General features: G+C 64.7%; 52 protein-coding genes and 1 tRNA gene (2 of these 53 running past the window's edge). 16 read left to right on the top strand and 37 right to left on the bottom strand.

The features are described 5' to 3' along the window. The 9 genes from AAF184_01800 to gyrA all read right to left on the bottom strand — a co-directional run. A protein-coding gene (locus AAF184_01800) for a LysR substrate-binding domain-containing protein (protein MEO0421038.1) crosses the window boundary here: on the bottom strand, window positions 1-36 show its 5' portion. It extends 921 nt beyond the left edge of the window; the window shows 36 of its 957 coding nt (coding positions 1-36); it begins with the start codon at window positions 34-36; its stop codon lies beyond the left edge, outside the window. A 33-nt stretch (window positions 37-69) separates the two neighbouring features. Then, window positions 70-948, bottom strand: a complete 879-nt coding sequence (galU, locus tag AAF184_01795) for a UTP--glucose-1-phosphate uridylyltransferase GalU (GenBank protein MEO0421037.1) — start codon at window positions 946-948, stop codon at window positions 70-72. Window positions 949-1,103: 155 nt separating this feature from the next. Next, entirely contained in the window at window positions 1,104-1,448 is a 345-nt protein-coding gene (locus tag AAF184_01790; protein ID MEO0421036.1) for a helix-hairpin-helix domain-containing protein, read from the bottom strand. A 119-nt stretch (window positions 1,449-1,567) separates the two neighbouring features. After that, on the bottom strand, window positions 1,568-1,858 hold the full coding sequence (locus AAF184_01785; protein MEO0421035.1) for a LapA family protein: 291 nt from the start codon (window positions 1,856-1,858) through the stop codon (window positions 1,568-1,570). A 48-nt stretch (window positions 1,859-1,906) separates the two neighbouring features. After that, window positions 1,907-2,209: an integration host factor subunit beta gene (ihfB, locus tag AAF184_01780; protein MEO0421034.1), complete on the bottom strand. Its 303-nt coding sequence runs from the start codon at window positions 2,207-2,209 to the stop codon at window positions 1,907-1,909. A 99-nt stretch (window positions 2,210-2,308) separates the two neighbouring features. Beyond that, window positions 2,309-3,991, bottom strand: coding sequence for a 30S ribosomal protein S1 (gene rpsA, locus AAF184_01775; protein MEO0421033.1), 1,683 nt, complete (start codon window positions 3,989-3,991; stop codon window positions 2,309-2,311). Between the two features lie 158 nt (window positions 3,992-4,149). Further along, the gene (gene cmk, locus AAF184_01770) at window positions 4,150-4,860 is read right to left on the bottom strand and encodes a (d)CMP kinase (protein MEO0421032.1); all 711 of its coding nucleotides are present in this window, start codon (window positions 4,858-4,860) and stop codon (window positions 4,150-4,152) included. A 13-nt stretch (window positions 4,861-4,873) separates the two neighbouring features. Continuing rightward, window positions 4,874-6,223: a 3-phosphoshikimate 1-carboxyvinyltransferase gene (gene aroA, locus AAF184_01765; protein MEO0421031.1), complete on the bottom strand. Its 1,350-nt coding sequence runs from the start codon at window positions 6,221-6,223 to the stop codon at window positions 4,874-4,876. A 6-nt stretch (window positions 6,224-6,229) separates the two neighbouring features. Next, on the bottom strand, window positions 6,230-8,884 hold the full coding sequence (gyrA, locus tag AAF184_01760) for a DNA gyrase subunit A (protein ID MEO0421030.1): 2,655 nt from the start codon (window positions 8,882-8,884) through the stop codon (window positions 6,230-6,232). A gap of 255 nt (window positions 8,885-9,139) precedes the next feature. On the opposite strand from gyrA, the gene AAF184_01755 reads away from it, so the two are divergent. The 6 genes from AAF184_01755 to AAF184_01730 are packed head-to-tail and all read left to right on the top strand — an operon-like array spanning window position 9,140 to window position 14,899. After that, window positions 9,140-10,486: a TRZ/ATZ family hydrolase gene (locus AAF184_01755; GenBank protein MEO0421029.1), complete on the top strand. Its 1,347-nt coding sequence runs from the start codon at window positions 9,140-9,142 to the stop codon at window positions 10,484-10,486. Continuing rightward, window positions 10,483-11,214, top strand: coding sequence for a bifunctional 2-polyprenyl-6-hydroxyphenol methylase/3-demethylubiquinol 3-O-methyltransferase UbiG (ubiG, locus tag AAF184_01750; protein ID MEO0421028.1), 732 nt, complete (start codon window positions 10,483-10,485; stop codon window positions 11,212-11,214). The genes AAF184_01755 and ubiG overlap by 4 nt, the downstream gene beginning before the upstream one ends. Beyond that, the gene (gph, locus tag AAF184_01745; protein MEO0421027.1) at window positions 11,211-11,891 is read left to right on the top strand and encodes a phosphoglycolate phosphatase; all 681 of its coding nucleotides are present in this window, start codon (window positions 11,211-11,213) and stop codon (window positions 11,889-11,891) included. Before ubiG ends, gph begins: the two co-directional genes overlap by 4 nt. Next, window positions 11,881-13,251: a DNA recombination protein RmuC gene (gene rmuC / locus AAF184_01740; GenBank protein ID MEO0421026.1), complete on the top strand. Its 1,371-nt coding sequence runs from the start codon at window positions 11,881-11,883 to the stop codon at window positions 13,249-13,251. The genes gph and rmuC overlap by 11 nt, the downstream gene beginning before the upstream one ends. Then, window positions 13,248-14,123 (top strand): squalene/phytoene synthase family protein, encoded by an 876-nt coding sequence (locus AAF184_01735; GenBank protein MEO0421025.1) that lies wholly within the window; start codon window positions 13,248-13,250, stop codon window positions 14,121-14,123. The genes rmuC and AAF184_01735 overlap by 4 nt, the downstream gene beginning before the upstream one ends. Beyond that, complete coding sequence (locus AAF184_01730; GenBank protein MEO0421024.1) at window positions 14,120-14,899, top strand: YciK family oxidoreductase; 780 nt, start codon at window positions 14,120-14,122, stop codon at window positions 14,897-14,899. The genes AAF184_01735 and AAF184_01730 overlap by 4 nt, the downstream gene beginning before the upstream one ends. Here the strand turns inward: AAF184_01730 and rluB are convergent. The 5 genes from rluB to AAF184_01705 are packed head-to-tail and all read right to left on the bottom strand — an operon-like array spanning window position 14,841 to window position 19,634. Then, window positions 14,841-15,710 carry a 23S rRNA pseudouridine(2605) synthase RluB gene (rluB, locus tag AAF184_01725; protein ID MEO0421023.1) on the bottom strand — a complete coding sequence of 290 codons (870 nt, stop codon included), beginning with the start codon at window positions 15,708-15,710 and terminating at the stop codon, window positions 14,841-14,843. The two genes, AAF184_01730 and rluB, sit on opposite strands and share 59 nt — an antisense overlap. Continuing rightward, window positions 15,707-16,708, bottom strand: a complete 1,002-nt coding sequence (scpB, locus tag AAF184_01720; GenBank protein MEO0421022.1) for an SMC-Scp complex subunit ScpB — start codon at window positions 16,706-16,708, stop codon at window positions 15,707-15,709. The genes rluB and scpB overlap by 4 nt, the downstream gene beginning before the upstream one ends. Window positions 16,709-16,734: 26 nt before the next feature. Next, the gene (locus AAF184_01715) at window positions 16,735-17,700 is read right to left on the bottom strand and encodes a ScpA family protein (protein MEO0421021.1); all 966 of its coding nucleotides are present in this window, start codon (window positions 17,698-17,700) and stop codon (window positions 16,735-16,737) included. A gap of 37 nt (window positions 17,701-17,737) precedes the next feature. Beyond that, window positions 17,738-18,979, bottom strand: a complete 1,242-nt coding sequence (locus tag AAF184_01710) for a tryptophan--tRNA ligase (GenBank protein MEO0421020.1) — start codon at window positions 18,977-18,979, stop codon at window positions 17,738-17,740. A gap of 34 nt (window positions 18,980-19,013) precedes the next feature. Further along, window positions 19,014-19,634, bottom strand: a complete 621-nt coding sequence (locus AAF184_01705) for an L-threonylcarbamoyladenylate synthase (GenBank protein ID MEO0421019.1) — start codon at window positions 19,632-19,634, stop codon at window positions 19,014-19,016. Between the two features lie 158 nt (window positions 19,635-19,792). Here AAF184_01705 and AAF184_01700 point away from each other — a divergent pair, with 158 nt between their 5' ends. The 5 genes from AAF184_01700 to AAF184_01680 all read left to right on the top strand — a co-directional run bounded on the left by AAF184_01700 (window position 19,793) and on the right by AAF184_01680 (window position 23,413). Continuing rightward, on the top strand, window positions 19,793-20,347 hold the full coding sequence (locus tag AAF184_01700; protein MEO0421018.1) for a septation protein A: 555 nt from the start codon (window positions 19,793-19,795) through the stop codon (window positions 20,345-20,347). Continuing rightward, window positions 20,347-20,646, top strand: coding sequence for a YciI family protein (locus tag AAF184_01695; GenBank protein ID MEO0421017.1), 300 nt, complete (start codon window positions 20,347-20,349; stop codon window positions 20,644-20,646). The genes AAF184_01700 and AAF184_01695 overlap by 1 nt, the downstream gene beginning before the upstream one ends. Then, window positions 20,643-20,930, top strand: a complete 288-nt coding sequence (locus tag AAF184_01690; GenBank protein MEO0421016.1) for a BolA family protein — start codon at window positions 20,643-20,645, stop codon at window positions 20,928-20,930. Before AAF184_01695 ends, AAF184_01690 begins: the two co-directional genes overlap by 4 nt. Before the next feature lie 445 nt (window positions 20,931-21,375). Continuing rightward, window positions 21,376-22,251 carry a DUF6502 family protein gene (locus AAF184_01685; protein ID MEO0421015.1) on the top strand — a complete coding sequence of 292 codons (876 nt, stop codon included), beginning with the start codon at window positions 21,376-21,378 and terminating at the stop codon, window positions 22,249-22,251. A gap of 721 nt (window positions 22,252-22,972) precedes the next feature. Continuing rightward, window positions 22,973-23,413, top strand: a complete 441-nt coding sequence (locus AAF184_01680; protein ID MEO0421014.1) for a hypothetical protein — start codon at window positions 22,973-22,975, stop codon at window positions 23,411-23,413. An 819-nt stretch (window positions 23,414-24,232) separates the two neighbouring features. Here AAF184_01680 and ligA read toward each other — a convergent pair. From ligA to smc, 3 genes are read right to left on the bottom strand one after another with little or no spacing between them, the layout of a single operon-like run. After that, the gene (gene ligA / locus AAF184_01675) at window positions 24,233-26,338 is read right to left on the bottom strand and encodes an NAD-dependent DNA ligase LigA (protein ID MEO0421013.1); all 2,106 of its coding nucleotides are present in this window, start codon (window positions 26,336-26,338) and stop codon (window positions 24,233-24,235) included. 4 nt (window positions 26,339-26,342) lie between these two features. Continuing rightward, a complete protein-coding gene (locus AAF184_01670) occupies window positions 26,343-27,236 on the bottom strand; it encodes a cell division protein ZipA C-terminal FtsZ-binding domain-containing protein (GenBank protein MEO0421012.1) in 894 nt (297 codons plus the stop codon). Between the two features lie 2 nt (window positions 27,237-27,238). Further along, window positions 27,239-30,757 (bottom strand): chromosome segregation protein SMC, encoded by a 3,519-nt coding sequence (gene smc / locus AAF184_01665; protein ID MEO0421011.1) that lies wholly within the window; start codon window positions 30,755-30,757, stop codon window positions 27,239-27,241. Between the two features lie 248 nt (window positions 30,758-31,005). Here smc and queF point away from each other — a divergent pair, with 248 nt between their 5' ends. From queF to AAF184_01640, 5 genes are all read left to right on the top strand, one after another. Beyond that, window positions 31,006-31,419, top strand: a complete 414-nt coding sequence (gene queF / locus AAF184_01660; GenBank protein ID MEO0421010.1) for a preQ(1) synthase — start codon at window positions 31,006-31,008, stop codon at window positions 31,417-31,419. Between the two features lie 588 nt (window positions 31,420-32,007). Next, on the top strand, window positions 32,008-32,415 hold the full coding sequence (gene dksA, locus AAF184_01655) for an RNA polymerase-binding protein DksA (GenBank protein MEO0421009.1): 408 nt from the start codon (window positions 32,008-32,010) through the stop codon (window positions 32,413-32,415). Further along, on the top strand, window positions 32,416-33,348 hold the full coding sequence (gene gluQRS, locus AAF184_01650; GenBank protein ID MEO0421008.1) for a tRNA glutamyl-Q(34) synthetase GluQRS: 933 nt from the start codon (window positions 32,416-32,418) through the stop codon (window positions 33,346-33,348). It begins immediately after the preceding gene. 168 nt (window positions 33,349-33,516) lie between these two features. Beyond that, complete coding sequence (phaR, locus tag AAF184_01645; GenBank protein MEO0421007.1) at window positions 33,517-34,104, top strand: polyhydroxyalkanoate synthesis repressor PhaR; 588 nt, start codon at window positions 33,517-33,519, stop codon at window positions 34,102-34,104. 182 nt (window positions 34,105-34,286) lie between these two features. Beyond that, the gene (locus AAF184_01640) at window positions 34,287-35,324 is read left to right on the top strand and encodes a hydrolase (protein MEO0421006.1); all 1,038 of its coding nucleotides are present in this window, start codon (window positions 34,287-34,289) and stop codon (window positions 35,322-35,324) included. Window positions 35,325-35,420: 96 nt separating this feature from the next. On the opposite strand, the gene pnp is transcribed toward AAF184_01640, so the two are convergent. The 20 genes from pnp to nuoE form a co-directional block, all read right to left on the bottom strand. Continuing rightward, window positions 35,421-37,508 (bottom strand): polyribonucleotide nucleotidyltransferase, encoded by a 2,088-nt coding sequence (pnp, locus tag AAF184_01635; protein ID MEO0421005.1) that lies wholly within the window; start codon window positions 37,506-37,508, stop codon window positions 35,421-35,423. A gap of 108 nt (window positions 37,509-37,616) precedes the next feature. Next, a complete protein-coding gene (rpsO, locus tag AAF184_01630) occupies window positions 37,617-37,886 on the bottom strand; it encodes a 30S ribosomal protein S15 (GenBank protein ID MEO0421004.1) in 270 nt (89 codons plus the stop codon). A 157-nt stretch (window positions 37,887-38,043) separates the two neighbouring features. Beyond that, window positions 38,044-38,961: a tRNA pseudouridine(55) synthase TruB gene (truB, locus tag AAF184_01625; protein MEO0421003.1), complete on the bottom strand. Its 918-nt coding sequence runs from the start codon at window positions 38,959-38,961 to the stop codon at window positions 38,044-38,046. 2 nt (window positions 38,962-38,963) lie between these two features. Then, the gene (gene rbfA, locus AAF184_01620; GenBank protein MEO0421002.1) at window positions 38,964-39,341 is read right to left on the bottom strand and encodes a 30S ribosome-binding factor RbfA; all 378 of its coding nucleotides are present in this window, start codon (window positions 39,339-39,341) and stop codon (window positions 38,964-38,966) included. Between the two features lie 89 nt (window positions 39,342-39,430). Next, window positions 39,431-42,085 carry a translation initiation factor IF-2 gene (gene infB / locus AAF184_01615; protein MEO0421001.1) on the bottom strand — a complete coding sequence of 885 codons (2,655 nt, stop codon included), beginning with the start codon at window positions 42,083-42,085 and terminating at the stop codon, window positions 39,431-39,433. A gap of 21 nt (window positions 42,086-42,106) precedes the next feature. After that, on the bottom strand, window positions 42,107-43,615 hold the full coding sequence (gene nusA / locus AAF184_01610) for a transcription termination factor NusA (protein MEO0421000.1): 1,509 nt from the start codon (window positions 43,613-43,615) through the stop codon (window positions 42,107-42,109). A 13-nt stretch (window positions 43,616-43,628) separates the two neighbouring features. Beyond that, window positions 43,629-44,066, bottom strand: coding sequence for a ribosome maturation factor RimP (gene rimP / locus AAF184_01605; protein MEO0420999.1), 438 nt, complete (start codon window positions 44,064-44,066; stop codon window positions 43,629-43,631). A 294-nt stretch (window positions 44,067-44,360) separates the two neighbouring features. Beyond that, window positions 44,361-45,224 (bottom strand): 4'-phosphopantetheinyl transferase superfamily protein, encoded by an 864-nt coding sequence (locus tag AAF184_01600; GenBank protein ID MEO0420998.1) that lies wholly within the window; start codon window positions 45,222-45,224, stop codon window positions 44,361-44,363. Beyond that, entirely contained in the window at window positions 45,221-45,994 is a 774-nt protein-coding gene (locus AAF184_01595; protein ID MEO0420997.1) for a metallophosphoesterase, read from the bottom strand. The genes AAF184_01600 and AAF184_01595 overlap by 4 nt, the downstream gene beginning before the upstream one ends. Before the next feature lie 116 nt (window positions 45,995-46,110). Next, window positions 46,111-46,187: transfer RNA gene (locus AAF184_01590), tRNA-Met, on the bottom strand. Between the two features lie 37 nt (window positions 46,188-46,224). After that, on the bottom strand, window positions 46,225-47,673 hold the full coding sequence (nuoN, locus tag AAF184_01585) for an NADH-quinone oxidoreductase subunit NuoN (protein ID MEO0420996.1): 1,449 nt from the start codon (window positions 47,671-47,673) through the stop codon (window positions 46,225-46,227). After that, window positions 47,670-49,205 (bottom strand): NADH-quinone oxidoreductase subunit M, encoded by a 1,536-nt coding sequence (locus AAF184_01580; protein MEO0420995.1) that lies wholly within the window; start codon window positions 49,203-49,205, stop codon window positions 47,670-47,672. Before AAF184_01580 ends, nuoN begins: the two co-directional genes overlap by 4 nt. Window positions 49,206-49,211: 6 nt before the next feature. Then, window positions 49,212-51,158, bottom strand: a complete 1,947-nt coding sequence (gene nuoL / locus AAF184_01575; GenBank protein MEO0420994.1) for an NADH-quinone oxidoreductase subunit L — start codon at window positions 51,156-51,158, stop codon at window positions 49,212-49,214. A gap of 6 nt (window positions 51,159-51,164) precedes the next feature. After that, on the bottom strand, window positions 51,165-51,470 hold the full coding sequence (gene nuoK, locus AAF184_01570; protein ID MEO0420993.1) for an NADH-quinone oxidoreductase subunit NuoK: 306 nt from the start codon (window positions 51,468-51,470) through the stop codon (window positions 51,165-51,167). Then, on the bottom strand, window positions 51,467-52,069 hold the full coding sequence (locus tag AAF184_01565) for an NADH-quinone oxidoreductase subunit J (protein ID MEO0420992.1): 603 nt from the start codon (window positions 52,067-52,069) through the stop codon (window positions 51,467-51,469). Before AAF184_01565 ends, nuoK begins: the two co-directional genes overlap by 4 nt. Window positions 52,070-52,086: 17 nt before the next feature. Further along, on the bottom strand, window positions 52,087-52,572 hold the full coding sequence (gene nuoI / locus AAF184_01560) for an NADH-quinone oxidoreductase subunit NuoI (protein MEO0420991.1): 486 nt from the start codon (window positions 52,570-52,572) through the stop codon (window positions 52,087-52,089). 37 nt (window positions 52,573-52,609) lie between these two features. Next, on the bottom strand, window positions 52,610-53,641 hold the full coding sequence (gene nuoH, locus AAF184_01555; protein MEO0420990.1) for an NADH-quinone oxidoreductase subunit NuoH: 1,032 nt from the start codon (window positions 53,639-53,641) through the stop codon (window positions 52,610-52,612). Window positions 53,642-53,731: 90 nt separating this feature from the next. Continuing rightward, window positions 53,732-55,921 (bottom strand): NADH-quinone oxidoreductase subunit NuoG, encoded by a 2,190-nt coding sequence (gene nuoG / locus AAF184_01550; GenBank protein ID MEO0420989.1) that lies wholly within the window; start codon window positions 55,919-55,921, stop codon window positions 53,732-53,734. Between the two features lie 8 nt (window positions 55,922-55,929). Further along, complete coding sequence (nuoF, locus tag AAF184_01545; protein ID MEO0420988.1) at window positions 55,930-57,231, bottom strand: NADH-quinone oxidoreductase subunit NuoF; 1,302 nt, start codon at window positions 57,229-57,231, stop codon at window positions 55,930-55,932. After that, on the bottom strand, window positions 57,228-57,671 hold the 3' portion of the coding sequence (gene nuoE, locus AAF184_01540) for an NADH-quinone oxidoreductase subunit NuoE (GenBank protein ID MEO0420987.1). It continues 63 nt past the right edge of the window; only the last 444 of its 507 coding nucleotides appear in the window; its start codon lies beyond the right edge, outside the window; the stop codon is at window positions 57,228-57,230. The genes nuoF and nuoE overlap by 4 nt, the downstream gene beginning before the upstream one ends.

Genomic DNA, 57,671 nt, shown 5'->3' with positions numbered 1-57,671 from the left:
CTGGCGCAGACTGAGGGCGTGGGGCGACAGCTTCACGAAGAGACTCGTGCTGACCTGACCAACAGGGCCTCAGTCCTCGTGGGACAGGGTGCTGATGTACTGGCGGAAGTCTGCGCCTAAGGTCGGGTGATTGAGGCCGTATTCCACCGAGGCCTTCAGGTACCCGAGCTTGCTGCCGCAATCGTACCGTGTGCCCTCGAACTCGTAGGCGAACACGTGCTGCTCTTCCAGCAGCGCACCGATCGCATCCGTCAGCTGGATCTCGCCACCGGTGCCCTGATTGGTGCGGCCGATGAGTTCGAAGATACGCGGCGTCAGAATATAGCGGCCGACCACCGCCAGATTCGACGGCGCATCCTCGGGTTTCGGCTTCTCCACGATCGCCTGGACCTTACCGACCCGCTCACCCGCCGGTTCCACGGCAACCACGCCGTACTTCTCCGTCTGGTCGCGAGGCACCGTTTGCACGCCGAGGACACTCCCACCGCGCTGGCCGAAGACTTCCCCCATCTGACTCAGGCAGGGCACCTGACTGTTGATGAGATCGTCGGCCAGGTGCACGGCGAACGGCTCGTCGCCGACCACCGGTCGCGCGCACAGCACCGCGTGGCCGAGGCCCAAGGGCTCGCTTTGACGGATGTAGATGCACGTAACGTGTTTGGGCACGATCGCGCGCACCGACTCGAGCATCGCGAGCTTACCGGACGCCTCCAGAGAGCGCTCCAGTTCCGCGTTCGAGTCGAAGTGATCCTCGATCGCGCGCTTCGATGCGCCGGTCACGAAGACGAGCTTTTCGACCCCCGCGGCCAACGCCTCTTCCACCGCATACTGGATCAGCGGCTTGTCGACGATGGGCAACATCTCTTTGGGGCTCGCCTTGGTCGCAGGCAGAAACCGAGTTCCGCGGCCCGCTACCGGGAAAACCGCCGTTTTGACTTGCTTCAGCACAGGAATTCCGTCGCTTTGATAGCCTGTGCAAATGGTAGCACATCGCCACGGCGCCGGAGACCGGCTCGCCCCCTGCGACGCCCGCCGAGCGCCCTCGTACGACGTCGCCCTCCGGCCGGTGACGCCGCGCCACCGGCCGGTCCAACCTAACGATGCTAATTGCTGATGAATCCGCGAGGCGCAGGTTCCGCAACACTCGCCTCGGACAGCACCAGGCGCGGACGATTCCGTTGCAGCAGGCGTTCGCCGATGCCCTGCACAAGCACCAGATCCTCGATGCGTTGGAACGGTCCGTTCGCTTCCCGGTAGGCGACGATACGGGCGGCGGTAGCCTCACCGACACCAGACAGATGCTCAGCGAGCATCTGCGCCGACGCTTCGTTGATGTTGACGACCGCGTCCTCTGCGGCCAGGGCGCTTGCGGCCAGGCCGATGCCAGCACACCCCGTGAGCAGCGCGGCGCGTACCCAGGCCCAATGGCGATTCACTTGGTTTCGCATGATCAGATCACTCCAGTTACCTAACGAGCGAGATCATGCTATCGACCCACCGGGGGCGGGCGGCGTGAAGTATCTAGCCGATCATGCCAGTAAGGCGCACCGACGTGGTTCGGTCGCGTTCAGTCGAGGCCGGGCAGGCGCTTCGCCTCCTGAAGCTCCGTGCGCGCGTGGCGCAGGCGACGTTTGAGCAGGAACTGATCGGCCTTCGCCCGTGCCAGGACCACCGCCGCACTGAGCCAGCCCAAGGCCCACCCGAGGGCGACGGCCACGGCGAAGGCCAGGGAGATGGACACGGTGACCTTGGCGAACGCGATATCGAGTTCGATGGTGCCCTGATTGAGGTAGGAGAACACCGCCGACGCGGCAGCGGCAGCAATCAGCACCAGGGTCAGATAGATGGTGCGAATCATCGGTGGGTGCAGCCCAGGGCAGCGCTATGAACGATCGGGGCAGGCGCGCTAGGAGTGAATCTCGTTGTGGCGCCCGTCGTTGACCCGCTCCCGCAGGTCTTTACCTGGCTTGAAGTGTGGCACGTGCTTGCCGGCCAGGGCCACGGCCTCGCCAGTCTTCGGGTTGCGACCGGTGCGTGCCGGGCGGTAGTGCAGCGAGAAGCTGCCGAACCCGCGGATTTCGATACGCTCGCCATTCGCCAGCGCGTCGCTCATCAACTCGAGCAGGTGCTTTACCGCCAGCTCGACGTCTCGCGCTGGCAGGTGCTTCTGCTTGCGGGCGATCACTTCGATGAGTTCGGACTTCGTCATTCCTTCTACTCGCTGCGCACTGCGGGGCACAGATCCGCCGATCCGTGGGATCCGTGCGAACGGCGGCGCGCATCCCTAATGCGCGCCGCCCCGCACTACCTAGTTGTCGTCTTCGTCCTGCATCTGATCGCGCAGCAGGTCGCCAAGGCTGGTGCCCGTGGTGGAGGACGTCTCAGCGGCGTAGCTCTGTACCGCTTCGGTCTCCTCGTGCATTTCCTTAGCCTTGATCGACAGCGTGACCATGCGGCTGCGACGCTCGACACCGGTGAACTTCGCTTCCACTTCCTCGCCAACCTTCAGCACCGTGCGTGCGTCTTCGACGCGGTCACGGGAGAGCTCGGAAGCTCGAAGCTGGCCTTTGATGCCGTTCGTGAGGTCGATGACCGCGCCCTTGGCGTCCACTTCCTCAACGATTCCCTTAACGATGCTACCCCGAGGGAACTCGGCGATGTAAGAGGCAAACGGATCCCGGTCCAGCTGCTTCACACCGAGGGAGATACGCTCGCGCTCCGAATCGATGGCGAGCACAACGGCCTCCACTTCCTCGGCCTTCTTGTAGTTGCGAACGGCTTCCTCGCCACCGACGTCCCAGGACAAGTCGGACAGGTGGACCAGGCCGTCGATACCGCCGGGCAGGCCGACGAAGATACCGAAGTCCGTGATCGACTTGATCTGACCGATGACCTTGTCACCCTTCTGGTAGTTATCAGCGAACTCAGCCCAGGGGTTCTGCTTGCACTGCTTGATGCCAAGGGAGATGCGGCGACGCTCCTCGTCGATGTCGAGGACCATCACTTCCACATCGTCGCCCACATTGACGACCTTGGCGGGATTGACGTTCTTGTTGGTCCAGTCCATCTCGGAAACGTGGACCAGACCCTCGACGCCCTCTTCGATCTCCACGAAGCAGCCGTAATCGGCGATGTTCGTGACCTTGCCGAAGAGGCGAGTGTTGGGCGGGTAGCGACGCTCGATGGACTCCCAGGGGTCCGCACCGAGCTGCTTGATGCCGAGGGAGACGCGCTGACGCTCGCGATCGAACTTGAGCACCTTGACGGTGATCTCGTCACCGACCTGAACCACATCCGAGGGCTGCTTGACGCGCTTCCACGCCATGTCCGTGATGTGCAGCAGACCGTCGATGCCGCCGAGGTCGACGAAGGCGCCGTAGTCGGTGAGGTTCTTGACGATGCCCTTGAGCGTGAGGCCTTCCTGCAGGCTCTCGAGCAGCTGCTCGCGCTCAGCGCTGTACTCTTCTTCCACCACGGCACGACGGGAGACCACCACGTTGTTGCGGCGCGCGTCGAGCTTGATCACCTTGAACTCGAGGACCTTACCTTCGAGGTAGCTGGGATCGCGCACCGGGCGCACATCGACCAGCGAGCCGGGCAAGAACGCACGCACGTTCTCGATCTCGACCGTGAAGCCACCCTTCACGCGGCCGTTGATGATGCCCTGCACGATCTCGTTCTTCTCGAAGGATTCTTCGAGCTGACGCCAGGTGCGGGCACGCTTGGCCTTCTCGCGCGACAGGCGCGTTTCGCCGAAGCCGTCCTCAACGGTGTCCAGCGCCACTTCGACGATATCGCCGATGGCAACTTCCAGCTCACCGCGTTCGTTGTGGAACTGACTGGCGGGAATGACCGCCTCAGATTTCAGTCCCGCGTTGACAACAACCATGTCCGGGCTGATGTCCACGACGGTGGCTTCCAGGATGGTGCCAGGCTTGATCCGTTGGCTGGCCAGGCTTTCTTCAAAGAGTTCCGCGAAACTTTCAGTCATCATCTAGTGTTAAGCCAAACGGGAACTTGTGCCCCCGCGTCCTCGGGTTGTGGGCAGACGCTGGCAGAAAGTGCGCAGTCGCAGGCCCGTTGCTGAAATACGTGCGCCGCTGCACCCATCGGGGCAACGGCGTACGCGATGAAGTCGTACTGGATCGCTCAGTTCGAGGGGAGCGCTGACGGCAGCAGCATGAGCACCTGACGCCAGACGGTCTCGGCGCTCATCAACGTCGTGTCGATCTCGACCGCGTCTTCAGCGGGGATCAGAGGCGCTACTGAGCGCTCCCGATCGCGCTTATCCCGCGCGCTGATCTCCTCGAAAAGGGCGTGGATAGTAGCACTCACCCCTTTTTCTATCAACTGCTTATGCCGCCTTTCGGCGCGCACGCGGGCCGACGCAGTCAGGAATAACTTTAGCGTTGAATCGGGGAAGACGACCGTACCCATGTCTCGCCCGTCCGCCACCAGGCCGGGCGCACGGCGAAAACGCTGCTGCAGCGCAAACAAGGCGTCACGTACTTTCGGATGGGCGGCCACTTGCGAGGCCGCCGTGCCAGCCGCCTCGGTGCGAATTCGGTCGCCAATGGCCTCGCCGGCGAGGTGAGCTATCGCGGTGCCGTCGGTCCCAAGCTCGAAGCTGAGCGGCAAACCGCGCGCCAACGCTGCCAGGGCCACCGGATCATCCAGCGCAACCCCCCGCTGCACCGCAGCGTAACCGAGGGCACGGTAGATCGCCCCACTGTCCAGCAGATGCCACCCGAGATGCGACGACAGTCGGCACGCGAGGGTGCCTTTGCCCACCCCGCTGGGCCCATCGATCGTGATGACGGGTGCCACAGCAGGGCTGCTCTTGCGCTCTTGCGTGGACACGTCGGTTACGGCCTCAGGCACCCCGGTTGGCGACGCGCCAACCGCAGTGTTGGGCCAGGGTCAGGAAGTCCGGGAACGAGGTCGCCACGTTGGCCGTATCCCGAATGCGCACGACATCGGCTGCACGTTGACCTGCGACAGCGAACGCCATCGCAATACGATGATCGCCGAAACTGTCGACTTCTCCCCCATTCAGCGTCGATCGCCCTCGGATCCGCATACCGTCCGAAAGGAGTTCCAACTCCACACCGAGGCGCTGAAGGCCGTCCGCCATCGCCGCCAGGCGGTCGCTTTCCTTGACCCGCAGCTCCGCCGCTCCGGTGATCAGCGTCTCGCCCTCGGCCAGGGCGGCCGCGACGAACAACACTGGCAACTCGTCGATCGCCAACGGCACAAGGTGTTCTGGGATGCGCGCACCTCGAAGGCTGGCGCTGCGCACACGCAGGTCTGCGACCGGTTCACCGCCGACCAAGCGCTCATTCTCACGTGTGATATTCGCCCCGAGCAACGCCAACGCATCCAGGATCCCCGTGCGCGTTGGGTTCGTACCAACCCCTTCGAGCAGCAGGTCGCTCCGCGGGCACACGCTGGCGGCCACCAGAAAGAAGGCGGCCGAGGAGATGTCGGAAGGCACGGTAATCGACTGACCCTGCAGGGACTTCCCATCGAGCCCTTGCACCGAAGCCACCCCGTCCTTGCTGCGCACAACAGCACCGAAGGCGTGCAGCATGCGTTCCGTATGATCGCGGGTGATGGCGGGTTCGACGACGCTGGTCTCGCCGCTCGCGCGTAGGCCGGCGATCAGCACCGCCGATTTCACCTGGGCGCTGGCCATCGGCATTTCGTAGCGCAGCGCGCGGAGTGCGCCGGGCGCGTTGGCGCGAATGGTGACGGGCGGGCACCCGTCCTGGGTGTCGATATCGGCGCCCATTTGGCGCAAAGGACCGGCGACCCGCTCCATCGGCCGTTTCGATAGGGAGCTGTCGCCAACGAGGACGGACTCGAAGGGTCGCCCGACCAGCAGGCCGGCCATCAGACGCATGCCCGTCCCGGAGTTGCCGAGGTCCAAGGGCTCGGTCGTGCCACGCAAGGCGTCATCCCCCTGCCCCTGCACGATCAGGAGTTGGCCGTCATCGTGGACGCTGATGTCGGCGCCGAGCTGGCGCAGGGCCGCTTCGGTGGCGAGGCAGTCCTCACCGCGGAGCGCTCGGTGGATGCGGGTCTCACCTTCGGCGATCGCGCCGAACATCAGCGCGCGGTGGGTGATCGACTTGTCGCCCGGCACTCTCACCGCGCCCTGGAGGCAACCGCCGGGTTCGCTGACGAAGGTCGGGGCCGCAGTGCTACCAGCCGAGGCGCTCACGAATGGCTACTCCTGCGGCGTGTCGTCGTCGTCCGCCGAGGCGTCGTTGCCCTCGCCCTCAGCGGCAGGCTCCGCCGTGCCCTCACCTTCCTCGTCTTCGTCTTCTTCACCTTCCAGCGATGCCACCCGCTCGATGCCGGTAAGGGAGTCGCCGTCGTCGAGGCGAATCAGGCGCACACCCTGGGTGTTGCGACCGGTGATGGAGACTTCGCCGACGGGCGTACGCACGAGCGTGCCCGCCTGGCTGATCAGCATCATCTCATCGTCATCGAGTACGGGCACGGCGCCGACGAGCTTGCCGTTGCGTTCGCTCGAGGCGATGGCGATCACGCCCTGGCCGCCGCGACCCTGCACGCTGTATTCACTGGCCGGCGTGCGCTTGCCGTAGCCGTTTTCCGTCGCCGTCAACAACATCGTGGTGTCGCTCGCCTCCGGCTCGAGGCTGATGAGGGCGATCACCTGATGACCGTCGTCGCCTTCACCCTCAGGCAAGCGAATACCGCGCACGCCCGTGGCGGTGCGCCCCATGGGACGCACGTCGTCCTCATCGAAGCGAATCGCCTTGCCATGGCTGCCAAAGAGCATGATGTGGGCGCCACCGTCGGTGAGCGTGACGTCCACCAGGCGGTCGTCGTCGCGCAGGTCGACGGCGATGATGCCGCTGGTACGCGGCCGTGAGAACGCGGTCAGCGGCGTCTTCTTCACGGTGCCGGCGCTGGTGGCCATGAAGACGTAATAGCCGTCCTCGAAGTTGCGGATCGGCAGCACTGCGTTGATGCGCTCGTCCCGCGCCAGCGGCAACAGGTTGACCATGGGCCGGCCGCGCGCTCCGCGCGAGGCCACAGGAATCTGGTAGACCTTCAGCCAATACACTTTGCCGGTGCTTGAGAAGCAAAGCAGCGTGTCGTGCGTGTTGGCCACGAACAGCTTGTCGATGAAGTCCTCATCCCGCACCGATGTCGCCGACTTGCCGCGTCCACCGCGGCGCTGAGCACGATAGTCCGTGACCGGCTGTGACTTGGCGTAGCCGCCGTGGGAAAGGGTCACGACCATGTCCTCTTCCTGGATCAGGTCCTCATCGGTGAGGTCCAGGTGGTCGTGGCTGATCTCGGTGCGGCGTTCGTCGGCATATTTCTCGCGAGTCTCCAGCAGTTCATCGCGAATCACCTGCTCGAGGCGTTCAGGGCGTGCCAGGATGTCGAGGAGGTCGCGGATCTTGTCGATGATCTCACTGAATTCCTCGATGATCTTGTCCTGCTCGAGGGCCGTCAGGCGCTGTAGCTGCAGGTCGAGGATGGCTTTGGCCTGAACCGGTGTGAGGCGGTAACCGTCGTCGATAAGACCGAAGCCTTCCTCAACGTCGTCCGGCCGGGTGGCCTGATCGCCCGCGCGTTCGAGCATGGCCACCACGCTGCCGGGCGCCCACACCTGGCTGAGCAGTCCCTCGCGCGCCGCCGCCGGCGAGGCGGATTGCTTGATCAACTCGATCATCGCGTCGATGTTGGCGAGCGCAACGGCCAACCCCTCCAACACGTGGGCGCGAGCGCGGGCCTTGCCGAGCTCGTAGATCACCCGACGGGTCACGACCTCACGGCGGTGACGCAGAAAGGCCTCCAGCAGCTGTTTCAGATCGAGCAGGCGCGGCTGGCCGTCGATCAGCACCACCGTGTTGATACCGAAGACGCTCTGCATGGGCGTCTGCTTGAACAGGTTGTTCAGCACCACGTCCGCCACTTCGCCGCGGCGAAGCTCGATCACCATGCGCATGCCGTCCTTGTCGGACTCATCGCGCAGGCCGCTGATGCCCTCGAGCTTCTTCTCACGCACCAGCTCGGCGATGCGTTCGAGCAGCCGCGCCTTGTTGACCTGATAGGGAAGCTCGGTGACGACGATCGCCTCGCGACCGCCATTCTCCTCCACCTGGGAGCGCGCGCGAACGTAAATCCGACCGCGACCGGTGTGGTAGGCCTCGCGAATGCCCCGGGCGCCGTTGATAATGCCGGCGGTCGGCAGGTCGGGGCCGGGGATGAACTTCATCAGCTCATCGATGGTGATGTCCGCGTTGTCGAGCAGGGCGATACAGCCGTCGATTACCTCGCCGAGGTTGTGCGGCGGGATGTTCGTGGCCATGCCGACGGCGATGCCGGCCGACCCGTTGACCAGCAGGTTCGGGAACCGCGCCGGCAGCACGGAGGGCTCCGACTCCGACTCGTCGTAGTTCGGGATGAAATCGACCGTGTCCTTGTCGAGATCCGACAGCAGCTCGTGGGCGAGGCGCGCCATGCGTACCTCGGTGTAACGCATGGCCGCGGGCGGATCACCGTCGACGGAGCCGAAGTTGCCCTGTCCATCCACCAGCACGTAGCGCATGGAGAAGGGCTGGGCGAGGCGCACGATGGTGTCGTACACCGCCGAGTCGCCGTGGGGGTGGTACTTACCGACGACGTCGCCCACCACGCGGGCCGATTTCTTGTACGCCTTGTTCCAGTCGTTATTCAGTTCGTGCATCGCGTAGAGCACCCGACGGTGCACGGGTTTGAGCCCGTCACGGACATCGGGAAGCGCTCGTCCGACGATCACGCTCATGGCGTAATCGAGGTAGGACTGACGCATCTCGTCTTCGAGATTGACGGGGACGATTTCTCGGGCGGGATCAGACATCAAGCAGCTCGCTGGCAGTCCTTGCCGGGCGTGGCGATCATTGCCGCATCCGGGAGCGGAAAGCGTTGTTGGAACAAGGAGTAAGCAAACCGCTAGGATAGCACAGATGAGCCCCTCAACGGTGCCTGGCGGGGCGTCTAAAACGCTTCTCGTCGGCGATCCGAGGGGGCTATCGCCGGTGGGTCCGCCGCCCGGCGCTTGCCGTGCCCCAACGGGTCCGGCATCGTTGCCCGCTCGCCCGCTGCCGGAGCCCCGATGGAACCCGTAGACACGCTGCTTTTTGCCGACTGGGTGGTGCCCGTCGACGACACCGTGCACCCCGGCGCCCTGGCCGACGGGGCCGTGGCCGTGCGCGGTGGGCGCATCGCGGCGGTCTGTCCGGCGGAGCACGCTCGCCAGCACTTTCAAGCAAAGGAAGAGTTCACGCTGGAGGGGCAGGTGCTAATGCCGGGCCTGGTGAACGCCCACACGCACGCGGCGATGGCCCTGTTGCGGGGAATGGCTGACGATCTGCCGCTCATGCGCTGGCTTGAGGACCACATCTGGCCCACCGAGCAACGCTGGGTTGGCCCTGGGTACATCCGCGCCGGCTCGCAGTTGGCCGTGGCCGAGATGCTCCGTTCGGGCACCACCTGCTTTGCCGACATGTACTTCTTCCCGGATGCCACGGCGCAAGTCGCGGCGGAGACCGGCATCCGAGCTTGCATCGGCATGGTGGCCCTGGACTTTCCCACCCCCTGGGCCAACGACCTCGACGAGTACCTCGCGAAGGGCTTGGCCATGCGCGATGAGTACAAGGGAGATGCGCTGGTCAGCACCATGTTCGCCCCCCACGCGCCCTACACGGTGTGCCCAGACTCGATGGCCCGAATCCGCCGCCTCTCCGATCAACTGGATGTACCGATCCAAACTCACCTGCACGAGACGGCCGACGAGATCGACCAGTTCAGCGCACGCTACGGCTGTCGCCCCATCGAGAAGCTAGCGGAACTCGACATGATCTCGCCCCTGCTCATGGGCGTGCACATGACCCAGCTGCTCCCGAGCGAGATCGACGCCCTCGCCGAACGCGGCTGCCACGTGGTCCATTGCCCCGAGTCCAATATGAAGCTCGCGAGCGGTGCCTGCCCCGTCGCGACACTGGTGGAGAACGGCATCAACGTGGCCATCGGTACCGACGGCGCCGCCAGCAACAACGACCTCGATATGTTCGCCGAACTGCGCACGGCCGCCCTCTTCGCCAAGCACGTCGCGGGGGACCCGTCGGTGATCCCGGCGCAGAAGGTCCTCGAGATGGCCACCATCAACGGTGCCCGTGCACTCGGCCTCGGCGACCAAACCGGCAGCCTGACACCCGGCAAGTGGGCCGACATCATCAGCATCGACTGGCGCCACGCGTGCACCCAGCCGGTGTATAACCCGCTCTCCCAGTTGGCGTACGCCACCGCGGCCGCCCAAGTGGACCACGTGTGGGTCGCCGGGCGTCGATTGCTGGAAGGAGGCAAGCTCACGCGCCTCGACCTCGACACGGTGCTCGCGAGTGCCGAGGACTGGGCCCAGCGCCTGCGACAGGACGAGCAGGCCTCGGACGCGCCCCGATGACCCAAGCACGCGCGAACGTGGACACGGCCGAGATCGGCCACTTCGATGCCTTTGGTGAGGACTGGTGGCGCGCTGACGGCGGCTTCCGCACCCTTCACGACATCAATCCCACGCGCATCGACTTCATCCGCTCCCACATCCCCATCACGGGGATGCGCGGCGTGGACATCGGCTGCGGCGGCGGTATCCTGACGGAAGCGTTGGCCCGCGCGGGCGCCGACATGCTCGGCATCGACATGAGCGAAGCGGCGATTCGCGCAGCGCAGACGCACGGCGAACTCACCCCGAACCTCACGCTGCGCTACGCCCTCACCACCGCTGAAGCCCTAGCCGAGCAGCATGCCCACGCTTACGACTTCGTCACATGCCTGGAGATGCTCGAGCATGTGCCAGAGCCCGCCGCGGTGATCGCCGCCTGCGCCCGCCTTGTGCGCCCGGGGGGCTACGTGTTCCTCTCCACCATCAACCGCACCCCGAAGGCGTACGCCCTCGCGGTGCTGGGGGCGGAGTACGTGCTCGGTCTACTCCCTCGGGGCACGCACGACTACGCCCGCTTCCTGCGACCATCCGAACTCGACGCCGCCGCCCGCGACGGAGGCCTCTCGCTGGAGGAACTGCGAGGCATGCACTACGACCCGCTGAGTCGCCGCGCCAGCCTGGGCAACGATGTCAGCGTCAACTACCTCGCCGCCTACCTGGCTCCCGAGAGCTCAGAGCCCCCCGCGTGATCTCCAGGGCCATCCTCTTCGACCTCGACGGCACGCTGTTGGACAGCGCGCCGGACATGGTCAATGCCCTGCAACGTCTCCTCGCTGAGCAAGGTCGAACCCGCTGCGACTACGATTTCGCTCGCGCGCACGTCTCCCGTGGCGCCGGCGGCCTGATCACAGCAGGCTTTCCCGACTTGGATGGGGATGAGGCGCGCGGCGAGCTGCGCCAACGCTTCTTGGACCTCTACGCGCAGCGCATCTGCGAAGGGTCCGCCCTCTTCCCGGGTTGCGAGGCGCTGCTCGAACGCATCGAAGCTCACCCCACCCTCACCTGGGGCATCGTGACCAACAAACCCACTTGGCTAACGACTCCCTTGCTAGAGCAGCTGAATCTGCTCGAGCGGGCGCCCTGTGTGGTCTGTGGCGACACACTCGCCCAACGCAAGCCCGATCCCGCGCCCCTACGCCACGCGGCCGAGTTACTGGGTGTTGCCGCCCGCGAGTGCATCTACTCGGGCGACGACCAGCGCGATATTCAAGCCGCCAAGGGGGCCGAGATGCCCGTCGTGGCCGCCGCCTGGGGATACATCGCCCCGGGAGAGATCATCGAGCAGTGGGGCGCCGACGCCATCTGCGCCACGCCCGCGCACTTCACCACCTGGCTCGATGAGCACGGCTGGTTCGATGCAGGTTAGCGCGGAGCAACTCTACTTCGCCCTCGCCGGCGCCGGCATCGGGCTCCTGATCGGCGCCGCCCTCGTCGCCTGGCTTCGAGGTAGGCGCATCGCCGAGCTGCAGCGCGAGCTCGCGGTGCTGGAGGAGCGCCTGCGCAGCGAAGAGTCGTTGATCGCCGAGCGCGACACGCTGATCGCCCAGGCCGACGAACGCCTCGCCCACCTGCTGGGGGAACTTGCGGACAAGTCCCTGCAATCGCGCAGCGATACCTTCCTGAAGCTGGCCCAGGAGAGCGTGGGACAGCAGCAGACCCGGGCCGGCGCGGAGCTGCGGGTGACCCTGCACAAGTTGGTCGGCCCCATCGCCCAAGCCCTGACCCGGACCGAAGAGCAAGTCGCCAAGATCGAGACGGAGCGCCAGCAAGCTTACGGAAGTATTCGCCAGGAACTGAAGGCCATGGCCGAGGCGCATGCCGCCTTGCGCGCAGAGACTCGGCAGCTCGTCACAGCCCTACGCCGTCCCGAGGTGCGGGGCCAGTGGGGCGAGCTGACCTTGCGCCGACTGGTGGAGCTCGCCGGCATGCAGGAACACACCGACTTCGTCGAACAACCCCACGTGGTGAGCGAGGACGGCGCCTTGCGACCGGACATGATCGTACATCTGCCAGAGGCGCGCGACCTGGTGGTGGACGCGAAGACGCCCCTGGATGCCTACCTCGAGGCGACGGAGGCGACCGACGATGAGTCGCGTGCACAGGCCCTGGCGCGCCATGCCCGCAACCTGCGCACCCACGTGCGCACCTTGGCAGACCGTAAGTACTGGAGCGCCCTCGACTCGACGCCCGAGTTCGTCATCCTGTTCGTCCCTGGCGATCAGTTCTTGAGCGCGGCCCTGGCAGAAGACCCGGACCTGCTCGACGATGCGATTCGCCGCAAGGTGATCCTGGCCACACCGAGCAGCCTGATCGCCCTGCTCAAGTCGGTCGCCTACGGGTGGCGCCAACTGTCCCTCGCGCGTAACGCAAACCGCATTCGGGAACTCGCCGAGACTTTGTACAAGCGTCTAGGCACCTTCACCAGCCATATGTCGACCCTCGGGCGGCAGCTGGAGAGCAGTGTTAAGGGTTTCAACAAGGCCGTTGGGTCTCTCGAGCGCTCCGTACTGCCGAGCGCTCGCCGCTTCGCCGAGCTCGGCGTAGAGGGTGAAGCCCTCGAGTCCCTGGAGCCCATCGAGCAGCTTCCGCGCGCGGTGGACGCGACGCCACCCGAGGCCGAAGCGCCGCCACCGCCGGCGCCGACTCCCCAAGCGGATTGGCTGAAGCATGACGCGAACACGAAACCGCCCGCGAGCCGCGCCACCGACGACGATGACAACGGGTGAGTGAGACGATCAACGCCCCTACGGAGGTGGCGGACTTCGTGGACCGCGCCACGGCCCCGGGGTCGCCGGCATACCTGCCCACCTTGTTCGCGCCTGATGAGCATCGTGTGCGCCTCGGTGTAGCGTTCGCCCTGCGCGGCGAAATCGGTCGATCGCTGGTGCCGGACCTGGCCCCAGAAGTGGCCTCGACCCGCCTCTCCTGGTGGGGCGAGGAAGCGGGGCGCGTGGTCGCGGGGGCACCTCGCCATCCCCTCACCTCCTACCTGGCCGGCGCCATCGACACCTCCGCCCTGTCGGATCCTCGCGGTCTCGGCGTGCTGATCGCCGAGATGGTGGGCGCCGCCCAGGCGACGCTGTCTGAACCCGTGCCCGCCAATTGGTCCGCCCTGCTCCACCGCATGACCCACGATTGGGGTGCGATATGCCGCCTGATGTCGCGCTTGTTCGCCTCGCCGAGCGAGCGGGAGGCGACGTGGATCGAGCCGTGGGCGAACGCCCTCGGGGTGGCCTGCGCGATCGACGAGGCCATCGCGGCCACCGCCGACGAGGGGCTACCGCCCCTGTCGCCCGACGATACCGTGCCCTCCGACTCACAGGCCCGCGTAGCGACCTGGCGCGGCCATGCCGTGGCGTCGCTACACACGGCAGCTACCGCGATTCCCGCCGACGCACGTCCCAGCCAACGTCCACTGCTTGTGCTGGCGAGCCTCGTCCACCGACGCTCGAGCAGCGGGAAGGACGGCGCATCGTCACCACACCTCGCTCGTTCGCTAGGTGAGCTGTGGTGTGCCTGGCGAAGCGCACAACGGGCGGCACGAGGACAGCTGCCGACGGGCTTGCACGGCGCCCCTACGGTAGACTCCCGCCCATGAACGACTCAGACCACACACTCGCCATACCATCGCCCCTGCGCGACTTCTCCATCCCTGCCGGCTATCTCCGTGACCGACGGATTCTCATCAGTGGAGCCGGTGACGGCATCGGGCGCGCCGTCGCACTCGCCGCAGCCCGTGCGGGCGCTGCGGTCATCCTGCTAGGACGCACACAGAAGAAGCTCGAAGACACGGCCAACGCCATCCTCGAGAACGCCGACGCGGCCACCCCCACGGTCTGTCATTTCGACTTGCTGAAGGCAGGCTTGGACGACTACCTGAACCTCGGCCAGCAGCTGGCGAGCGCGGGTGCTCGCCTGGACGGACTCGTGAACAACGCCTCGATCCTCGGCGCGAAGACCCCCATCGAGCAGTACAGCCCGGCGAAATGGATGGAGGTCATGCACGTGAACGTGAACGGTCAGTTCATGCTCACCCAGACCTGCCTGCCCCTACTTCGGCAGTCGAAGGATGCCAGCGTCATCTTCGTCAGCAGCAGCGTGGGGCGACAGGGACGGGCCTACTGGGGCGCCTACGCCGCGTCCAAGTTTGCCGTCGAGGGATTGATGCAAACGCTCGCCGATGAAATGGCGGAGAACTCTCCCGTGCGGGTCTGCAGCTTGAACCCGGGGCGCACGCGCACCGCCATGCGACGCGCCGCCTATCCCGCGGAAGACCCCACCACACTGCCGACGACGCAGGACGTGGCGCCCGCGTTCATCTACCTCCTCGGGGGCGCTGACCGCTCCTTGCACGGGGCGGCCCTCGACGCTTGAAGCGGCCCTGGGCACCCTCGCCGGCATGCCCGCCGCCCGGCTTCGCCAGCCCGGCACTCTCGTAGAGCGCCGCCAGCGCCTCACCCTGCACTTCCTCCCAACGGCCCCGCGGCAGTCGACGATTGAGCAAGACGGGGCCGTAGCGAACCCGCGTCAAGCGGCTGACGACGCAACCGATCGACTCGAACATTCGCCTGACTTCGCGGTTGCGCCCCTCGCGCAGTACCACGTGGTACCAGTGGTTCGCCCCGCTCGCGCCCGCCGGCACCACTTTATCGAAGCGCGCCGGCCCGTCTTCGAGCTCCACGCCCTGGGTCAGCAAACGCAGCTGCTCATCGCTCGTCTCGCCGAGCACGCGCACGGCGTACTCGCGCTCCACCTCTTGCGCGGGATGCATCAACTTGGAAGCCAAGGCACCGTCGGTGGTGAACAGGAGCAGGCCACTCGTATTGGCGTCCAGGCGACCCACGCTCACCCAACGACCTCGTTCGGCGCGGGGCAGGCGTTGGTACACGGTCGGGCGTCCCTCGGGATCGCTTCGCGTACTCACCTCACCAGCGGGCTTGTGGTAGGCGATCACGCGGCGCTGCGGCGCTCGGCGAGCCAGGCGCAGGGGCTTGCCGTCGAGGGAGAGACGGTCCTGACGGGTCGCCTTCTGGCCGAGCTCCGCCTGGCGCCCATTGACCTTCAGACGGCCCTCAGTGATCCAGCGCTCCACCTCTCGCCGCGAGGCGATCCCCGCATCGGCAAGCAGCTTTTGCAGGCGCTCAGGCGTCTCTTCCTGGGTGGGCGGTCGGGGCGGTCGCCTCATTGCGCAGAGTTGCGCTCTTCATCGTCGTCGTCGGCGTCGTCAGCAGCAGCAGACGGCTGATCCTCGGTGAGCTCCTCACGTGGCTCGTCGTCACCACCCGCCAACACTTCCGCCTCGGGTTCGGCTTCGTATGCATCGGCCTCCGGGGCATCGGCCTCGGGGGCGTCGTCACCTTCAGCGCTGTCAGTCGCATCCGCGTGGCGCTCGGCGGCCGGCTCCGGCGTGGGATCCTCGTCGCTCTCCGGATCGTCGCTCTGGCCATCGGAGATCTCATCGCCTTCGAGCTCAGCGGCCTCGTGGAGCGCACCGGGCCGAATAGGCGTCACCGTGGCGAGCGCTGGAGCGTCCTCGGCACTCGCCTCACCTGACTCGGCGGTCTCCGTGGCTTCGGCTTCGGCTTCGCCGTCGGCAGCCATCGGTTCCGCGTTCGCGGCACCGTCGCCGAAGTCGAGTTCGACGTTGATCTGATCGAGGTCACGCAGCTCTTCCAGCTCGGGCAGTTCGCTCAGCGACGACAAGCCGAAGTAGTCCAGGAACTCGCGCGTGGTGCCGTACAACGCGGGACGACCGGGCACGTCGCGATGACCGACCGCGCGCACCCACCGGCGATCCAACAGGGTACGCATGATCGTGCTGCTGACGCCGACGCCACGGATGTCCTCGATGTCACCACGGGTGACGGGCTGACGATAGGCGATGATCGAGAGCGTCTCCATGAAGGCGCGCGAGTAGCGCGGCGTGCGTTCCTCCCACAGCCGGCTCACCCAAGGACTGTACTCGGCGCGCACCTGCAGCCGATGTCCACTCGAGACCTTGACGAGTTCAAGCGGCGAGTCCTCGCCATGGCGCTCCTCGAGACGCTTCAGCGCATCATCTAGATCCTGCGCTTGCGGCTGCTCCGCCTCACCGAAGAGCCCAACGAAATCCTTCGTCGACAGGGGGCGACCCGCCGCCATCAGGGCGGCCTCGATGATCTGACTCAGCTTAGCTGTATCCAACCGTCTGCGTTCCTTCGAAGTTGGGGTTATTCGGTGCTGGCATCGCCGGCGGCCGGCTGCGGATCATCCGATCCCGCGGCCCGCACGTGAATGGGGGCGAACTCACCGGACTGCACGATCTCGATCAGCGACTCCTTGGCCAGCTCGAGCACCGCGAGAAAGCTCGCCACGACCCCCTGCTTGCCCTGATCCGCACGCAGCAGGTGACGAAACTCGGTGAACTCAGCGGCCCGCAGGGTATCCAGAATCTCCGTCATGCGCTCACGCACGGACAGGGCTTCGCGGCGAATGTGGTAATGCTGGTTCAGTTCGGCCCGCGTCATGACCTGGTTGAACGCCGCCACCATCTCCTTGAGCGTGACTTCGGGCAGCTTGCGCACCACCGTACGCTCCACCATCGGCGCCGACACAGGCCAGTTCTCACGTTCCATCCGCGGCAGTTCGTCCACCCGCTCCGCCGCATTCTTGTAGCGCTCGTACTCCTGCAGGCGACGCACCAGTTCGGCGCGAGGGTCTTCGCCCTCCTCTTCCTCCTCGCTGACCGGCCGGGGCAGCAGCATGCGCGACTTGATCTCGGCCAGCGTGGCAGCCATCACCAGGTACTCACCGGCGAGCTCCAGCTGCATGTCCTGCATGAGGTCGATGTAGCCGGTGTACTGGCGAGAGATATCGGCGATGGGGATATTCAGGACGTCGAGGTTCTGCCGCTTGATCAGGTAAAGCAGGAAATCCAGTGGTCCTTCGAAAGCCTCGAGGAAGACCGACAGGGCCTGAGGCGGGATGAACAGGTCCTTCGGCAGCTCGGTGATCGGCTCACCGTCTACGAACGCGAAGGGCAACTCAGCTTGAGACGCGCTCGTCCCCGCGGCGGCCTCACCCCCCGCTTCGCCCCCCTCCGGCGACGACTGCTCCCCCGCAGCCTCATCGGCCGGGGTCGCGTTTTCGGCGGTGGCGGGCGCCTCTTCCTGATCTGTATTCGACTGCTCGCTCATACTCGGCTCCGGCAGGGCGATGCGGAGCCCAAGACCCTCAAGTCAGGCTCATCGCATGTCGCACGCTGCGCATGGTGTCCTTGGCGATCTCGCGGGCGCGCTCGCTGCCTTCCACGATGATGCTGCTGACCACTTCGGGCCGGCGCGCCAGCTCGGCGGCACGGGACGCGATGGGGCTGATCTGCGCCACCACGGCCTCGGCAGCTCGCGCCTTGCAGTCGGTGCAGCCGATGGCCGCGCTGCGACAGCCCTCGGAGACCCACTGCTGGCTGGCGTGGTCGCCAAACTGCAAATGATACCGCCAGACCGGGCAGTTTTCAGGGTTTCCAGGGTCTTTGCGCCGAGCACGGGCGGGATCGGTGGGCATTTTTCGCAGCTTCTTCTGGATCACCTCTGGCTCATCCCGCAGTTCGATCGTGTTGTCGTACTCACGCGCCATCGGCCGGCCATCGGTCCCGGGTAGGCGCAGATTGGCCACCACCACCGCCTCCGGCTCGCTGAGGAGGGAGCGGCCTCCGCCCTCCAGGTAGGCCAGAAGGCGGTCGCGATCGCCCAGGGTGAGGCGCTGACTCTCGTTCACGAGCGCGAGCCCAGCCCGCAGAGCGGCCTCGTCCCCTCGTTCCTGGAAGTCGCGCCGATGCTGTTCGAGTTCCTGGGACGCGCGCTTCCCGAGGGTGCGAAGGGCTCGCTGATTCCGCTTCTCCGCGTCCTCCTCGCGGCCGAACAGGTGGTTGAAGCGACCGGCCACGTCCCGACAGAACTCCACGTGCGGCGTCTGCTCCTCCATCACGCACACGTGGGTCGGTTGGTAGAGCAGGATGTCGGCACACTGCAGCAGCGGGTAGGCGAGCTGTCCGACAGTGCCCGCGTCCGCGCCGGCGGCGTCCAGGGACGACGCTTGCGCTGGCAGACCGGGCGCCGCCGGCGCCCCGCCTCGCGCCACCACCAGGCGGTCCAGCCATGCGGTCGGCGTACACATGCCGAGCAGCACGTTGAGTTCTGCACACTCAGGCACCCGTGATTGGAGAAACACGGTGGCGAGTCGCGGGTCTATGCCAACCGCTAGCCAGTCGATGAGCGTGTCCGTGATGCGCTGTCGGAACTCGCGCGTATGTGCGTAGCTGGCGGCGAGGGCGTGCCAGTCCGCCACGAAGAGCAGGCATTCCTGCTCTTGTTGTAGCTGCACCCAAGTGTTCAGGATGCCGATGTAGTCTGCTAGGTTCAATCGACCAGCAGGCCGCATCCCTGAGACGAGTCGTCTACTGTCCTCCGTGGCCACTCAGGCCACGCTCCGCAGGCGTATCACTGCAATCTCACATCGTGCCGGCGACCGGCGCCTTGCCCGAACGCAGGATGGTGGGAGGCTCCTCGGACAGATCGACCACCGTACTCGGTGCGAAGCCGCAGGCACCCCCATCGACGACCACGTCGATACGCTTGGCCAGGCGGTCCGCGATGTCCTCCGGGTCACTCATCGGGGTGTCGTCTCCCGGTAGCTGCAGCGTGGTGCTCATCAGCGGCTCACCTAGCAGACGCAAGAGCTCTAGCGCTACCGTGTGCTCGGGCACGCGCAGGCCTATCGTGCGTCGCTTGCCCTCCGCCAGGCGCTTCGGCACCTCGCGGCTGGCAGGTAGTACGAACGTGTACGCGCCCGGGGTGTGCGCCTTGATAAAGCGATAGGCGGAGTTATCCACGCGAGCGTACGTGGCGATCTCAGAAAGGTCCCGACACACGAGCGTGAAGAAATGCTCGTCCGGATTGCCACGCAGCTGGCGGATGCGATCCATCGCGTCGCGACTGCCCATCAAACATGCGAGGGCATAGCAGGAGTCAGTCGGATACGCGATGACGCCGCCGCCACGAAGCGCCTCCACCGCGTGGCGCAGCAGGCGCTCCTGGGGGTTCTCAGGATGAACCTTCAAGTGCTGTGTCATGAGTGCGCTCCTTCAAGTGACCCGCGGCTCTCGGGCGGCCGCCAAGCTCTTTGATACCATCCAGGGCCGGAAACGCAACCCGGCGCTCCCAAGCCACGCCGAAGCGCCCCCAGGGCCACATCGTAACTCTCTGACTTAGAACGGTTATTGCAAACAGAATGCTGAAGACGCTAATCGATTTCCTGCCCATCGTGGTGTTCTTCCTGGGCTATGTCCTCCCGGGAGGCGATATCTACCGAGCAACGACGGCGCTGATGATCGCCATGCCGGTGCAACTGCTCGTGGGCTACGCGATGACCCGCTCCATAAGTCGTATGCACCTTATTAGCACGGCGCTGGTGCTCGTCCTTGGCACCGCCACGCTGGTGCTCAAGAACGACCTGTTCATCAAGTGGAAGCCGACCGTCATCGATTGGCTGTTTGCCGCCGTCTTCCTGGGTAGCCAGCTCTTCACCGGCAAGTCCCTGATCGAGCGCGCGGCCGGCGATGCCATCGAGCTTCCGGATGCGATCTGGCGCCAGCTCAACACGGCGTGGGTGGTGTTCTTCGTGGTGCTCGGCGGGTTGAACCTCCTGGTGGTTTACAACTTCTCCGAAGCCACGTGGGTCAACTTCAAACTGTTCGGCACCCTTGGGCTCACACTCGTGTTTATGGTGCTGCAGGGCCTTTGGCTGCAGCGACACCTGCCACAGGAAGCCGAGGAGGAGAGCTGATGTACTACGCCATCATGGGGTCTGACCGCGAGGGAAGCCTCGAAGCCCGCAAGGCCAGCCGCCCGGAGCACTTGGCGCGCCTGCAAGCGCTGCTGGACGAGGGCCGCTTGCTCGTCGCCGGTCCGCACCCCGCAATCGACGCCGAGGACCCTGGGGAGTCGGGCTTCACCGGCAGCTTGATCATCGCGTCCTTCGACTCCTTGGAAGATGCCCGTGCCTGGGCGAGTAGCGATCCCTACGTAGCGGCCGGCGTCTACCGAGACGTGGTGGTCAAGCCTTTCCGCAAGGTCCTGCCGTGAGCGACGACAGCGCTCGGGACAGCCGACCAACCCGCCTGCGCGAGGCGCTCGAACCCCTCGCGGCGGTCACGCTGGAGATCGTCGACGACTCCCACCGCCACCGAAACCACCCCGGCGCCGCTGACGGCCGCGGCCACTTTCGCGTCCGTGTCGTGTCCGAGCGATTCGAGGGACTCACCCGGATCAAGCGTCACCAGCTGGTCTACTCGTTGGTCGATGAGCTCATGAAGACCGACATTCACGCCCTCCAGGTCGACGCCAAGACCCCTCAAGAAGTCGCCTAAGGCCCCTACCTGGGCTGCATTTCTTGTCGAAATAACGTGAAACGGGTCACAGACTTCCGGGGGCTGAGGAGTAACCTCGATAGTGAGCTGCCGATGTCTACCCCCTAAGGCAGTTCTTTTTACCTCAGAATCCCCCAAACGATGAGGCATTACGGTCGGCACGGAAGCCGGCCTCTTTTTTACACCAAATAAGCATTATGTAAAGCACGCAACGCATTTGCTGCGGGCTTTTGCATCCTTTTGTCTAGACAAATCACACCAACCGGCGCGTATCGAGTGCCCGCTGCCGACTCCGTTTGACTAAAAAAAAGCTGCAGCGCAACGTACTTAGCAACAACGAAAAGAAAAACAACGTTCTCCTCAGCCTCACGGCAAAAGCTTGATTCGGCATTTGTGGGATATATTTCCCAATACAGCCCAAGTTTTTGACCCGAGGAGAAATCCCTTGAACCCGCCGTCAATTCCCGACCAGCAGCTACCAGGCGATAAGTCCTCAGTACTTGCCGCGTTCCGGCGGCTCATGCGCCCGCTCGTGAAGATGCTCATCCGCCAGGGCGTCGCGTTTGGCGAGTTTGCCGAAGTTCTAAAGCAGGTGTACGTGGAGGTCGCGAGCGACCACTACGCGCTTCCAAACAAGAAGATCTCTGGATCGAGGATCGCCATCCTCACCGGTCTGACGCGTAAGGATGTGAAGCGCATCGTCGACTTTCTGAACGACTCAGAAGGAGACACAACAGTAGCGCCAGCTCCGAATTTGAACCGCGCCACCAGAGTGCTCTCGGGATGGCACCAAGACCCTGACTTCACTGGTCCATACGGCTTCCCCGTCGATCTGCCGTTCGAGGGCTCACCTAGCTTCTCCGAACTCGTGAAGCGGTACAGCGGGGACATGCCAGCTCGCGCCATGCTCGAAGAACTTCAGCGAGTCGGAGCAGTAGCGCGACAGGATGACGGGTGTTTCCGAGTACTCACACGTTACTACATCGCCACTCGAAGCCCGATGGAAGCCCAGTACCTGGGTGATGTGCTGCACGACTTAGCGTCGACAATCGAGTTCAACTTCGACCCTGAGCGCAACGAACTCTCACCTAAGCGATTCGAACGTTGGGTAGCTACCGACAAGGTAGACCCCGCGGCCATGGAGGACTTTCGAGACATCGTTAAGGAGGGCGGCTCTCGCTTCCTTGAAAGGCTTGACACCTGGTTATCACTTCACGAGATCACCAGCTCGGACGATACCGACGCATCGCCCACTCGCACTCGAGTGGGCGTCTACTTCTACGAAGACTCGAATCCGAAGACGTCGGGTAAGGAGGACTAATATGTTTGCTTCTGTGCCCAACAATCGGATTACCCGAGTTGTCGCCGCGGGTATCGCTTCGGCGTCCTGCCTTACTGTGTCGGCTAACGCAGCCGAGCTCCCAGGCCTCGATACGCCGTACGGCCTCGGCGGCTCCGGTATTAGCCCACCGTCCGCATCCCCGGAACTGCTCGGACTTGGCGGCTCCGGGGCAATCCCATCCCCCACTCCAGGACAGTTTGGGCTGGGCGGGTCTGGGATCGGCTCACCTGGATCATCACCGGAACAATTCGGTCTTGGTGGATCAGGCGTAGCTCCTCCCTCTCCACCTCCTGGTTTGTTCGGACTTGGCGGCTCCAGGATCGCTCCCCCGTCACCCGAGCTTCTTGGACTTGGTGGTTCCGGAGCCATCCCGACACCCACTCCGGAACTACTCGGACTCGGAGGTTCAGGAGCCATTCCCTCGCCTGCCCCCGAACTCCTGGGACTCGGTGGCTCAGGAGCCATACCATCACCTTCGCCGGGCCAGTTTGGGCTAGGTGGATCTGGGATCGGTGATCGGTCCCCTTCCCCGGAACTCCTTGGGCTTGGCGGATCCGGGGTAGCTCCCCCCTCCCCCGAACTCCTTGGGCTCGGCGGGTCTGGAGTTAGTCCTCCCTCCCCGTCCCCGGAGCTGCTGGGACTCGGCGGCTCAGGCCAACCGGTCTTCGAGACACCAAGCTCAGCGGAGAGAGTCGCATTAGTGGCGGTCTCCGGCTCATGCGACACGACGACAGCAGATGCAGAAGCAACGCTCGCAATCGGGCGCGTAGATGCTCTCTCGGGTGAGGGCAATGTCGTTTGGGTCCTCGGTCAGAAGATCCGATTCGGAACCAATGCGCTGGCAACGCTTTCGATTGGTGACCTCGTGCGAGTTGAGGGTTTCCCGATCGGTGAAGGCGTCGCGTACGCGACATCGGTCACGCGCTGCGCCTCCCAATATGTCGCGGGTGCAACAAAAGTGTTTCTTCGTAGCGTGGTATCTGCCATTGACCACTCAGTTGGTTCAGCAACTGCCGGTCGCATTCAGTTGAGCATTGCAGCGGCTGATAGCGATACGGACATCACGCCCTTCGCTGTGGTGTCGATTACGGGCACGCAACCGGCTATCGGGGGGATTGTTCTAGCCGAGACTGCATTCTGACTGCAAGCGAGCCATCGGCCTCACAGAGGGGCCGGTGGCTCATGCGGCTGAGAGAAAAAGTAGATACCGACACCGGTAATACCGGAACCAGGAGTAGGCTCGTCTTCGAAAGCCCCAAGCCAGTCATCAGCCGACTTGAGCAGTTCGTTCGCGGAACCGGAGAATTTCCGCATAAACTGCTCAACAAGCACGTTGGGTAAGGACCGAGAGAAACTTGAGCGCTCAAAGAATCGAGCCTTCTCTTCGGACCCGGGGAGCGCGTTCCTATTGAGGGTCGACGCCAGATTGTGCAGCGCCAGACCGACATACTCTATCGTCCTTAGGTCCCGCGGATCTGGAACGAAGAAGCGACTCGTAGGCAAAAGGCTACCATCCTCGCCCACCACGGCATTCCCACTCCGAACTAGCTCATCCCGAACGGCTACTGCTGAGCTCTGAGGGGTTGCAGTTAGCACCAGACTTCGAAACTCAGACTCGGCGAGAGGCCTCGCCATGCGCTCAGAATCCAGATATGCACCACGCGTGTGCCACGCTTGAAGAACTCGTGCAGCCGCCGACCAGTCAAGTTGATCCAAGAGTTGATTGCAAGTCGACCCTAGGCAGCGTGTAGCCTCCTTCCTACTAAGGCCAGTAGCCACCGAAATCCGAGACACACTAGCTTTCCGCTCACCTGCCCCATAGTCCTCCGCCGCCACCTGCACGAAGGCCCACTTCGACACCTCCGCGAACTCCTTGAACGTCACTCCGTTGCGTAGCAGGAACCTTGCGATAGGGATCATGAAGTTTCGGCACGCCTGGAGCACTGCCTCGTGAATCGCACTACCCATCGTCGCCATCCCCCTGCTGCTGTTCTCCTGCCTTGAGCAGTTTCTCAAGGCCGTCCTCATCGAGGACAGGTATGTCTAGCTTCTCGGCCTTCTTGAGCTTGGAGCCTGCCTTCTCGCCGGCGACCAGGTAATCCGTCTTGGACGATACGGTCCCAGTGACCTTTCCGCCAATAGCGGTGATCTCAGCGGCTGCTTCTTCGCGCGTACGACCGCCAAGCGTGCCGGTCAGCACAAACGTCTTGCCAGTGAGTGGCCCCGAATCGAGCGATTCCCCTTCCTCGCCGCGAACCACGGGTACGGGTGGCGGGGCCACGCCAACCTCGAGCAGGCGGGCGACCTCCTGACGATTGTCGTCGTTGGCAAAGTACTCGGCGACACGTTGAGCCACGATGGGGCCCACGTCTGGCGTTTCCTGCAGCGCGTCGAGGTCGGCATCCATGATGGCCTCGAGCGTACCGAACTGCCTGGATAGCGCGACGGCCGTGCTCTCACCGACCTCTCGGATCCCGAGGGCATTGAGTAAGCGTGGTAATGGCCGGGTCTTGCTCGCATCGATGGCCGCGAGGACGGCGGTCGCAGACTTCTCTCCCATCCGCTCCAGAGCAGTGAGTTGATCCGCCGATAGCGTATAGAGGTCGGACACACGGGTGAGCAATCCCGCTTCGATGAGCTGCTCCACGAGCTTATCGCCAAGCCCTGCGATATCCATCGCACCTCGGGAGGCGTAGTGCTGCACGGCGCGCACCCATTGCGCCGGGCAGTAGCGTCCCCCTGTACATCGATACACGGCCTCGCCCTCGACGCGCTCCACCTCGGAGTCGCACACGGGGCATCGCGTGGGCATCTGCACCTCGGCGGCATCCGGTGGTCGTAGGGCGGCAACGACGCTCACCACTTCCGGGATCACATCCCCCGCCCGGCGCACCAGGACCGTGTCGCCGACGCGCACATCCTTGCGCTGGAGCTCATCCATGTTGTGCAGGGTAGCGTTGCTGACGGTCACACCGCCGACGAACACTGGCGTTAGGCGCGCGACTGGCGTCAGGGCGCCGGTACGACCCACCTGGAACTCCACGTTCTCCACCACCGTGGCGCGTTCTTGCGCGGGGAACTTGTGGGCGATCGCCCAGCGCGGCGCTCTCGACACCTGGCCCAGGGCGCGCTGCTGCGCGAGCGAATCAACCTTGTACACGACGCCGTCGATGTCGTACGGCAGCGACTCGCGTTGCTCCGCCATAGCCTCGTGGAAGGCCACGCATCCGGCCACGCCCTGCACCTGGCGAGCCTCTGGAGCGATGCGAAGCCCCCAGGACTTCAAGGCCTGCAACAACTCGAACTGGCTCTCGGGCACCTCGCCTTCGACAGCGCCCAAGGCGAAGCAGAACATCAGCAGCGGCCGAGTTGCGGTGACGCTGGCGTCGAGCTGGCGCAGGCTGCCGGCCGCGGCGTTGCGAGGATTGACGTACTGCTTCGCGTCCTCGGCTTCGAGCCTCTCGTTGAGCGCACTGAATCCCTCACGGGACATGTAGACCTCACCGCGCACCTCCATCCGCATCGGCGGTGCGCCGCGAAGCGTGAGCGGTACGCTGCGCAACGTGCGAATGTTGTGGGTGACATCCTCCCCGACGGTGCCATCGCCGCGCGTAGCGGCCCGCACGAGCCGGCCACGCTCGTAGAGCAAGCTGATGGCGAGTCCATCGAGCTTCGGCTCAGCCGTATAGACGATTGGCGCTACAGGCTCGGCGGAATCGCCCTCCCCTTCTTCCTGAGTTGGCACAGGGAGACCGAGGCGCTGGCGAATGCGCCGGTCGAAGTCGTACACCTCTTGCGGATCGAAGGCGTTACCCAGGGACAGCATGGGCACCTCATGCTCCACTTCGGCGAAGGCGGAGTCGGGCTTCGCGCCGACGCGTTGGGTGGGCGATTCGTCAACGACTAGCTGCGGGTGCTCGGCCTCCAGCGCCTGCAGCTCACGCATAAGACCGTCGTACACCGCGTCGTCGACGGCGGGATCGTCGAGCACGTAGTAGCGGTAGTTGTGCTCATCAAGCTCGCGCCGCAGCGCTTGCGCGCGCTCGCGCGCGACCTCGCAGACCACTGGGTCAACGCTCCCCGTGGGTTCGTCGATGCTCGAAGTCCACCACGCGTTCCTTCAGATGCTCTTCCGTCTGCCGGGTCAGCGAGCCGCCCGTGTCGTCCTGCACGGTTGCGTCCAGGTAGTTGGCGAGCAACCGGCTGCAGGTGATCATCTCCTCCAGAGCACGCAGCCCTGGCAAGGGTCCAGGCAGCAGCATGAACATGGTAAGCCCCGGCAAGCTCTGACCGGCGAGATCCTCCTCGCGCAAGGTACCGGGCTCGACCAGGTTCGCCACGCTGAACACCGACTGGGCCGCACCCGGTGGCTGGTAGTGGAAGATATCGAAGCGACCGCGGGCGAGTCCTGCCGTCAGCAGGCCTTGGCCGACCGCATCGCCCGCGAAGGCGCCCGCGCTACGCGGCACCAAACGAAGCGTGAAGACCTCCTCGATGTCCGCTTCAGGCGGTTCGTCTTCACCCTCAACAGGGTCCGACGGCTCCGGGTCAGGTACGCCCAGTTCGAGCTGTTCCGCCGGGCGTCGTGCCGGGCGAACGGCTGCTTCAGACACCTGAGAAACCCGCTCTCCCACCGTGACGACCGGGAGTTCGCCGGTGCTCGCACCTGCATTCTCGGCCTCCTCTCGCTTGCGCAGGTAGGCGGGCGTCGTTCGGTCCGGATCGGCGGGGCCGGGGGCGGTGAAGTCGTCCGTCACGTCATGCCCATCGGTGAGTTCTGGCTCTCGGCGCAGCTCCTCCCACGGATCATCGACAACGCCCTCGTCCACGCTGAGCGAGGGTTCCTGGCGCTCGCCAGCCCGAACGTTCGGGCCGCGCCGGCTGTCCTGCCGACGCATCGCCAGGTAGACGCCCACCACGAAGAGCACACCGAACAGGACAATCAACCAACGCAGTTCCGCCATGGCTACATCGCTGCCAGTTTCACAGCCTCGTCGACATCGACGGCCACCAGGCGCGATACGCCCGGTTCTTGCATCGTCACGCCCGACAGATGGCTGGCGAGTTCCATAGTGGTCTTGTTGTGAGTGATGAAGATGAACTGCACCCGCTCGGACATCTCACGCACGATCTCGCAGAAGCGCCCCACGTTGGCCTCATCGAGCGGCGCGTCCACCTCGTCGAGCATGCAGAAGGGTGCCGGGTTCAGCTCGAAGATGGCGAAGATAAGGGCTACCGCCGTCATCGCCTTCTCGCCACCGGAGAGCAGATGGATCGTGCTGTTGCGCTTCCCGGGCGGCCTCGCCATGACGGTCACGCCGGCGGCGAGAAGATCGTCATCACTGAGCTCCAGATAGGCGTGCCCGCCGCCGAAGAGCCGCGGGAATATGCTCTTCAGCCCCGCGTCCACCTGATCGAAGGTCTCCTTGAAACGCGTGCGGGTTTCCCGGTCGATCTTGCGCATGGCGGTCTCGAGCGTCTCGAGTGCCTGCTCCAGGTCATTGTGCTGTGAGTCGAGGTACTCCTTGCGCTCCGACTGCGTCTGGAACTCGTCGATGGCGGCGAGGTTGATCGGCCCGAGGCGCTGAATGCGCTTCTCGATCTTCTCGAGTTCCTCCTCGCCGGCTGGGATGGTGAGCTCCGCGTCCATCTGCTCGGCGATCGCCTCCGCGGTGGTATCCAAGCGCTCGAAGGCCTCCGCGCAGGTGGAGCGGCGGGTCACGATCTCCTGCATGACCAAGCGTTGCGACTCGAGGGCCGTGCGCGCTTGGTCCACCTCACCCTCGTGCTCATTTCGCTTGGCTTGCAGTTCGCGCTGCCCGGCCTCTTCGGCCTCCACCCGTTCCCGGGCCTCGGTAAGCGCTCGTTCGAGTCCGCCGCGCGACTCCAGTAGCGTCTCAAGCGATTGCTCCAGATCGCGTACGGGCGCAGCCTCCTGCTCCATTTGCTGCTTGAGCGCGCTGCTACGGTCCTGGTACTGGCCGAGCTGTTGCTGGAGGCGCCCCACGGCGTCTTTCAACGAACTCTGCTGAGAGGAACGCGCCTCCACCTGCAGTGCCAGCCCCTGCGCCTTGGCACGGTCGCCATTCGCACGCTCGGTCGACTCCTGCAAGCGCAGATCGATGTGTTCACGCTGCTCGCGAAGCTCCGACTCCTGGTCGGCGAGCGTCTGCTGCTCGCGAGCTGCGGCGTCGGCACGCTCCCGGCATTGCTCCATCTCGTACGTGAGTTCGCGCCGTTGCTCTCCAAGCTCTGAAAGCTCGGCTTCGACGCTCTGCAGCTGCTCCCGCATCTGATCGAGTCGTGACGCCAACGCGTCGACCCGTCCTCGGCCTTCCGCCAACAACGAGTGAGCGGCATTGACCGCCTCCTGCTGAGCCACCCGTTGGCGTTCGCCCGATTCCAGCTCGTCGCGCAGACGAGCGGCTTGCGCCTCGAGGGACGCGCGCTGCTCGCTGAGCGCCTGCTGCTGTTCGCGGCGCTCTCGCAGCAGTTGCTCACGAGCGATCACGCCGGCTCGCGGATCGGCGGAATCGCCGAGGCGTAGCCAGTCACGGCCGAGCCACTCACCAGATCTGGTGATGATGCTCTCACCGGTGGCGAGGCTCGCCTGCTTGGCTAGCGCTTCCGATAGGTCATCGGCGCAGTAGATGCCGGCCAGAAGAGAACTCGGCACCACCTCGCCACGCAGCTGACCCGCGAGGGGCGTCAGCCCGTGCGCGCCCGAGGCGGACGGCAACGGTGTGTTCCCGGGTTGAAACAACGCGAGGCGCTCGCCGGTCGGCAGGTTTCCGCGCCGCGCCAGCTCGGCCAGGTCTTCGACGCATACCGCCTGCAAGCCCTCACCGAGGACAGCTTCGACGGCGCCTTCCCAGCCCGCTTGTACCTGCAGCTGCTGGGCCAGACGAGGGTTGTTGCGAAGGCCACCCTCGTGCAGCCAGCGCAGGCTGGCGGACTGGGCATCCGTGCCGAGCGCTGCCTGCTGAAGCGCCTCCAGGGAGGCGACCTGCCCGTTCACCGATTCGAGCTCGCCGCGCACGTCGTGAAGCTCCGTGCCAACGCTGGTCTGCTTCGCGCGCCAGCGCTCGACCTTCTCGCTCGCCTGGCGCAGATCTTCCTGTCGCTGCGAGAGCGTGTTCTGCGCAACTTCGACTGCGCTTGCCGCCTGCTGCGCATCGCCCTCGAGTTCGGCGACCGACAGGGACGCGCGTAAGGTCTCCAGACGATCTGCACGTTGGCGCATCGCCTCGCTACGCACCTCCAGCCCCTCGAGCCGGGTGGCCTCGACGCTGACGGCGCGGGCCGCCGCGCTCGCCTTGCCCGAGTACTCGTCCCAACGGTGCTGCCAATCCGCGCGGTCACCTTGGGCGCGCTGAACGAGCTCACCGCTGGCCTGCTCTTCGGTGCGCGCGGCTTCCAGTGCGGGGGTGAGCGATTCGAGCTCTTCCGCGCCGGCCGCGAGCTGTGTCTCGTCGGTGGCGATATCGCCCTGCACCTGTTCGATCGCACTCGCCAAGCGCTCGAGCTCCGCGCCCTGCCGCTCGGTCAGGTCTCGCGCGTGGCTGATCTCCTGCTCGATGCGCGCCATCTCGGCGCCGTGTTTGAAGAATGCCTCCTGCGCCTCGTTAGCCTCTTCCTGGCGCTCCGCCTGGCGTTCGCGCGCTTCCTCGATCTGCGCCTCGACATTGCGTTGATCAGCGAGCGCCGCTTCCACGGCCACCCGGTGCTGCTCGACCTGCAGATGCTGCTGCTCGTGGGCGGCGTCCAGCTCGCGTAGGCGCAGCAAGGCGAGCTCGGCTTGCAGCTTGTGCTCGCGCTCGCGGTATTCCTTGAAGCGCTCCGCGACCCGGGCCTGGCGCTGCAGGTGCTTTAGCTGCTTGTCCACTTCGTCGCGAAGGTCGGTGAGCCGTTCGAGGTTCTCGCGCGTGTGACGGATGCGGTTCTCCGTCTCCCTTCGCTTGTCCTTGTAGCGGGAGATGCCGGCGGCTTCCTCGAGGTAGGCGCGCATGTCCTCGGGCCGCGCTTCGATCAGGCGGGAAACCATACCCTGCTGGATGATCGAGTAGCTGCGTGGTCCCATGCCGGTACCGAGAAAGATGCCGGTGATGTCTCGACGGCGACAGCGGGTGCCGTTGATCGAGTACACGGACACCCCGTCACGAGAGAGCGTGCGCTTGACGGACACTTCCGAGAAGGCGCCGTACTGGCCGCCGATGGCGCCGTCACTGTTGTCGAATACGAGCTCAATGGAGGCGACGCCGACGGGCTTTCTTGCGCTGGATCCGTTGAAAATGACGTCCGCGAGGGAGTCCCCGCGCAGGTATTTGGCCGAGCTCTCACCCATCACCCAACGCACGGCGTCGATGACATTCGACTTACCGCAACCATTGGGGCCTACCACACCCGTGAGGTTGGTGGGGAAGTTGAGCACCGTCGGATCGACGAAGGATTTAAAGCCGGCAAGCTTGATCTGACTCAGGCGCATCGCCACCTCGGTCGCGCTTGCTGACCTCTACGATTCATTGGGTACGGCACGTTTACTGTGGCTTCCTTGGCTCTTCCGCCCTGAGGCATGGCGCGATGCCGCGCTGCGTCATGCGCTGCGACGCCCGACCGGAATGACCCGTGGCGTGCAGGAACGGCGTGGTTTAGATTGTGCGCCCGCGACAGACCTCGCCGGCGTGGTTTCAAGCCGTCGAGTATCGCGCCCCGCACAACTCCGAGGCAACCTTGATGAGCGACTCCACACCCGTGACACCGACCGCCGGGCCGACCCGGCAGCTGGACACCTTCGACAACCCAAACCCGGGGTCGGACTTCACGATCCACATGCGGATTCCGGAGTTCACATGTCTGTGCCCGAAGACAGGGCAGCCCGACTTCGCCACGATCTACCTCGACTACGTGCCGGATCAGCGCTGCGTGGAGCTCAAGTCCTTGAAACTCTACATGTGGTCGTACCGAGAGGAAGGCGCGTTCCACGAGGCGATCACGAACAAGATCCTGGCCGACCTGGTGGCCGCCGTATCGCCGCGTTTCATGCGCGTGACCGGCGAGTTCAACGTGCGCGGAGGCATCTACACGAGCATCGTCGTCGAGCATCGCGCGTCTGGATGGGAGCCGGCGGCGCCGGTGCAACTGCCCTGAAGGAGGCCACGGCGCGTGCCCGTCCTGTGGACTGGATCCGACACCAACGTAGCGTGCCATTAGCTTTGCCGCTATACTCGGCGGTTTGGTAGCCCGCAGAGGTGCCGCGGTCACACCCTTGATCAGTCTGGGGCGTAGGGGCCGCCGACCACCTCCGCGACCGTAAAGCGCGCCCTAGGCGGTATCGGTGATCGGAGCACACACGTGACAGCGGCATCTGAGAAATCGACGAAAAAAACCACCGCAAAAAAGAAAGCTACGACCAAAAAGAAGGCCGCCACGGCGACCAAGAAGAAGAAAGTAGCGGCCTCTTCGGGAACGACCTCGAAGAAGGCACCCGCCAAGAAGGCGGCCACTACTAAGAAGGCACCCGCTCGCAAGGCGAGCACCAGCAAGGCAGCTGCCAGCGCCCCAGCAAAGAAAGCAGCGGTGAAAGCGGCTCCTGCCAAGAAACCTGCGCCCGCCGCAGCCGCCAAGGCGCCGCCGCGCAAGGCGACGCCGCGGCCGATCTCACGGGCCGCGAAGCCATCGAAGTCGAATGACAATTCGCTGGCCATCGCACCGCCGCCGCCCAAGCCCGGTGTCCGCCTGGTCGGCGGCATCATCCCCTACACGGTGGAGCCGGGTGAGGAGTACATGAACGAGCAGCAGCTCGAACATTTCCGCAACATCCTGCTCGCATGGAAGAAAGACCTCATGGAAGAAGTCGATCGCACCGTGCACCACATGAAGGACGAAGCAGCCAACTTTCCCGATCCCAACGACCGTGCCACGCAAGAATCCGAGTTCAGCCTCGAGCTACGCACCCGCGATCGCGAGCGCAAGCTGATCAAGAAGATCGAAGAGGCCCTCGGTGACGTGGAGGCCCACGAGTACGGCTTCTGCGAGACCTGCGGCATCGAAATCGGGATCCGCCGTTTGGAGGCGCGCCCGACCGCCACCCTGTGCATCGACTGCAAGACGCTCGACGAGATTCGCGAGCGGCAGATGGGCTGATTGTACGTCGGACGATTCGCGCCCTCCCCCACGGGGGCACTGCACTTCGGCTCACTCGTCGCTGCCCTGGCGAGCTTCCTGGACGCCCGCGCCGCCGGCGGCAAATGGCTCCTTCGGATCGAGAACATCGACCCACCCCGTGAGAAACCTGGCTCGGCGGACGCCATCCGCCGTTCCCTAGACCGCTTGGGCTTGCACTGGGATGGCCCGATCACCTTCCAGAGCGAACGAAGCCAACTCTACTGGAGAGCCTTGCGGGACCTCCATGCCACCGGAGCGCTGTTCGCCTGTGAGTGCTCACGTACTCAGATAGCCAAGGCTGCCAAGAGCCAAACGACTGAGGGGCCCCTGTATCCGGGCACCTGCCGCCACCGCGAACCGCGCCCGCTCGACGATGGCGCCGAGGGCTCGCACGACGGTATCGCCTGGCGCCTTCGCGCCGACGCGTCACCGGCGCCGATCCGATTCATCGACCGCATCCAAGGTGCTCAGGGGGCAGATCCGAGCACTGATCTCGGCGATTTCGTGCTGCGGCGTCGGGATGGCTATTTCGCCTACCAACTGGCCGTGGCCATCGACGACCAACGCCAGGGCATCACGGATGTCGTACGCGGCGTCGACCTGCTGCCATCGACCTTTCGCCAGCTGCTCGTGCTGCGCCATATCGGTGCAGCTATGCCCACCTATGCGCACATACCGATCGCCCTGGACGCCCATGGCCATAAGCTGAGCAAGCAGGAGGGCGCGAGTTCCATTGATGCTGAACCCGAAGCACCGCTGCTTTTTCGCGCACTTCAGTTCCTGCAACAAAACCCACCTCGCGAACTTCGCCGAACGTCCGCCCAGGAGGTGCTAACGTGGGCGATCGCGCACTGGTCCGTCGGCCCAATGCGAGGAATGCAGGCCATTTCCGGGGAACCCGGTCATATCTGAGGCCATGTGCGCCTATGTTGCACCGCGGCTCAGTGCTATATGAGCATTGCAACATTCGATTTGCCCGCAGTACCATGCGTCATTCCTACGGTTGTTTACGTGCCCGTCCTAACACGAACCAATGACAAAGCGTCCGGCATGCCACACCGGACCAGGGAGGTTGCCGGTATGAGCGAACCGAGAACGATTAAAAAGTATCCAAATCGCCGACTCTACGACACGGAAGAAAGCCGCTACATCACGCTCGCCGACATCCGTCGGTTGGTCATCGAGAAGATCGATTTCGTCGTCATCGACAAGAAGACGGAAACCGATATCACCCGCAGCATTTTGCTGCAGGTCATCAGTGAGCAGGAGTCCGAGGGCGAGCCCATCTTCTCGCGTGACTTCCTCTCCCAGGTGATCCGTTCCTACGGCGGCACGATGCAGGGCATGGTGTCGAGCTACATGGAGCAGAGCCTGAAGATGTTCATGAGCCAGCAGCAGCAGCTGCGGGACAAGGTGAAAGGCGTGGTGGGCATCGACCCCGTGGGCGTTGTCACCAACCTGACGCTCAAGAACTACTCCCGGTGGAAGTCCGTGCAGGACGAGATCTTCCGCACCCTGTGGGCGACGCCTGCCCGCGGTGAGGAAAACGGCCACGCGCCGACCAACGGTAATGGCGCAGCCGCCCCTGGCACGACCGCTGGCGCCGCCCCTAGCGCATCGCAGCCGGCAGAACGCTCGGCAGAACCGGAGTCTACGCCCCAGTCGTGACGCTCTGAGGCGACGTTGACATAATCAGAATCACTGGTTATTGTTAAGTCGCAACCTTGCTGTTGCACATGCATCAGGTATTCGCGTCCGACTGGCAACTCTTCGGAGTTTGCCACTACGGCCCCCACCCTCCCGGGCGGGGGCCGATTTTTTTGGCCTTCTCAAAACCCTGGTAAGAACCGCTGAACCCTGCTGCCGTAGCTGCCCCGGTTAACGCACCTCCACCCTTCTCTCCACCTTCCTGGCTCCGCAACGCCCACCTGCAGACGCTGCTGGCGAACAAGCCGTTGCGTTGGCCCAAAGGGCCACGAGTCCACGACGAGGCGTACGAGCTACCGGACGGAGATATCGTCCGTCTTGTGCGCAACATAAGCGCAGCATCGGCCGATTCTCGGCCGCCCCGGGTAGTCGTGCTGCACGGACTCGCCGGCGGGTACGACTCCGCCTACGCGCGCGACCTATTCACGGCCTTCGAGGCGCACGAGTTGGAGGGGCACCTGCTGCACTTCCGTGGGTGCGGCGACCTGATGAACCGACTACCGCGTGGCTACCACGCCGGCGATACCTCGGATTTCGCCCACTACGTAAGCGAGCTACATCGCGAAGCTCCCGAACGCCCGATCTACGCGGTCGGCTTTTCCCTGGGTGCAAACGTGCTCCTGAAGTACCTCGGCACCGAAAATGAGCAAGGACACGTGGCCGCGGCGGTGGCAGTCTCCGTGCCCTTCCTGCTCGATGACGCCTGTGAGTCCATTTCCAGTGGCTTCTCCCTGCTCTACCACAAGGTGCTGTTGCGCCGACTCAAGCAGTCGATGGTGGAGAAGTTCGGCAGCCTGCCAGCTGACCAGATTCCCTTCGACTACGGGGCGCTGAAACGCGTAGGCGATCTGCGGAGCTTCGATGATCTCGTCACGGCACCCATGCACGGATTCGGCACTGCCGAGCACTACTACGCCGTGAGTAGCTGCCGACAGTACCTATTGGGCATCGACACCCCTACCCTGATCCTGCACGCCGCGGACGACCCGTTTCAGAGTCCAGCCGGCATCCCCACTCCCTCTGAGCTCGCATCCCCTGTGGAGCTAGAACTGTCCGCCCACGGCGGCCACGTGGGGTTCCTGCAAGGGACGAGTGGCGGTCTGACTTGGAAATCCTGGCTAACGCCGCGGATCACCGCTTATCTGAGGGCTCAGGCGAGAGGCCAGGGTTCGGCCACTTGAGAGAATGGTATTCGGGTGGCGCGCGAACGCCGCCACCGCCTCTTACGTTTGCGGCGTAGCGCTACCCGCTACGCCGCAAGACTCGTCGGTGTGAGCCTACTCGCTGTCGAGATCGCGCATGCTCAGACGGATACGCCCCTGGCGGTCCACCTCCAGCACCTTCACGCGAACGGTCTCACCGCTCTTCAGCTTGTCGCTGACGCGTTCCACACGCTCGTCGGAGATCTGCGAGATGTGCACGAGGCCATCCTTGCCGGGCAGGATCGTCACGAAAGCGCCGAAGTCCATCAGGCGCGCCACCGTGCCCTCGTAGATCTTGCCGACCTCCACCTCTGCGGTGATCTGCTTGATGCGACGCTGCGCTTCCTTACCGGATGCACCGTCCACGGAGGCGATCTTCACCGAGCCGTCGTTCTCGATATCGATCTGCGTGCCGGTCTCTTCGGTGATGGCGCGGATAACCGCACCGCCCTTACCGATCACATCGCGGATCTTCTCGGGATCGATCTTGAAGGTGAGGATGGTGGGCGCCCACTCGGACATCTCCTCGCGAGCGGTCGGGATGACCTTGTTCATCTCGCCGAGGATGTGCAGGCGTGCATCGCGCGCCTGGCCGAGGGCGGTCTCCATGATCTCCGCGGTGATGCCGTCGATCTTGATGTCCATCTGCAGAGCGGTCACACCGCCCTCCGTACCGGCCACCTTGAAGTCCATGTCGCCGAGGTGATCCTCGTCACCGAGGATGTCGGTGAGCACCTGGTAGCGATCGCCTTCCTTGATGAGACCCATGGCGATACCGGCCACCGGAGCCTTGATCGGCACACCCGCGTCCATCAGCGCCAGAGAGGAACCACACACGCTCGCCATGGAGCTGGAGCCGTTGGACTCGGTGATCTCCGACACCACACGGATGACGTAGGGGAACCCCTCCATCTCCGGCAGCACGGCCTGGATGCCGCGGCGGGCAAGCTTGCCGTGGCCGATCTCGCGCCGCTTCGGGCCCGACATGAAGCCGGTCTCACCCACGCAGAACGGTGGGAAGTTGTAGTGAAGCATGAAGGGCTCTTTGCGCTCGCCCTCCAAGGCGTCGATGATCTGTGCATCGCGGCCCGTGCCCAAGGTAGTGGTCACGATGGCCTGGGTTTCGCCGCGGGTGAAGAGTGCCGAGCCGTGCGTACGGGGCAGCACACCCACGCGCACGTCGATAGGACGCACGGTGGCGGTGTCACGGCCGTCGATGCGAGGCTGACCATCGAGGATGCGATCGCGAACGGTACGCTTCTCCAGGCTGGCGAAGCGGTCGCCGATCGTATTGGCGCTCCACTCGTTGCCTTCCTCAGCCGTTAGCTTCTCAACCAAGGCTGCCTTGATCTCTCCCAGACGATCCTTGCGCTGCCCCTTCTCGGCGATCTGGTAAGCGGCGATGATCTCGCTGCTGGCCTCTTCGCGAATACGCTGGTCGAGAGCCTCGTCCGTCGTCGGCGGATTCCACTCCATCGCCGGCTTAGCTGCCTCGGCTGCTAACTCGTTGATGGCGTTGATCGCCACCTGCATCTGCTCGTGCCCGAAGGTGACGGCGCCGAGCATCACAGCCTCGGAGAGGCAGTTGGCCTCGGACTCCACCATCAGCACGGCGTTGGAGGTGCCGGCGACGACTAGATCGAGGTCCGACTCGGCCAGCTTGGGTGCGGTCGGATTTACCATGTACTCGCCGTTGTGGTAGCCCACACGAGCGGCACCGATAGGCCCCTGGAACGGCAGACCAGACAGGGACAACGCCGCGGAGGCGCCGATCAATGCCGGGATGTCCGGGTCGACCTCAGGATTCATCGAGACCACCGTCGCGATCACCTGAACGTCGTTGAAGAAGCCCTTGGGACACAGCGGTCGGATCGGGCGATCGATCAAGCGACTGGTCAAGGTCTCCTTCTCCGTGGGACGCCCCTCACGCTTGAAGAAGCCCCCAGGGATGCGGCCAGCTGCGTAAGTCTTCTCCACGTAGTTGACGGTCAACGGGAAGAAATCGCGGGTCTCGCCCCTGTTGGAGCCGACGGCGGTGACCAGCACCACGGTGTCGGACATGCTCACGAGCACTGCGCCGTGAGCCTGACGAGCGATGACGCCCGTCTCGAGGGTGACCGTGTGATCACCGTACTGGAAGGATTTGGTTACTGCTTGGAACACGCTCTGTTACCTGTGCTCTGTAATGTGCCGCCGGGGCGATAGGAGATGTCGGCCGCGGCCCGGGCCCGGGCCGCCCCCCCCAGGCCGGCGACGGAAGACGCGATGATGCTAGCGACGCAAACCGAGCCGCTGAATGAGGCTCTGGTAACGAGAGGGATCTGTGCGCTTCAGGTAGTCCAGCAGCTTGCGGCGCTGGTTGACCATCCGCAGCAAGCCACGCCGGCTGTGGTGGTCTTTCTTGTGCTCGCCGAAATGGCCGGTAAGGCCCTCGATACGCGCCGACAGGAGGGCAACTTGCACCTCGGCGGATCCGGTATCGCCGGCGCCGCGGCCGTACTCACTGATGATTTGCGCTTTCTGATCTGGACTGAGTGACATCGCTCTTTGCTCTTTCCTGATTAACCCTTTATTTCGGGCGCAGAGTCTACCATGTGACAGTGCGGTTAAGGACGTCCGCGGACACTGAGCGTCACGCTCGTTTCCGAGGCTCCCAACCCCTGACTCCTGTCGGCTGGAGACGCCCGCGAGGCCCGTCTCAAAACAACCGTTTGGGCGCTACGCGCCCGTCTTCCGTAATCCGCCCCATGCCGAGGAAACGTGCGTCCTCGCCATAGAGCCGTACCAAGCCACGAGTCGGGGCCCGCGGCACCTGCACCGCCTGTCCATTTCGCAGGTAGAAGGCCGAATCCGCCGCCAAGCGCACGGAAGGCCAGTGCGAAATGGCGCTGTCGACGGGCAGCAGCTGCTCGTCGAGCGCCTCCAACCCGCCCTCCGCCATCAGCCCCTCCAGAGCCTCTAGCGTGAGCAGCGGCCCATCGCCGAGGTAAGGCCCGACCTGCAGGCGGCGCAGCGCGATCACGTGGGCACACGTGCCAAGCGCCGCCGCCACGTCCTCAACCAAGGTCCGCACGTAGGTGCCCTTCGAGCAGTGCACCTCCAACTCGATGGTCTCGTCCGCCAGGGCGAGCAGAGTGAGTTCGTGCAGATGGATGTCTCGAGGCTTGCGCTCGACCTCCACCCCCTGGCGCGCCAACTCGTAGAGGCGTCGCCCCTCGTGCTTCACCGCCGAGTACATCGGCGGCAGCTGTTGGGAGGCGCCCAAGAACCCGTCGAGTACCCGACGCAAGTCTGCCTCGTGCAGCGCCGGCACCGGCCGCTGCTCGATCACCTCGCCGTCGGCATCCGCCGTGTCCGTACGCACCCCAAGCTGAGCACGCACGCGGTACCGCTTATCTGCATCCAGCAGGAAGGCCGACACCTTCGTGGCCTGGCCCAGGCAAATCGGCAACATGCCACTCGCCAGGGGATCGAGACTCCCAGTGTGTCCTGCCTTGCGCGCCTGGTAGAGGCGCTTGACCTTCTGCAGGGCTCGGTTGGACGTGTCGCCCACCGGCTTATCCAGCAAGACCACCCCATCGATGGCCCGCCCCTTCTGTCGCCGCCGTTGCCCCATCGCTAGCCGTCCTCAGGCGGTGCCTTGTCACCGTCGCCCTTCAGGGAGCGAAAGATGTCGTCCATCCGCGCGGCCTGCTCGCTAGTGGGGTCGTAGACGAAATCGAGCTGCGGCACCGTTCGCGCCGTGATGCGCTCGCCGAGGCGACTGCGCAGATAGCCGCTGGCACTTCGCAACGCAAGCGTCGTGTCCTCGCGGTCTGCTGACGGATCGAGCAGGCTGAAGAACACCCGTGCGTGGCTGAGGTCGCGACTGACCTCCACATCCGTCAGCGTGACAAACCCCACTCGGGGGTCACGGACGTCTTCGCGCAGCAGCTGCGCGAGTTCGCGAAGCACCTGCTGAGAGACCCGTTGGCTGCGTTGGAAATCCCTCGCCATCACACGCCACCGCTACCGGCAGCGACCTACGTCGAGCGCGCCCCGGCGAAGCTGCTGCAGGGCCGGCACCAGGGGCAGCATCACGCCGCTCATATGGTCGCCGCCACCTCACGTCGCTCGTAGCACTCGATCTGATCGCCTTCGCGGACGTTGTTGTAGTTACGCACGCCGATACCGCATTCGGTACCCGCACGCACCTCCGGCACATCGTCCTTGAAGCGGCGCAGCGACTCGAGCTCGCCCTCGTAGATCACCACGTTGTCGCGCAGCACGCGGATCGGCAGATTTCTCTTCACAACGCCTTCGATGATCATGCAACCGGCGATGTCGCCGAACTTCGGCGAGCGGAACACCTGGCGCACCTCGGCCAGACCGATCTGCTCCTCCACGATCTCAGGCTCCAGCACGCCGCTCATGGCGCGCTTGATCTCGTCGATCGCCTCGTAGATCACGCTGTGGTACTGCAGCTCCACCCCGTGCTCCTTCACTGCGGTACGCGCCGCGCTGTCGGCACGCACGTTGAAGCCGATCATGATCGCCTGCGAGGTCACCGCAAGGTTGACGTCGCCCTCGTTGATACCACCCACGCCGTGGGAGACGACCTTGACCTGCACCTTCTCGGTCGACAGCTTGGTCAGGGCGTCGTGCAGTGCTTCGCTACTGCCCTGCACGTCGGCCTTCACGAGGATATTGAGGATCTTCGCTTCGTCGCCGTCGGCGCCGATGCTCGCGATGAGTGCCTCGCGTGCGCTCGCCTGCTTGCTTGCCAACTTCGCATCACGCGCCTTGGAGCGACGCAGCTCTGCCAGTTCGCGTGCCTTGCGGTCATCTTCCAGGGTCACGAAGTCATCGCCAGCGTTAGGCGTACCGGAGAGGCCTAGCACCACCACGGGGTAGGAGGGGCCAGCCTGCTTCAGGGGCTTGCCTCGCTCGTCGAACATGGCGCGCACGCGGCCGTACTCCTCTCCTGCCAGCAAGGCATCGCCAGCGCGCAGAGTGCCGCGGGAGACGAGCAGCGTCGCCACCGCACCGCGCCCCTTCTCCAGACTCGATTCGAGCACCACACCGCTCGCCGAGCCTTCGGCGACGGCGCTCAGCTCCATCACCTCCGCCTGCAAGGTCAGGGACTCGAGCAGGTCCTCGATGCCGTCACCGGTCTTCGCCGAGACGTTCACGAAGATCGTCTCGCCTCCCCACTCCTCCGGGATCACCTCGTGCTTGGTCAGCTCCTGACGCACGCGATCGGGATCCGCATCGGGCTTATCGGTCTTGTTCACTGCGACCAGCAGCGGCACGCCAGCGGCGCGGGCGTGCTGGATCGCCTCCGCGGTCTGCGGCATGACACCGTCGTCCGCCGCGACCACCAGCACCACGATATCGGTCACCTGCGCGCCGCGCGCACGCATCGCGGTAAACGCGGCGTGGCCCGGGGTATCCAGGAACGTAATTACCCCACGAGGGGTCTCTACGTGATAAGCACCGATGTGCTGGGTGATGCCACCGGCCTCGCCGGCGGTCACCCGCGTGCGGCGGATGTAGTCGAGCAGCGAGGTCTTGCCGTGGTCGACGTGGCCCATGATGGTGACGACCGGCGGCCGGTTCTGGGTTTCGCCACCCTGCGCCTGCACTTGTTCGAAGATGGTCTCCTCAAGCGCCTCTTCCTTGAGCGGCTTGGCGGTATGCCCCATCTCTTCCACCACCAGCGTGGCGGTGTCCTGATCGAGGGACTGGTTGATGGTGGCCATCACGCCCATGCCCATCAGCTGCTTGATGACTTCCGGCGCCTTCACGGCCATGCGCTGAGCGAGTTCGCCCACCGCGATGGTCTCGGGGATCTCCACCTCGCGCACCACGGGAGCCGTCGGCTTCTCAAAGCCGTGCGACGTGGTGACGGTCACGGCACCCCGACGGCGACCCTTGTCGCGCCCCTTGCGCCGCCCCCCCTTACCGGAGGCCACGTGGAGCTCTTCGCGCTTGCCACCGCGCTGTCCACCGCGGCCACCAGAGTCCTTGCCGCGGCCGCGGCCAGCCCCTGCCGACTGGCCTGCGCCTGCGCCTGCGCCTGCTGGGCGTGGCGTGGGCGCCGGGCGTGGCGTGGGCGCCGGGCGAGGCGCTTCGGCAGCCGCCGGGCGCTGACGGCCTTCTTCGCGCTGGCGCTTCTCTTCCTGCTCGCGGCGCTCCTGCTCGAGGCGTTGTTCCTTCTCGAGTTCGCGCTTCTCTTCCTGCTCGCGGCGGAGGGCTGCTTCCTCCTCCTGCTTACGGGCTTCGGCCTCCGCGGCCGCTTCGGCCTGGCGGCGAGCTTCCTCCTCCGCCTGGCGCTCGGCCTCGGCCGCGTCCGCCTGACGCTGGGCCTCAGCCTCCTCCGCCTGGCGACGGGCCTCTTCGACCTGGCGCTCCTTCTCGAGCTTCTCTTCCTCGGCGGCCTTCAGCACGCCCTTGTTCACGTAGGTGCGACGCTTCTTCGTCTCCACCTGCACGGTGCGCGCCCGCCCGCCCTGGCCACTGCCAGCGACACGCAGGGTCTGGCGCTCCTTGCGGTTCACCGTGATCTTCTTGGGCGCCGCCAAAGGATTGGCGTCACCATGCTTCCGCTGCAGGTGATTGAGCAGCAGCTGCTTATCCTCGTCGTTGATCGTCGCCGACTCAGAGTCCACCTCCACACCTGCCTCATGCAGCTGTGACAACAACCGGTCAACAGGTGTCTTCAGTGTCTCGGCAAACTGACTAACGGTTACTTCCGCCATTGCAACTCCAGCGCTTCGGCTTTATGCCTGGTTGGTCTCTTCGGACTCGAACCAGTGAGCACGTGCCTTCATGATCAGTTCGGCGGCCTGGTCGGCCTCCAGATCGGGCACGTCCTCGAGATCATCAGTGGCCTGCTCGGCCAGGTCCTCTCGGCTCACGATGCCGCGTGCAGCGAGTCGAGTAGCAAGTTCAGGGGTCATCCCATCCAGATCGAGCAAGTCCTGCTCGGGCTGGCGTGATTCGATCACCTCTTCGCGTGCGATGGCCTGCGTGAGCAGCACATCGCGTGCGCGGTTGCGCAGCTCATCCACAACCGCTTCGTCAAACTCGTCGATGCTGAGCAGCTCCGAGGTGGGCACGTAGGCGACCTCTTCGATGCTCGAGAAGCCCTCCTGAACCAGGATCGTGGCCACCTCGTCGTCCACGTCCAGGGACTTGGCGAACATCTCCGCGTGGCCGCGCGCCTCGTCCTCAGACTTCTGCTCGGCGGCTTCGGCCGTCATCACGTTGAGCTCCCAACCGGAAAGCTCACTCGCGAGGCGGATGTTCTGACCGCCACGACCGATCGCCTGGGAGAGCTTCTCCTCCTCAACGGCCACGTCCATGCTGTGGTTGTCTTCATCAACGACAATGGACAGCACATCTGCGGGCGACATGGCGTTGACCACGAACTGGGCCGGATTCTCATCGTGGAGGATGATGTCCACGCGCTCGCCAGCCAGCTCGTTGGAGACTGCCTGCACGCGAGAACCACGCATGCCAACGCAGGCACCGACAGGATCGATGCGAGGATCATGGCTACGCACGGCGATCTTCGCGCGAAGCCCGGGGTCTCGCGCCGCGGCGACGATATCGATCAGGCCCTGCCCCACTTCGGGTACTTCGACCTTGAACAGTTCGATCAGGAACTCCGGCGCCGTGCGGGTGAGGAAAAGCTGAGGTCCGCGGGGCTCAGAGCGTACCTCGCGAAGAAAGCCCTTCACCCGGTCCTGGGAGCGAATCGGCTCGCGCGGAATCATGAATTCGCGCGGGATGAACGCCTCGGCGTTACCCCCGAGATCCACGTACACACCGGTGCGGTCGACGCGCTTCACCGTGCCGCTGATCAGCTCGCCGACGCGATCCTGGTACTCTTCGACCACCTGGGCGCGCTCGGCTTCACGCACGCGCTGCACGATCACCTGCTTGGCGGTCTGGGCAGCGATACGACCGAACTCAACGGATTCGATCGGCTCCTCGACATAGCCACCGGGTTCGATGTCGGCGTCGTAGTCGCGGGCGTCATCCAGGCGCAGCTCGCGCTCCGGGAACTCGAGTTCGTCGGATTCGTCGGCGAACACCTTCCAGCGGCGGAAGGTGTCGTAGTCACCGGACTTGCGATCGATGGCGACACGCACATCGATATCCTCACCGTGGAGCTTGCGCGTGGCCGAGGCCAGCGCCGCTTCTATCGCCTCGAAGATAATCTCCCGATCGACACCCTTCTCGTTCGAGACGGCATCGACGACCAGCAGGATTTCTTTGTTCAGCATGGGCGAGATCTCACTTCGTCCTGGGCGCTACGTGGGCGCGTTCGACATCCGCCAGTGGCAGGCGGAAAGTTTCGTGGTCTACATCGAGCGCGATGGTCTCCCCATCAGCGCCCTCGACAATTCCGGTAAATCGACGGCGACCCTCGAGCCCAATCCCGAGCTCTACCCGCACGCGCTCGCCGATGGCACGCTGAAAATGCGAGAGCGTGCGCAGCGGGCGCTTCTCACCCGGCGAGGACACTTCGAGGTCGTACGCCTCGGTGATCGGATCTTCGACATCCAGGGTGGCGCTCACGTGGCGGCTCACGTCCCCGCAGTCATCGACGGTGATCCCGTCGGGCTTGTCGATATAGAGGCGCAGCGTGTTACGAGACCCGACCTGGGTGTACTCGACGTCGAGCAGCTCGAAGCCGATGCTCTCGACAGCGGGTTCCAGAAGTTGTAACAATCGGTCTCGCATTCGTCTCCGCCGCGTTCACCCAGCGGCCGGGAGCGCGCTCACGGCGCCCGTAGAAAAAACAAAAAGGGCCCCTGAGGGGCCCTTCTTTCCAAAAAGAGTCCTGCGTACACACCCGTTTTCTAGGGGTACGCCTACCAGCCAGCTGCACGTACGGGCCGATGGGAGGAAGTCAGCGCTCCTCCGACAGCCGCGTATGATAGCGGCGACCCCAGAAAAGCACAAATCGGCAAGGGAGTTTTTTGGCCTTGTTGATTAGGCCGGTGCCGACGGCCTGGAATGCCTCTAGGCCAGGGCCAGGAGGCTCAGTCGAATCGGCGAGCACCGCGTCGGCGACAGGCGGTCGCTCGCCGTCGGCAAGGCTGGGGCCCCGGCCGGGAATTTGCCGTGGCGCACCGTGAGCTCGGTGGGCGCCGCCTTCTGATCCCGCAAGGCCAACGCTACCCGATGGGTAGCACCATGCTCGAGGAGTGCAAAGCGCCAGCCCATCGGTTCATCGCCAGCCGCCGACCAGGTCTGGAAGTCGATCCGGCCAGGCGTATCGAGCTCGAAGGCGAAGCTGTCCAAGGGCAGAGCAAGCCCCATCCCTCGCGCCTTGATGTACGACTCTTTTAGCGTCCACAGCTCAATGAAGCGATCGCGATGGGCCGGCGCCCCCCCCAGCGCGCGCAGGGCATCAGCCTCCGAGGGCGCGAAGAACCGATCGGCCATCTTCAGGTGGGGGCCGTCGCGTTCCAGGGGCTCGACGTCCACCCCGACCTCTTGGGAGCAGGCGACGGCGAGTACTACCAACCCCCGAGTGTGGGAGAGATTGAAGTACAGCGGCGCCCCACCCTGCGGCTGCTGCTCGTCGACGATGAATGGCCGGCCATGGTCGTTCAGTTGGAAGCGCCAGGCGCTTTCGTGGCGCTCAGGTACGTAGCGGGAAAGAACACTTCGCAGCAGCCCCCGTGCCAGCAGATAGCGCTCGCGATCGTGCGCAAAGCGAAACCTCAGCCAGCGCTCGCGTTCGTCACCGCTCAGCCAGCCCGCGTATCGTCCTGCACCGTGCGGGCCTGGCCGTGAAGGGTCGGCTTGGGCGAGCCACAGGTGCACCTCCCCGGAGCTCGGCGGCGCGATGGGGCCGTCTGGCGTCGGGCGCCGGCTCATGGCGCTTCGTACACGCAGAGCAGCTCCCGCGCACAGATGCGCGTCTCCGACGGCCCACCGAGTGCGTTGTTGATGTAGCGGCGGCCGTCGAGATAAATGTCTCGGTTCACGTGGCTGTGACCATACACATGCACGCTCGAGCCGAGCGCCCGCACCTGCTGGTCCAGACGATCGCTGCCGAGCACGGGGTAGAGCATACGAAAGCGCTCGGGGATGTAGGACGGCATGACGTCGATGCGGGGAAGGAAGTGGGAGAAGCTCACCACGGTCGGCGCACCCTGCACGGCCACCATGGCCTGCACTGCCGTTTGGTTCAGATCCAAAAAGTGCGTCGTCACCTCGGCGTCGCTCCGTCCCTCCCAGCGGCACGCGCGGAAGTCCATCCACTGGCGCTTCAAGATGGTGGACGGCGCACCGAAGCTATCGTCGTACCAACCGAACAGGGGCACGACCACCAGCCCGGGATACTGGCATGGCGTGTGGTGCACACCGTGCTCCCGGGCGATCCGCAACACGCTCTCGAACTTCTCCAGAGAATTGCGATGACCGCAGCGACGTACCCACAGATCGTGATTGCCAGGCACGTAATGCACCGCCCGGAAGCGCCGGGTAACGGCGGCGAACGTCTCACCCAGTCGTGCGGGGACATCGCTCACGTCGCCCGCGAGGATCAGCAGGTCATCGACGTAGTCCAACGTAGATAGGCCATCGACCCACTCGGCGTTGCCGGGGTAGTCCACGTGCACATCGGAGATGGCGAAGACCCTCACGTCAGTGGCGCGAGAGGGTTGGCGGCTTTGAAGACGAGGGAGCCTCGAGATGCGAGGAACGCTGACGGGGCGTTTGGAGTGTCACCGGTCCGTGACGTGGAGCAGCAGCCGGAAGTTGGTAGCGGGGGCAGGATTTGAACCTGCGACCTTCGGGTTATGAGCCCGACGAGCTGCCAGACTGCTCCACCCCGCACCAGAGCCGACAAGTATAGCCGCCCCTTACCGGGGCTTCAAGCCGCACCCGCGATGACCGCCACACACAACGCCAGTAGCGGCGCCGGGAAGAACCCCAGGAGCAGCACCGCAAGTCCGTTCGCGCTGAGCACGACTCGCGCGGTGGCGTCCTGCATGAGCGTCTGCTCCTGCTCGCTGCTGTCGAAGTACATCAGCTTGATCACGCGGATGTAGTAGAAGGCGCCGATCACGGACATCAGGATCGCAAAGACCGCAAGCCAGGTTTGGCCGGCATCGAGCGTCGACTGGATGATGGCAACCTTGGCGTGGAAGCCCAAGAACGGCGGTAGCCCCGCCATGCTGAACATCATCACCAGCATGATGCCGGCGAACCAGCGGCTGCGCTCGTTCAGCCCAGCAAGGTCGGTCAGCTCATCCGCCTCGAAGCCGGCCCGCGTGAGCAGGATGATCACGCCGAAGGCCCCGGCCGCCATCAGCACGTACACGATGGTGTACAGCAGGGCCGCCGCGTTGCCCATCGGCGTGCCGTTGGAGAGGCCGAGGAGGATGAACCCAACGTGCGAGATCGCCGAGTAAGCCAGCAGGCGCTTCACGTTGGTCTGGGCGATCGCCACGATGTTACCCACGGCAAGCGACAGCATCGTCACGACCACCAACATGCCTTGCCAGTCGGCATGGTGCCCGGCGAGCCCATCCTGCAACAGGCGCAGGGCCAACGCGAGGGCGCCGATCTTGGAGACCGTCGCCACGTACATGGTCACGGAGGTGGGAGCCCCGTGGTAGACGTCGGGCAACCACATGTGGAACGGCACGCCGCCCAACTTGAAGGCGACGCCGACCACCATGAACGCGATACCCACGACCAGCACCAGGGAAGCACCTTGGTCCAGATCAGCCGACGCGGCGGCCACCTCGCCCAGCGACAGTGCGCCGGTGACTCCGTAGACCAACGAAAAGCCGTACAGCAAAGCCCCGGAGGCGATCGCACCGAGCACGAAGTACTTCATAGCCGACTCGGCCGATACCGCGGACTTACGATCGAAGGCGACCAGGGCGTAGAGCGACAAGGACAGTAGCTCCAAGCCTAGGTAAAGCGTTAGGAAGCTGTAGGCCGATGACAGCACGAAGATGCCGAGCAGCCCGAACAGGGACAGAATCCAGTACTCGCCCTTCTCGATCCCGCGGTCCGCCACGTAGCGTCGCGAGTAGACGAAGACGATCGCCGCCGTCACCGTGGCCACAATCTTCAGGAGACTCGCCAGTGGATCGGCCACGAAGTGTCCGCTCAGGGTGACCAGCGACTCCTGCGGCCAGGTCTGGATCAGTAGCACGAGCAGCACCAACAGCGCGCCGATGCTGAGCGGCGCCGTCAGCCGACGGCCGCTCTCGCCCGCGAAGGCGTCGAACAGGAGCACCGTGCATGCCAACGTGAGCAATGCGATCTCGCCGATCGCGGGCGCCAGGCCAGCCCAACCTTCGATCACAGCCCCGCCTCCAGAGTTTCCAACTTGCTCGTGGTCGCCTGCTCGAGCAGGTTGTCCACACTGACATGCATCACGTCGACCAAGGGATCGGGCCAGACGCCGAGCGCCAACACGGCCAGCGCCAACACCAAGAGCATGGCGAACTCACGCCGGTTGACGTCCTGCAACTGCGCCACGTTGTCGTTGGCCACTTCCCCGAACACCACGCGCTTCACCAACCACAGGGTGTAGGCGGCGCCGAGAATGAGCGTCGTCGCTGCGAGCACGGCAAACCAGACGTTCGCCTTGTAGGTGCCTAGCACCACCATGAACTCGCCGACGAAGCCTGACGTTCCTGGCAGCCCTGCGTTGGCCAGGGCGAAGAGCACCATCAGCGCCGCAAACTTCGGCATGGTGTTGGCCACGCCACCGTAGGCGCTGATCTCGCGGCTGTGGACACGGTCATAGAGTACGCCCACGCAGAGGAACAACGCCCCCGAGATCAGGCCGTGGGACACCATCTGCACCATGCCGCCCTCGATGCCCAGCGCCGCGCCCTGCAACGCGCCCGTCGAGCGCAGCACCGCGAAGGGGATGAAGAACCCGAGGGTGACGAAGCCCATGTGGGCGATCGATGAGTAGGCGATCAGCTTCTTCATATCCTGCTGCGCCAGCGCGACGAAGCCGATGTACACCACCGCCACCAGGGACAGGGCGATCAGCAGCATGTCGAGTTCGTTGGCCGCGTCCGGCGTCACCGGCAAGCTGAACCGCAGGAAGCCGTAGCCCCCGACCTTCAGCATCAGGGCCGCCAGGATCACCGATCCGCCGGTCGGTGCCTCCACGTGCGCATCCGGTAGCCACGTATGCACGGGCCACATCGGCACCTTCACGGCGAAGGCCGCCAGGAAGGCGAGGAAGATGAAGCGTTGCTCGTTGACACCCAAGGGCGTGGCGTAGAAATCCGCCAACTCGTAGCTGCCGCTCTTCAGGTAGAGGTAGATCACCGCCACCAGCATCAACACCGAGCCGAGGAACGTGTAGAGGAAGAACTTGATCGTCGCGTAGATCCGACGCGGGCCGCCCCACACCCCGATGATCAAGAACATCGGGATCAGCATGGCCTCCCAGAACACGTAGAACAGGAGGCCGTCGATGGCCGCGAAGACCCCGACCATCACCCCTTCGAGGATCAGGAACGAACCGATGTACTGACCGACGCGATGCTGAATCACCTCCCACCCAGCGATCACCACCAGCACCGTCGTGAAGGTGGTCAGGATGATCAAGGGCATCGAGATGCCGTCGACGCCGAGGTGGTAGGTGGCGTTGAGCAGCGGAATCCACGGCAGCTGCTCTTCGAACTGCATTGCCGCCGTGGTGCTGTCGAAGCCGGTCCAGAGCGGGATGCTGGCGACGAAGGTGAGAATCGACACGCCCAAGCCGATCTTACGCGCCAGCGCGTTGTTGTTCTCGCCTGTGGCGATCGCCAGCACGCCGCCGATCATCGGCAGCCAGATGAGAAGACTGAGTAGCGGTAGGTCCGCAAACATCGCTGGTCAATTCCCTTCCGTCAGCAGCCAACCGAGCATGGCGGCGAGGCCGATGATCATGGCGAACGCGTAGTGGTACAGATAGCCGCTCTGCATACGCCGCGCGACCCCCGAGAACCAGCCCACCGTGTTCGCCGTGCCGTTCACGATGGCGCCATCGATCACGCTCACATCGCCCACCTTCCAAAGTCCGCGGCTCAACAGGCGCGTACCCGCGGCGAGGCCACGCTCGTACACGGTGTCGAAGTGATACTTGTTGACCAGCAGCGAGTTCACCGGCGACAGGCGCTGGGCGAGGGCCGTCGCCAACTGCGGCTTGTGCAGGAACAGGTACCAGGCCAGGCCCACCCCCGCGATCGTCAGATACAGCGGCGGGTGCTTAACGGCGGCCAGGGCGAAGGGCACGGCGCCCTTGAAGTGATCGCCCACGTGATGCAGCACATCGTGGTGGTGATCCACCGTGATGACGCCATCGAAGAAGTGGTCGAACAGGAAGGGCTCGATCGCGATGCCCCCCAACACGACCGACGGGATCGCCAACAGCACTAGCGGCACGGTCACCACCCACGGCGACTCGTGCAGATGCGATTTCGTCTCCGCGTCCATGCGCTCCTCACCGTGGAACACCATGAAGAACATGCGGAAGGTGTAGAGCGCGGTGAAGAACACCCCTAGCAACACGGCCCAGTACGCGTAGCCAGCCCCAGGCAGCTCGGAGGCGTGTACCGCCTCGATGATCACGTCTTTCGAGTAGAAGCCTGAGAAGAACGGTGCCCCGATCAAGGCCAGGGAGCCCAGCAAGGACGTCCAATAGGTGATCGGCATGTACTTGCGCAGGCCGCCCATCTCGCGCATGTCCTGCTTGTGATGCATGGCGATGATGACCGAGCCGGCGGCAAGGAAGAGCAGCGCCTTGAAGAATGCGTGGGTCACCAGGTGGAACACGCCCGCCGCGTAGGCCGACACGCCCAAGGCCACCACCATGTAGCCGAGCTGGGACAGGGTCGAGTACGCCACCACGCGCTTGATGTCGTTCTGCACCACCCCGAGCAGCCCCATGAAGAAGGCAGTCGTCGCACCGATCACGAGCACCGTGTTGAGCGCGGTGGTGGACAGCTCGAAGAGCGGCGACATGCGCGCCACCATGAAGATGCCGGCCGTCACCATAGTGGCCGCGTGGATCAGGGCGGAGATCGGTGTCGGGCCTTCCATGGAATCGGGCAGCCACACGTGCAAAGGCACCTGGGCGGACTTACCCATGGCGCCGACGAACAGCAGCAGGCAGATCACGGTCATCGCCAAGGGTCCGCCATCGCCGCCAAAGTGCAGATCCTTGGCGCCGGGCGCTGCCTCGAACACGGTGGCGTAATCCACGCTGCCGAACACGTGCACCACGGCCGCGATACCGAGCAGGAAGCCGAAGTCCCCCACGCGGTTGACCAGGAACGCCTTCAGGTTGGCGTGGATGGCGGTCGGCTTCTTGAACCAGAATCCGATCAACAGATAGGACGCGACGCCCACCGCTTCCCAGCCGAAGAACAGCTGCATGAAGTTGTTCGCCATCACCAGCATCAGCATGGCGAAGGTGAACAAGCTGATGTAGCTGAAGAAGCGCTGGTAGCCCGGGTCCTCCTTCATGTAGCCGATCGTGTATACGTGCACCATTAGCGAGACGAAGGTCACCACGCACATCATGGTGGCCGTCAGGCGGTCGATCAGGAAGCCGACGTCGAAGCGGATGCCGTCACTGGCCATCCAGGTGTAGACGGGGCCGTTGAAAACCACGCCGTCGAGGGCCTGGCGCAGCACCACTAGCGACAGCACGAAGGAGATCGCCACGCCAGCGATGGTCACCAGGTGTGCACCCTGACGCCCGATCTGCTTGCCGCCAAGACCGGCGATCAGCGCACCGACAAGCGGTGCCAAGGCGATCGTGAGGTAAGTTCCCTGCATGCTGGCCTAGCCTTTCATCGTCGTCAGTTCGCTGACATTGATCGACTTGCGGGTGCGGAACAGCACCACCAGGATCGCCAGCCCGATCGCCGCTTCCGCCGCTGCCACCGTGAGAATGAAGAACACGAAGACCTGCCCCTGCTCATCGCCGAGGTAGCGCGAGAAGGCCACGAAGTTGTAGTTCACCGCGAGCAGCAGCAGCTCCACGCACATCAGGAGCAGGATCACGTTGCGGCGATTGAGGAAGATGCCGGCGACGGCGAGGCTGAACAGGAGCGCTCCCAGCACCAGGTATTCGGGCAGCATGTTCATTGTTTGGGCTCCGCCGGCATGCTCACCAGTCGTACGCGATCCTCGCGGCGGGCCGAGACCTGCTTGACGATGTCCTGCTGCTTCAGGCCCGGGCGCTTGCGCATGGTGAGGACGATCGCCGCGATGATCGCCACCAGCAGAATCACGGCCGCGATCTCGAAGGGATAGAAGTGCTCCGTGTAGAGCACGGCGCCGAGCTCCTGCGTGTTGCTGGTGCCCGACTCGCGCGGCGCGGCGGCGAATTCACCAAGGCTGCCCGTGCGATTGGCCCAGATCACGTAGCCGAGTTCCACCACCACGATCAGGCCCGTGAGGATGCCGATCGGGCCGTAGCGCACCGCGTCCTTGCGCACTTTCTCGACGTTGACGTCGAGCATCATCACCACGAACAGGAACAGCACCATGACCGCGCCGACGTAGACCAGCACGAGCACGATGGCGAGGAACTCTGCATCGGCCAGCAGCCACAATACCGAGGACTGCACGAACGTGAGCACCAGCAGCAACGCGGAGTGCACCGGGTTGCGCGAGCTGATCACGCCAATGGCCGAGGCCAGGACGCCGGCAGCGAACAGGTAAAAGAGGATGGTTTGGAACACGTAAGGTCCTCGTTCGCCTAGCGGTAGGCCGCGTCGGCGGCCTTGTCGGCGTTGATCATGTCCTCGTAGCGATCACCCACGGCGAGCAGCTTGTCCTTGGTCATGATGTTCTCGCCGCGCGCTTCCATGTGGTACTCGTGGATGCGCGTCTCGACGATGGCATCGACCGGACAGGCCTCCTCGCAGAAGCCGCAGTAGATGCACTTGAACAGGTCGATGTCGTAGCGCGTGGTGCGGCGGGTGCCGTCGTCGCGCATGTCTGACTCGATAGTGATCGCAAGCGCCGGGCACACCGCCTCGCAGAGCTTGCAGGCGATGCACCGCTCCTCCCCGTTGGGGTAGCGGCGCTGGGCGTGCAGGCCACGAAAGCGCGGTGACTGTGGCGTCTTCTCCTCCGGGTAATGCAACGTCACGCCCTTGCTCGTGAACTGCCGGAAGGTGACCGACATGCCCTTGAGCAGTTCGGTCAGGAAGAAGGTCTTGGTGACGGTGCCCAGGCCCATCAGCGATCTCCTCGCAAAGTGGTGAGGTCAGCGCGCATCAGTCGAACCAGGGCGGCACGTCGAAGTACACGGCGATACCCTCGACGGTCAACCACACGATGGTGACGGGAATGAACACCTTCCACCCCAAGCGCATGATCTGGTCGTAGCGATAGCGGGGAAAAGTGGCGCGGAACCACAGGAACAAAAACAGGAATACGGCAGTCTTCAGGGCCATCCAGTGGACGCCGGGGGCGCCGATCAGCGAATCACCCACCACCGGCACCCCCTCGAAGGGCGAGAGCCAGCCACCAAGGAACATGGCTGCGGCCAGGGCCGAGATCAGGATCATGTTCGCGTACTCGGCGAGGAAGAAAATGGCGAAGGCCATGCCCGAGTACTCGACGTGAAAGCCTGCCACGATCTCCGACTCGCCTTCCGCCACATCGAACGGCGCCCGGTTGGTCTCCGCCACGCCCGAGATGAAATAGATCACGAACAGCGGCAGCAACGGCAGCCAGAACCAGTGGAAGATGCTGCCCGACTGGGCCTGCACGATCTCGCCCAGATTGAGGCTGCCGCCGACCATCAGCACGCCCACCAGTGCGAACCCCATGGCGATCTCGTAGGCCACGATCTGCGCGGCCGAGCGCATAGCGCCGAGGAACGCGTACTTCGAGTTGGCGGCCCAGCCGGCCAGGATCACGCCGTACACGCCGAGGGACGTCAGCGCGAGCACGTAGAGCAACCCCGCATCCACATCGGCGAGGGTGAAGCCCGGTGCGAGGGGCATCACCGCCCAGGCCGCGAAGGCCGGAGTAAGGGACAGGATTGGCGCGGAGACGAAGAGAAAGCGGTTGGCGTTAGAAGGAACGACGATTTCCTTCAGCAGCAGCTTGAACACATCCGCGAAGGGCTGAAGCAAGCCACGGAACCCCACCCGCGTCGGCCCCAGTCGCGACTGCATGTGGCCAATGACCTTGCGCTCGGCGTAGGTCAGGTAGGCCACCGACAGGATGAGCGGCACGAGGATGACGCCGATCTTCACCAAGATCAGGACGACGTCGAGTAGTGCGGGCGGTAGCGGCATCGTAGCTCTTTACGTTCTCGTTAACTGTGGTGCGCACGCGGGAGCACGCGGCGACTCAGCGCGCGCATGCCGGCCAACGGCGCCGCGAACTCAGATCGCGACGGGGGCCTTCTGGCCTCCCTCGGCGGTCGACTGCAAGGGCGTCGCGCGGCGAACCAGCGGATCGATGGTGTACATCGGCCATTCGCTGCTGCCGCCTCCGCGCACGACGAACTCGCCGAGCGCCGCGGATTCTACAGCGGATTTACTTCGCGACTCGACTGCCGTGCGTACCTGCTCCGTTACCTGGGAGCACTTGGTGTAGTCGAAGCCCTCAAAGTCGAGCAGCGTGCCGAGCACGCGCAGCACCTTCCAGGCCGGGCGAGACTCCCCAAAGCAGCGCGCCGCCGCGGCCACCGACTGCCAATCGCCACTGGCGTTGACGTAGGTGCCGTCGGTTTCCGCGAAGGTGCCGACCGGCAGAATCACGTCAGCAACCTCGTCCAGCTCGTCGTTGCGGAAAGCGCTCAGGGCCACGACGCACTGCGCCTTGGCGAGCGCGGCCTTGGCCTGCTCCCCGTCCAGGCAATCGTTGCCAGGCTCAACGTTGAGCAGCAGGTAGCCGGCCCGCGGATTCGCCAGCATGGACTGGGCGCCCTGCCCTGACGTCGGCGCCTCGGCGCCACCGACGAGCCCGTGAGGGACCGCCCCGGCCAGGTAGGCACCAGCGCTGTTCGCGCCTTCGGTCAGCTCGCCGTACTCTGCGCCCGTGAGCGTCGCCAGGCCCCGTGCCAAGGCTCGCAGCAGCGCGCCATCCGCATGGCGCTGAACCAGGGCGCCGACCAACACCGCCCGCCGCTCGCCGCCCAGCAGCTGCTGTGCGAGGTGCTTCGCCGCGTCGTCCGCGGTTCCGTGCCGGTCACATACGCTGGCAAGCGCCGCGGGAACGTCGGCACCGGTCGCGGCGGCCGCTGCGCTCACCGCGCGAGCGATCGCCGGCACGAGGCCCGCCGCATCGCCACAGTTCACGTAGGCCGCGATCGGATGGGTGAAGGTGTACTCGTCGGGGTTGATGAAGGAGACGGCGCGTCCGGCCAGGGCCAACTTGCGCAGGCGGTGAGCGAGGATCGGCACCTCGCGGCGCACGTTGCTCCCCACCACCAGCACGGCATCGAGCTGCTCCAACGCGTCGAGGCTCATGCCGATGCCCGGCACATGCACACCCAGTGCGTCGTCGCGAACGTCACCCTGACGCAGGCGGTGATCGATGTTGTTGCTGCCCAGGGCGCGACTCAAGGACTGCAGCAGGTAGAGCTCCTCGAGCGTCGACGACGGTGACGCCAGGGACCCGAGAGCATCGCCCCCGTCGGCCGCGACGGCGCGCAGGCGTTCCGCGGCAAACTCGAGCGCCGTGCTCCAATCCGTGTCGACCCACTCGCCATCGCGGCGAATGCGGGGCTGCTTCAGCCGATCCTCGTGGTAGACCGCGTCGCAGCTGAAGCGGTCGCGGTCGGCGATCCAGGTCTCGTTGATCGCCTCGTTCTCGCGCGGCACCATCCGCAGCAATTCACCGCGGTGCACGTGGCCCCAGAGGTTGCTGCCCAAGCAGTCGTGGGGAGACACCAGCGCGTGCTGGGTCATCTCCCAGGATCGTGCACGGTAGCGGAAGGGCTTGTTGTTCAGGGCACCGACCGGGCACAGGTCGATGATGTTCGCCGAGAGCTCGTGGTCGATGGTCTTCTCGACGAAGGTGCTGATCTCCATGTGCTCGCCGCGCCCCATCGCACCGAGGGTGGGGATGCCGGCGATCTCCTGTCCGAAGCGCACGCAACGCGTGCAGTGGATGCAGCGGGTCATGTCCGTGGAGACCAGGGGCCCCAGGTTCTCATCGTCCACCGATCGCTTCGCCTCGGTGTAGCGCGAGATCCCTCGCCCAAAGCCCATCGCCAGATCCTGCAACTCGCACTCACCGCCCTGATCGCAGATCGGGCAGTCGAGGGGATGGTTGATCAGCAGGAACTCCATCGTCGCCTTCTGGGCAGCGATGGCGCGCGGGGAGCGGGTCCAGATCTTCATGCCCTCGCCGATCGGCGTGGCACAGGCCGGCAGCGGTTTAGGCGCCTTCTCCACCTCCACCAGGCACATGCGGCAGTTGGCCGCGATCGAGAGCTTGTGGTGGTAGCAGAAGCGAGGGACGTAGGTCTCGTGGGCGTCCGTGACCTCGATGATCATCTGGCCCTTGCGTCCCTCGACGGGGACCCCATCGACCTCCAAGTGTACGGTGTTCGGATCGTCGCTCATCTCGTGCCTCAGGCAGCGACGCTGGCGTCTGCCACCAGCGGTCGGCCGTGATCGATGTAATGCTGGAATTCGTGTCGGTAGTGCTTCATGAAGCTCTGCACGGGCCAGGCGGCAGCGTCGCCGAGAGCGCAGATCGTGTGGCCCTCGATCTTGTTCGCCACGTCGACGAGCATGTCCAGGTCTTCCTGCTTGCCGCCGCCGGAGCGAATGCGCTTGATGACCCGGTACATCCAACCCGTGCCCTCGCGGCAGGGCGTGCACTGACCGCAGCTCTCGGCGTAGTAGAAACGCGAGATGCGCTCGAGCACGCGCACCATGCAGGTGGTGTCGTCCATCACCATGATGGCGCCCGTGCCGAGGGCCGATCCCGCGCTTTTCAGAGAGTCGTAATCGAGGTTCAAGGTGATCATCGTGTCACCTGGCACCACGGGCACGGAGGATCCGCCGGGGATCACCGCCTTGAGTTTGCGCCCGCCGAGCACGCCACCGCAGCGCTCCAGCAACTCCGCAAAGGGGGTGCCCATGGGCAGCTCGTAGTTGCCGGGCTTCTCCACGTGACCGGACACGGAGTAGATGGCCGTGCCACCGGCGCCCTTGGGGCCGAGGTTGGCGAACCACTCGGCACCGTTGCGGATGATCGACGGCACCGACGAGAGCGTATAGGTGTTGTTGACCGTGGTCGGCTTGCCGTAAAGGCCGAAGTTGGCCGGGAACGGCGGCTTGAAGCGGGGTCGGCCAGGCTTGCCCTCGAGCGATTCGAGCAGCCCTGTCTCCTCGCCGCAGATGTACGCACCGGCGCCCACGTAGGTGTAGAGATCGAAGTCGACACCGCTACCCTGCACGTCCTCGCCGAGCATGCCGGCCTCGTAGGCCTCCTTCACCGCCGCCTCGAAGCGCGGCACCGGCTCGGCGATGAACTCGCCGCGGATGTAGTTGTAGCCCACCGTCGCGCCCATGGCATAGCCGGCGATGGCCATGCCCTCGACCAAGGCGTGTGGGTTGTAGCGCAGGATGTCCCGATCGTGGCAGGTGCCAGGCTCGCTCTCATCCGAGTTGCACACCACGTACTTCTGGACCGGGGCGTTGCGAGGCATGAAGCTCCACTTGAGCCCCGTCGGGAAGCCGGCACCGCCACGACCGCGAAGGCCGGAGGCCTTGACGATCTCGATCACCTCTTCCGGCGGGATCTTCTCGCGCAGGATCTTCTCCCAGGCCTGGTACCCACCGATCTCGCGGTAGCGCTCCAAGGTCCAGGGCTCATCGACGCCCAGGGAGGCGAAGGCAACGAGGTTAGCGTTCTCAGTAGTCATTCGATGGCATCCAGAATCTGATCCACCTTCTCCGGCGTGAGGTACTCGTGGTAGACGTGATCCACCATCATCATAGGCGCCCCGGTGCAGGCGGCCAGACACTCCTCTTCCGGCTTCAGGTAGAACTTGCCGTCAGGCGTGCTCTCACCGCGCTTGATGCCAAGCTTGCGCTCCAGGTGAGCGGTGATCTCATCGCTCCCGCGCAGCATGCACGACACGTTGTTGCACACGGAGATCGAGATCCGGCCCACCGGCTTGGTCTCGAACATGGAGTAGAACGCGGCCACCTCGTACGCCTGCACGGGGGGCACTCCGATGTAGTCCGCCACCGCGTCCATCAAGGCCGTGGTGAGGAATCCGTCGTTCTGGTGCTGAGCCGCGCGCAGCCCGCCCAGGATTGCCGAGCGCTTACGTTCGGTCGGGAACCGGGTCAGCCAGTG

This window comes from Pseudomonadota bacterium (assembly GCA_039815145.1).
In the GTDB taxonomy this organism is placed as follows: domain Bacteria; phylum Pseudomonadota; class Gammaproteobacteria; order Steroidobacterales; family JBCBZW01; genus JBCBZW01.
This window is presented reverse-complemented; position numbering and strand designations above follow the sequence as displayed.

Excerpts from the sequence above, each read along its gene's own strand:
- AAF184_01790 (MEO0421036.1), bottom strand. The coding sequence starts at position 1,448 with ATGCGAAACCAAGTGAATCGCCATTGGGCCTGGGTACGCGCCGCGCTG.
- AAF184_01785 (MEO0421035.1), bottom strand. The coding sequence starts at position 1,858 with ATGATTCGCACCATCTATCTGACCCTGGTGCTGATTGCTGCCGCTGCC.
- ihfB (MEO0421034.1), bottom strand. The coding sequence starts at position 2,209 with ATGACGAAGTCCGAACTCATCGAAGTGATCGCCCGCAAGCAGAAGCAC.
- rpsA (MEO0421033.1), bottom strand. The coding sequence starts at position 3,991 with ATGACTGAAAGTTTCGCGGAACTCTTTGAAGAAAGCCTGGCCAGCCAA.
- gyrA (MEO0421030.1), bottom strand. The coding sequence starts at position 8,884 with ATGTCTGATCCCGCCCGAGAAATCGTCCCCGTCAATCTCGAAGACGAG.
- AAF184_01755 (MEO0421029.1), top strand. The coding sequence starts at position 9,140 with ATGGAACCCGTAGACACGCTGCTTTTTGCCGACTGGGTGGTGCCCGTC.
- ubiG (MEO0421028.1), top strand. The coding sequence starts at position 10,483 with ATGACCCAAGCACGCGCGAACGTGGACACGGCCGAGATCGGCCACTTC.
- rmuC (MEO0421026.1), top strand. The coding sequence starts at position 11,881 with ATGCAGGTTAGCGCGGAGCAACTCTACTTCGCCCTCGCCGGCGCCGGC.
- AAF184_01730 (MEO0421024.1), top strand. The coding sequence starts at position 14,120 with ATGAACGACTCAGACCACACACTCGCCATACCATCGCCCCTGCGCGAC.
- rluB (MEO0421023.1), bottom strand. The coding sequence starts at position 15,710 with ATGAGGCGACCGCCCCGACCGCCCACCCAGGAAGAGACGCCTGAGCGC.
- AAF184_01715 (MEO0421021.1), bottom strand. The coding sequence starts at position 17,700 with ATGAGCGAGCAGTCGAATACAGATCAGGAAGAGGCGCCCGCCACCGCC.
- AAF184_01705 (MEO0421019.1), bottom strand. The coding sequence starts at position 19,634 with ATGACACAGCACTTGAAGGTTCATCCTGAGAACCCCCAGGAGCGCCTG.
- AAF184_01700 (MEO0421018.1), top strand. The coding sequence starts at position 19,793 with ATGCTGAAGACGCTAATCGATTTCCTGCCCATCGTGGTGTTCTTCCTG.
- AAF184_01695 (MEO0421017.1), top strand. The coding sequence starts at position 20,347 with ATGTACTACGCCATCATGGGGTCTGACCGCGAGGGAAGCCTCGAAGCC.
- AAF184_01670 (MEO0421012.1), bottom strand. The coding sequence starts at position 27,236 with ATGGCGGAACTGCGTTGGTTGATTGTCCTGTTCGGTGTGCTCTTCGTG.
- smc (MEO0421011.1), bottom strand. The coding sequence starts at position 30,757 with ATGCGCCTGAGTCAGATCAAGCTTGCCGGCTTTAAATCCTTCGTCGAT.
- queF (MEO0421010.1), top strand. The coding sequence starts at position 31,006 with ATGAGCGACTCCACACCCGTGACACCGACCGCCGGGCCGACCCGGCAG.
- phaR (MEO0421007.1), top strand. The coding sequence starts at position 33,517 with ATGAGCGAACCGAGAACGATTAAAAAGTATCCAAATCGCCGACTCTAC.
- rpsO (MEO0421004.1), bottom strand. The coding sequence starts at position 37,886 with ATGTCACTCAGTCCAGATCAGAAAGCGCAAATCATCAGTGAGTACGGC.
- truB (MEO0421003.1), bottom strand. The coding sequence starts at position 38,961 with ATGGGGCAACGGCGGCGACAGAAGGGGCGGGCCATCGATGGGGTGGTC.
- rbfA (MEO0421002.1), bottom strand. The coding sequence starts at position 39,341 with ATGGCGAGGGATTTCCAACGCAGCCAACGGGTCTCTCAGCAGGTGCTT.
- infB (MEO0421001.1), bottom strand. The coding sequence starts at position 42,085 with ATGGCGGAAGTAACCGTTAGTCAGTTTGCCGAGACACTGAAGACACCT.
- AAF184_01600 (MEO0420998.1), bottom strand. The coding sequence starts at position 45,224 with ATGAGCCGGCGCCCGACGCCAGACGGCCCCATCGCGCCGCCGAGCTCC.
- AAF184_01580 (MEO0420995.1), bottom strand. The coding sequence starts at position 49,205 with ATGTTTGCGGACCTACCGCTACTCAGTCTTCTCATCTGGCTGCCGATG.
- nuoL (MEO0420994.1), bottom strand. The coding sequence starts at position 51,158 with ATGCAGGGAACTTACCTCACGATCGCCTTGGCACCGCTTGTCGGTGCG.
- nuoK (MEO0420993.1), bottom strand. The coding sequence starts at position 51,470 with ATGAACATGCTGCCCGAATACCTGGTGCTGGGAGCGCTCCTGTTCAGC.
- nuoI (MEO0420991.1), bottom strand. The coding sequence starts at position 52,572 with ATGGGCCTGGGCACCGTCACCAAGACCTTCTTCCTGACCGAACTGCTC.
- nuoH (MEO0420990.1), bottom strand. The coding sequence starts at position 53,641 with ATGCCGCTACCGCCCGCACTACTCGACGTCGTCCTGATCTTGGTGAAG.
- nuoG (MEO0420989.1), bottom strand. The coding sequence starts at position 55,921 with ATGAGCGACGATCCGAACACCGTACACTTGGAGGTCGATGGGGTCCCC.
- nuoF (MEO0420988.1), bottom strand. The coding sequence starts at position 57,231 with ATGACTACTGAGAACGCTAACCTCGTTGCCTTCGCCTCCCTGGGCGTC.